The 57,671-nt window shown below is 67.5% G+C and carries 45 protein-coding genes (1 of these 45 only partly in view); 14 read left to right on the top strand and 31 right to left on the bottom strand.

Annotated features, from left to right (window positions below):
• Positions 1-187: 187 nt before the first annotated feature.
• Positions 188-541 carry a hypothetical protein gene (locus tag U8331_RS07700; protein ID WP_481130483.1) on the top strand — a complete coding sequence of 118 codons (354 nt, stop codon included), beginning with the start codon at positions 188-190 and terminating at the stop codon, positions 539-541.
• A 4,411-nt stretch (positions 542-4,952) separates the two neighbouring features.
• Here the strand turns inward: U8331_RS07700 and U8331_RS07695 are convergent.
• Both U8331_RS07695 and U8331_RS07690 read right to left on the bottom strand, forming a co-directional pair.
• The gene (locus tag U8331_RS07695; RefSeq protein ID WP_481130482.1) at positions 4,953-5,354 is read right to left on the bottom strand and encodes a DUF4124 domain-containing protein; all 402 of its coding nucleotides are present in this window, start codon (positions 5,352-5,354) and stop codon (positions 4,953-4,955) included.
• A gap of 139 nt (positions 5,355-5,493) precedes the next feature.
• On the bottom strand, positions 5,494-5,919 hold the full coding sequence (locus U8331_RS07690; protein ID WP_481130481.1) for a DUF4124 domain-containing protein: 426 nt from the start codon (positions 5,917-5,919) through the stop codon (positions 5,494-5,496).
• A 219-nt stretch (positions 5,920-6,138) separates the two neighbouring features.
• Between U8331_RS07690 and U8331_RS07685 the strand changes: the two genes are divergently transcribed.
• Positions 6,139-7,527 (top strand): M28 family metallopeptidase, encoded by a 1,389-nt coding sequence (locus U8331_RS07685; protein WP_481130480.1) that lies wholly within the window; start codon positions 6,139-6,141, stop codon positions 7,525-7,527.
• A 3-nt stretch (positions 7,528-7,530) separates the two neighbouring features.
• Here the strand turns inward: U8331_RS07685 and U8331_RS07680 are convergent, their stop codons facing one another.
• The 11 genes from U8331_RS07680 to ald form a co-directional block, all read right to left on the bottom strand.
• On the bottom strand, positions 7,531-8,499 hold the full coding sequence (locus U8331_RS07680) for a hypothetical protein (protein WP_481130479.1): 969 nt from the start codon (positions 8,497-8,499) through the stop codon (positions 7,531-7,533).
• Positions 8,500-8,653: 154 nt separating this feature from the next.
• Entirely contained in the window at positions 8,654-10,060 is a 1,407-nt protein-coding gene (locus U8331_RS07675) for an acetate kinase (RefSeq protein WP_481130478.1), read from the bottom strand.
• 37 nt (positions 10,061-10,097) lie between these two features.
• Complete coding sequence (locus tag U8331_RS07670) at positions 10,098-10,592, bottom strand: hypothetical protein (protein WP_481130476.1); 495 nt, start codon at positions 10,590-10,592, stop codon at positions 10,098-10,100.
• A complete protein-coding gene (locus U8331_RS07665) occupies positions 10,592-11,299 on the bottom strand; it encodes a C39 family peptidase (RefSeq protein ID WP_481130475.1) in 708 nt (235 codons plus the stop codon). Before U8331_RS07665 ends, U8331_RS07670 begins: the two co-directional genes overlap by 1 nt.
• The gene (locus U8331_RS07660; RefSeq protein WP_481130474.1) at positions 11,296-11,562 is read right to left on the bottom strand and encodes a hypothetical protein; all 267 of its coding nucleotides are present in this window, start codon (positions 11,560-11,562) and stop codon (positions 11,296-11,298) included. The genes U8331_RS07665 and U8331_RS07660 overlap by 4 nt, the downstream gene beginning before the upstream one ends.
• A 338-nt stretch (positions 11,563-11,900) precedes the next feature.
• Positions 11,901-13,121, bottom strand: coding sequence for a hypothetical protein (locus U8331_RS07655; protein ID WP_481130473.1), 1,221 nt, complete (start codon positions 13,119-13,121; stop codon positions 11,901-11,903).
• A gap of 185 nt (positions 13,122-13,306) precedes the next feature.
• Complete coding sequence (locus U8331_RS07650) at positions 13,307-14,614, bottom strand: replication-associated recombination protein A (RefSeq protein ID WP_481132922.1); 1,308 nt, start codon at positions 14,612-14,614, stop codon at positions 13,307-13,309.
• Between the two features lie 174 nt (positions 14,615-14,788).
• Complete coding sequence (locus U8331_RS07645; protein WP_481130472.1) at positions 14,789-15,523, bottom strand: hypothetical protein; 735 nt, start codon at positions 15,521-15,523, stop codon at positions 14,789-14,791.
• A 142-nt stretch (positions 15,524-15,665) separates the two neighbouring features.
• On the bottom strand, positions 15,666-16,295 hold the full coding sequence (lolA, locus tag U8331_RS07640) for an outer membrane lipoprotein periplasmic chaperone LolA (protein WP_481130471.1): 630 nt from the start codon (positions 16,293-16,295) through the stop codon (positions 15,666-15,668).
• 199 nt (positions 16,296-16,494) lie between these two features.
• A complete protein-coding gene (locus U8331_RS07635) occupies positions 16,495-18,855 on the bottom strand; it encodes a DNA translocase FtsK (RefSeq protein ID WP_481130470.1) in 2,361 nt (786 codons plus the stop codon).
• A gap of 113 nt (positions 18,856-18,968) precedes the next feature.
• Positions 18,969-20,039, bottom strand: a complete 1,071-nt coding sequence (gene ald, locus U8331_RS07630; protein WP_481130469.1) for an alanine dehydrogenase — start codon at positions 20,037-20,039, stop codon at positions 18,969-18,971.
• Between the two features lie 253 nt (positions 20,040-20,292).
• Between ald and trxB the strand changes: the two genes are divergently transcribed.
• From trxB to infA, 4 genes are all read left to right on the top strand, one after another.
• Entirely contained in the window at positions 20,293-21,246 is a 954-nt protein-coding gene (trxB, locus tag U8331_RS07625) for a thioredoxin-disulfide reductase (protein WP_481130468.1), read from the top strand.
• An 82-nt stretch (positions 21,247-21,328) separates the two neighbouring features.
• The gene (locus U8331_RS07620) at positions 21,329-22,495 is read left to right on the top strand and encodes a GNAT family N-acetyltransferase (protein WP_481132921.1); all 1,167 of its coding nucleotides are present in this window, start codon (positions 21,329-21,331) and stop codon (positions 22,493-22,495) included.
• 40 nt (positions 22,496-22,535) lie between these two features.
• Positions 22,536-23,219, top strand: a complete 684-nt coding sequence (gene aat, locus U8331_RS07615; protein ID WP_481132920.1) for a leucyl/phenylalanyl-tRNA--protein transferase — start codon at positions 22,536-22,538, stop codon at positions 23,217-23,219.
• 103 nt (positions 23,220-23,322) lie between these two features.
• Positions 23,323-23,541 (top strand): translation initiation factor IF-1, encoded by a 219-nt coding sequence (gene infA, locus U8331_RS07610; RefSeq protein WP_031372296.1) that lies wholly within the window; start codon positions 23,323-23,325, stop codon positions 23,539-23,541.
• A gap of 186 nt (positions 23,542-23,727) precedes the next feature.
• Here the strand turns inward: infA and clpA are convergent, their stop codons facing one another.
• Entirely contained in the window at positions 23,728-25,998 is a 2,271-nt protein-coding gene (gene clpA / locus U8331_RS07605) for an ATP-dependent Clp protease ATP-binding subunit ClpA (RefSeq protein WP_481130467.1), read from the bottom strand.
• Between the two features lie 141 nt (positions 25,999-26,139).
• Positions 26,140-26,460 carry an ATP-dependent Clp protease adapter ClpS gene (gene clpS / locus U8331_RS07600; RefSeq protein WP_481130466.1) on the bottom strand — a complete coding sequence of 107 codons (321 nt, stop codon included), beginning with the start codon at positions 26,458-26,460 and terminating at the stop codon, positions 26,140-26,142.
• Between the two features lie 97 nt (positions 26,461-26,557).
• Between clpS and U8331_RS07595 the strand changes: the two genes are divergently transcribed.
• The 4 genes from U8331_RS07595 to acnA all read left to right on the top strand — a co-directional run bounded on the left by U8331_RS07595 (position 26,558) and on the right by acnA (position 31,686).
• Complete coding sequence (locus tag U8331_RS07595; protein ID WP_481130465.1) at positions 26,558-27,037, top strand: NUDIX hydrolase; 480 nt, start codon at positions 26,558-26,560, stop codon at positions 27,035-27,037.
• A gap of 10 nt (positions 27,038-27,047) precedes the next feature.
• Entirely contained in the window at positions 27,048-28,172 is a 1,125-nt protein-coding gene (gene mnmA, locus U8331_RS07590) for a tRNA 2-thiouridine(34) synthase MnmA (RefSeq protein WP_481130464.1), read from the top strand.
• Between the two features lie 20 nt (positions 28,173-28,192).
• Positions 28,193-28,792, top strand: coding sequence for a high frequency lysogenization protein HflD (gene hflD, locus U8331_RS07585; RefSeq protein WP_481132919.1), 600 nt, complete (start codon positions 28,193-28,195; stop codon positions 28,790-28,792).
• Positions 28,793-28,926: 134 nt separating this feature from the next.
• The gene (acnA, locus tag U8331_RS07580) at positions 28,927-31,686 is read left to right on the top strand and encodes an aconitate hydratase AcnA (protein ID WP_481130463.1); all 2,760 of its coding nucleotides are present in this window, start codon (positions 28,927-28,929) and stop codon (positions 31,684-31,686) included.
• Positions 31,687-31,828: 142 nt separating this feature from the next.
• Here the strand turns inward: acnA and U8331_RS07575 are convergent, their stop codons facing one another.
• The gene (locus tag U8331_RS07575) at positions 31,829-32,254 is read right to left on the bottom strand and encodes a nuclear transport factor 2 family protein (RefSeq protein WP_481130462.1); all 426 of its coding nucleotides are present in this window, start codon (positions 32,252-32,254) and stop codon (positions 31,829-31,831) included.
• 182 nt (positions 32,255-32,436) lie between these two features.
• Between U8331_RS07575 and U8331_RS07570 the strand changes: the two genes are divergently transcribed.
• Both U8331_RS07570 and U8331_RS07565 read left to right on the top strand, forming a co-directional pair.
• On the top strand, positions 32,437-34,113 hold the full coding sequence (locus tag U8331_RS07570) for a long-chain fatty acid--CoA ligase (RefSeq protein WP_481130461.1): 1,677 nt from the start codon (positions 32,437-32,439) through the stop codon (positions 34,111-34,113).
• A gap of 160 nt (positions 34,114-34,273) precedes the next feature.
• Positions 34,274-35,155 (top strand): crotonase/enoyl-CoA hydratase family protein, encoded by an 882-nt coding sequence (locus tag U8331_RS07565; RefSeq protein ID WP_481130460.1) that lies wholly within the window; start codon positions 34,274-34,276, stop codon positions 35,153-35,155.
• Positions 35,156-35,209: 54 nt separating this feature from the next.
• Here the strand turns inward: U8331_RS07565 and U8331_RS07560 are convergent, their stop codons facing one another.
• The 5 genes from U8331_RS07560 to U8331_RS07540 all read right to left on the bottom strand — a co-directional run bounded on the left by U8331_RS07560 (position 35,210) and on the right by U8331_RS07540 (position 42,481).
• A complete protein-coding gene (locus U8331_RS07560) occupies positions 35,210-37,405 on the bottom strand; it encodes an ATP-binding protein (protein WP_481132918.1) in 2,196 nt (731 codons plus the stop codon).
• Positions 37,406-37,409: 4 nt separating this feature from the next.
• Complete coding sequence (locus U8331_RS07555; protein ID WP_481130459.1) at positions 37,410-38,426, bottom strand: HD domain-containing phosphohydrolase; 1,017 nt, start codon at positions 38,424-38,426, stop codon at positions 37,410-37,412.
• A 192-nt stretch (positions 38,427-38,618) separates the two neighbouring features.
• On the bottom strand, positions 38,619-40,151 hold the full coding sequence (gene lysS, locus U8331_RS07550) for a lysine--tRNA ligase (RefSeq protein WP_481130458.1): 1,533 nt from the start codon (positions 40,149-40,151) through the stop codon (positions 38,619-38,621).
• Between the two features lie 108 nt (positions 40,152-40,259).
• Positions 40,260-41,388 (bottom strand): peptide chain release factor 2 gene (gene prfB / locus U8331_RS07545; RefSeq protein ID WP_481130457.1). Its coding sequence is split into 2 segments (ribosomal slippage): positions 40,260-41,312 and positions 41,314-41,388, totalling 1,128 coding nucleotides; the frame shifts between segments, so codons are not numbered across the junction.
• Positions 41,389-41,563: 175 nt separating this feature from the next.
• Complete coding sequence (locus U8331_RS07540) at positions 41,564-42,481, bottom strand: LytTR family DNA-binding domain-containing protein (RefSeq protein ID WP_481130456.1); 918 nt, start codon at positions 42,479-42,481, stop codon at positions 41,564-41,566.
• 152 nt (positions 42,482-42,633) lie between these two features.
• Between U8331_RS07540 and U8331_RS07535 the strand changes: the two genes are divergently transcribed.
• Positions 42,634-43,845 carry an acyltransferase family protein gene (locus U8331_RS07535; protein WP_481130455.1) on the top strand — a complete coding sequence of 404 codons (1,212 nt, stop codon included), beginning with the start codon at positions 42,634-42,636 and terminating at the stop codon, positions 43,843-43,845.
• On the opposite strand, the gene recJ is transcribed toward U8331_RS07535, so the two are convergent.
• From recJ to hrcA, 10 genes are all read right to left on the bottom strand, one after another.
• Positions 43,808-45,523, bottom strand: a complete 1,716-nt coding sequence (gene recJ, locus U8331_RS07530) for a single-stranded-DNA-specific exonuclease RecJ (protein WP_481130454.1) — start codon at positions 45,521-45,523, stop codon at positions 43,808-43,810. The two genes, U8331_RS07535 and recJ, sit on opposite strands and share 38 nt — an antisense overlap.
• Positions 45,520-46,488, bottom strand: coding sequence for a phosphoglycerate mutase (locus tag U8331_RS07525; RefSeq protein ID WP_481130453.1), 969 nt, complete (start codon positions 46,486-46,488; stop codon positions 45,520-45,522). Before U8331_RS07525 ends, recJ begins: the two co-directional genes overlap by 4 nt.
• A gap of 3 nt (positions 46,489-46,491) precedes the next feature.
• The gene (greA, locus tag U8331_RS07520) at positions 46,492-46,956 is read right to left on the bottom strand and encodes a transcription elongation factor GreA (RefSeq protein WP_481132917.1); all 465 of its coding nucleotides are present in this window, start codon (positions 46,954-46,956) and stop codon (positions 46,492-46,494) included.
• A 153-nt stretch (positions 46,957-47,109) separates the two neighbouring features.
• Entirely contained in the window at positions 47,110-50,367 is a 3,258-nt protein-coding gene (gene carB / locus U8331_RS07515) for a carbamoyl-phosphate synthase large subunit (protein WP_481130452.1), read from the bottom strand.
• Position 50,368: 1 nt separating this feature from the next.
• Entirely contained in the window at positions 50,369-51,511 is a 1,143-nt protein-coding gene (gene carA / locus U8331_RS07510) for a glutamine-hydrolyzing carbamoyl-phosphate synthase small subunit (RefSeq protein ID WP_481130451.1), read from the bottom strand.
• 186 nt (positions 51,512-51,697) lie between these two features.
• Positions 51,698-52,369: a 4-hydroxy-tetrahydrodipicolinate reductase gene (locus U8331_RS07505; RefSeq protein ID WP_481130450.1), complete on the bottom strand. Its 672-nt coding sequence runs from the start codon at positions 52,367-52,369 to the stop codon at positions 51,698-51,700.
• A gap of 103 nt (positions 52,370-52,472) precedes the next feature.
• Positions 52,473-53,606, bottom strand: a complete 1,134-nt coding sequence (gene dnaJ, locus U8331_RS07500) for a molecular chaperone DnaJ (protein ID WP_481130449.1) — start codon at positions 53,604-53,606, stop codon at positions 52,473-52,475.
• Positions 53,607-53,736: 130 nt separating this feature from the next.
• A complete protein-coding gene (gene dnaK, locus U8331_RS07495) occupies positions 53,737-55,665 on the bottom strand; it encodes a molecular chaperone DnaK (protein ID WP_481130448.1) in 1,929 nt (642 codons plus the stop codon).
• A gap of 107 nt (positions 55,666-55,772) precedes the next feature.
• Positions 55,773-56,288: a nucleotide exchange factor GrpE gene (grpE, locus tag U8331_RS07490; protein WP_481130447.1), complete on the bottom strand. Its 516-nt coding sequence runs from the start codon at positions 56,286-56,288 to the stop codon at positions 55,773-55,775.
• 114 nt (positions 56,289-56,402) lie between these two features.
• Positions 56,403-57,449: a heat-inducible transcriptional repressor HrcA gene (hrcA, locus tag U8331_RS07485; protein WP_481130446.1), complete on the bottom strand. Its 1,047-nt coding sequence runs from the start codon at positions 57,447-57,449 to the stop codon at positions 56,403-56,405.
• Between the two features lie 143 nt (positions 57,450-57,592).
• On the opposite strand from hrcA, the gene recN reads away from it, so the two are divergent.
• A protein-coding gene (gene recN, locus U8331_RS07480) for a DNA repair protein RecN (protein WP_481130445.1) crosses the window boundary here: on the top strand, positions 57,593-57,671 show its start. 1,595 nt of this gene lie beyond the right edge of the window; 79 of the gene's 1,674 nt are visible here — the first part of the coding sequence; its start codon is at positions 57,593-57,595; the stop codon falls past the right edge of the window.

The raw sequence follows: 57,671 nt of genomic DNA, 5'->3' as shown, positions 1-57,671 counted from the left end.
AAGCGCGTTCAGGGTGCGCGGGAGTGGTTGAAGATGGGGAGTATTGACTACATCCGTTGGGGGCTGCGGACAAATGCTCGCGGCGATTGATGCGTGTTGGCGCAGATCGTGGGGACACTGTGGTACGTACAACATGAGGAGCAGCCAAGTACAGACGGCGGGGCACCCAGCCGGGGGAGCGACGAGCATGAGTCTTGAGATCGACAATCTCATCCAGCAGGTCATCGACGAATTTGTCCATCGCCTGTTCCCAGCTTTGGTTGAGCCTGGCTTCGTTGCTTGTCCGGACAAGCAGTTGTCCGCACTACTGGACGCGATGACCCAAGCCGTGGCTGCCCGTGGGGTTGCCATCGAACTGATCGACTTACGACCCGCGCCGGCGGAACTCCTCAATCGCGTCACGGAGCGCATAGTCGCGTCAAACCGAGAGCCGCGAGATCCCGCCTTGCCGCGGGAACGTCTTTTGGTGTTGGTCGGGTTCGATTTGCTGGAAGGTCGTAAGAACGATGGGCCAACGTATCCCTTTCGCTCGGAGTTCTAGTTCGACGAACATCACCTCTGGCTCTTTGTGGGGCGAAGTCGCAGCCGCCTTGCACGACTGTTTCATAGTTACAAGCTGCCGTTGTACTTGGCTGCTCGAGATCTCACGCCAGGGCCGTGGCGCGGAAAGCGAACTAGCAGTCCGGCTTAAGCCGCCCGCACGTGTCCAGCTCCGCGGCTCTCCCCGTTGGCCGGCCGAAATCTCGTCTTACGCGACCCGGAGCACTCAATCACTGCCCGGCTCAAGTGGCTTGGAGGACCGCGGCCTTTGAGCATCCTTAGCGCACGTGCAGCGGACAGATCGGCGCGCACAACACGCGGAAATGCCGGAAATCTGCGGGATCGGTGCGCATGCAAAGCTACGGAAATCGCAAGAGTGCACATGCATCTGTGCGGTAGAAATTTTGATGTACACGCGTCAGTGCGTGGGATGTACATCAAAAGTGCAGACGCGGGGCAGCAACGGTTGCGGTGCCCAGGCGCTGCAAATCACTTTGCAAGCACCCAAGAAGCCCGCAAGGAAAACGGCACCAAAGTCGGCCAACAGCCGCAGGCGCCCCAAGAAGGCGCCGACTGGTGCCTCATGATTACAGGTCACGCGACTCTAAGTTATCCTTAGTTAGATAGGAGCAGGTTTTTTACCTGCCAGTCGGCGGCAGACACGTGTGGCCTGTAGGCCGACGCCCACCCGTTCACCTTGGGAGTCTCACGAAAAGGTTTGCCCCACCGTGCAACCACTCAGGCTAGCTGACTGACGGACACAATTCCACGAAGAGCGAGGCCGTGTCGATGTCTCCTGATCACTGGCGATTGCGTTGGCCCAAGTCGACGTTGCCGATGCCTTCTGCCATTTCATTGTTGGCCGTGCCAGCCCGCATGGGAGTTTGGGAACGTCAAGATCTTGCGGCGCTTCTTGAACAGAAGCTCGGCGTCCACAGCACCCCATACCTGGGCTGGCGCGCCCTCAGCCAGCGCCCGGCGATCACGAACCTGGCTACTTGTCTAAATGAACGTCGCGGCGTCGTGCGGTTTGCCGCAGACCTATGGCGCTGGTGGCCGCCGTGTCTGCGGGCGCTGCTCGGGCACCGCGACCCCACGACCTACGCACGACTTCGCTTCTGCGAAGCATGTATGAGGCGCGGCGACCATTCCCCCCTGTTCCAACTGCCTTGGTGGCGTGGATGTCCCGTACATGCGGGCGAACTGCGTGAAGGATGCCCGGAATGTGGAGCAGCTATTCCAGCGGGCTTCCGCCCGGCTGCGCCCTCTTCGTGGCTGACGTGCTCCCGATGCGGCCACGATTTGTGTGACCAAGCGCTACTGGCCCACCTGCACGACGAACCCTCTCGTCAGAACAACGACCTCTGGTGGCACGTGATCGGGGCGTACCGGGGCTGGTTGAGCGCTACGCAGCAAACCGACTGGGCGCCAGAGTGGATGGTCCATGGCGATGGCACCGGCACATTCGAGAATCTTGCCGAACTAGCGGTCCGCCACTTGTTGAGAATGGTACCGGCGACGGGCCCCTTGAAGCCGCACTTAGACTCTCCGCTCCACGGAGGTACGCCCGCCGAAGGTGTGTGGTCACGCAGCTTTGTGGAACGTCTCCAGTCTCCACAGGTCAAGACATTGGGCTTTGCATCCCGTCAACAGATGCGGCTTGCCTGCAGCCACTACTACGGTGCCCTGCCTATCAATGAAGGCTGCCGTCGCATCCTCGCCGCCTGCCACCGACATCTCCTTCGGCGGCTCAAGATTCGGGTGCTGGGGCCGGGTGCTCCCAACGGATGTCAGGGCTCAATCGTCTATCGCTGGCGAGGACCGCGCCCGCTGCCTGTAGTGGCATTCCGTCTGTTGACGGACTTGGTACAGGCTGATCGGGTGAAGAGAGTGGCGTATCTGGACTTTAGAGCTGTCGGACTGCTACTCGAGCCGCCAGTCTATCTGGCACAACGCATTTTTGCCTTGTGGACAGGGGTGGATCTGGAGGACCTGCGTACTTGGCCAAGGGACTTGCAACGTCTGGTGTCCAATCCAGCGTGGCTTGCTCGCACGCATCCGCAGGCCTCAACGCGTGATCTCGGGCCAGTACCGATGCAATCGCTCAACTGGCTCTACGATCGCCTGATAGTGGAGTCATGGCGAGATGTCGCCAACGAGTGCTTCTCACGCGCACATCCGGATGGGGTGATCGCATGGGCCGCCCTCTACGCAGTCGACCCTCGCTTCCCACCGCCCGAACGCCTCGTTTTTCACACAGAGCCACTCCGCATAGTGGCGAACGAGGAAGAAGCCCAACATCCGCTACTCGTCGGGGCAAGACACATCCAGAGGCGACCGCGCAGCTGGGCTGCCGCAGTGCTACAGACGTCGAGAGCGGGCACCACGCCGACGTACGTTGCGCTCGTGGGTCGAGCGACGCAAGACCCGTTTGCACCAGCGCTTGAGTCCAGCTTCAAAGCTCAATGGACATGGCCAGAGGAGTTCCCTCCTGACAATACCAGCAGCGATCCTGCTGATAGCACGCCCGTGTGTTTGGTTCCGTGAGCAGTGGCGCGCCATCAACGTCTGCGTTTCCGTTTCACCGCCACCCATGGCCCTACCCGTCGGCCGTATCACTCGCAACATGCCTGTCGCGCATCAACGTGCTGAACAGAGACCAGGTTCTCAAGTTCTGGGGCCAAGGCCGAACAGCACAGGGTATCGCCCTGGACAGCTTGCCTGCCGCAGGGTGCCGCGCGGCGCTCCGGTTGACTTCCGCTGAACTCAGAGCCGCTTTCGAGCCCGCGTGGTGGTGGCCTGCCGCCTTAAATTCAATGTCCCCCGCCTTTGGTGACCCGATCAGATTTTGTTCCGACTGCTTAAGGGGCGGGTATCACACGCTTCTATTTCAATTACCGTGGTGGGTGCGATGCCCGATACATGGGTGCCTCCTTCTACGGACCTGCCCCACATGCGGGGGAGCACTCAATGGACTTCGCCTCCGTGCCCAACCTGCTGTAGCCTTCCAATGTAGCCACTGCTCACGGGACCTGGTGAGCACGGGCGCCATCATCGCCGCATCCCGCCGAGGCGTCGCTACGCAGCTTCATCACTTGGTCGGGCTTCATCGACGCTGGTGCCATGCCGTATCCGACGCGTTCGTCGTCCATCCTGTCTTGATGGTGCCTAACTGCGAGATCACCTCGCAGTGGGTTTGCGAGTGGCTCCGCGCATCCAAGGTCCCTTGGCCAGATGCACTCCAACCGTTCGTAATGCAAGCCGATAGCCTTCCTAGGAGAGGCGTCCGCCTAAGTCGCGTCCCGCCATTGCCCAACGATCTCGATGCGTTAGGAGCGTTGAATAGGATTGCAGAAGAGAACGAGGATCAAGAGCCCTCTGGGATCCGACGCTTCCCGGTAGTTGCGCGCCCAATCGCGCGGGCACTAGCCCAGCTAGATGAGCGGCTTCGCGATGCGGCGGGCGAGGGGGGCGCCGGCTCACACTCTTCTGACGCAGAGGCGCTTCGTCACGATAGTCAGCTAAGAGCGGTGGGATTGCGGCGCCGGAACCTCGCCATGCGCTTCGAACAGGGAGGGAACGGCGAGGCTCGACTGTGGACCGTACAGCCGGAGTGGAGCGAGCTCGGTTCTCATCGCCTCTTATGCCTCCTCGCCAATTGGCTAAACCTGTTCCAGGACAATGACAGTCTTTACGACGCCTGCACTGTCGTAAACTGGTGGATGTCACACCTACTGGCCATCACATTGACCGATGCCACCGCTGCTGCCATCCACGCAGGGGCTTGGATGCCGCAGGCTGTTCCACAGCGAACTGTCGTGAGTGGGTGGCCCCGGGTGGAGTTAGACCGTCACGCCCCAGGCCACAGTTGGGTATTGGCCGCCACCATTTGCGACGGTCAAATGGACGCATTCTTGGAGCCGGTGTCGCTAACTCATCTCGTCCGAAGTGACGCAGCTAGGGTTCGCGATCTCTACGACGCGCTTGAGCGCGACACCATCGCCTTCGCTAACGCGCCTTTATGAGCCGAACGCGCCAAGTGAGCACAATCAGCTGGCAGCGCCAGCAATTAGGCAAATCTAGATGCGCGCGCAAAAAGCCGGCCATTCAATGGCTTGCGGCCCCATACGGCAGAATCGGGTGTGGAGACAGGGCGAAATCAGCTGCGCAGCCAGCCGGCCCGATGCCGATGAACTGCCGGCGTGCGCAGAGGCGTGGGTCTATGGCGCGAACACACGGATCTGCATCCTACGTTGAGCTATTTTACATAATATGCATTATGCGAAGTTAAGTATCAGGGCAATCGTCGGCCGCGTGCTTCGCTGGCTCGCCCCTGCATGGCCGTGGTCGGGTTGAAGGATGGCGGGCGCGCGGCTAGTCGCACCATGGCGACACCACCACATGTTCGCCAACTAGTAGCCGCAGGCGCGGGAGACCTGTTCTTCCCAGAGCTCCATCGTCGCGAGGTTGATCTTCGGATGCGTGTCGTAGAAACGATCACGGTCGGCCTTCGTCCTAGCGCACTGATCGCCTTTACCGCCAGATCGAACGATGGCCGCCGAGCTATTGGAGGAACGCCGGACATTACGCATGGTTTGAGCCTGCTGCGCGTTGCTTTGGCGCGCAAGCTGGGCGCGGCGTACCTGGGCAGGCGTGTCGGGCTGGGCCGACCATGCACCGGTGGCCTGCTGGCCCGTGTCGCAGCGATTCGACTGGTAGGCGACCGAACCGTCAGCGCCGACACACTTGTAGACCACCTGCGCCGAAGCGTCGAAGCTGGCCAGCGCCAGCACCACGGTGAACACGACTCGCATTGATACGCCCCCCTTTGGACAGGAAAAGGCTATCAAAAGGTGTTCGCCCGTGAGCGGCGCAGGAGCGTTCGGGTCGTCGGGACATTACGTCAAGCGCGGCGCCGCAGCGACGTCCAATCCCCCGGTGAGGATCGGTCGCCTACTTGCACGCCTCGTAAACCGCGTCACCCAACCGCTCCAGTTGCTTCAGCGTCAGGCGCTTCGATCCCGCTTCCGCCTTGGACCGCCGAGCCTTCGCGGCCTCGCACGCACGTGCGTTGCTGTGGCTGCTGATGGCGGTGCCGCGTGCGGACGGGCGCCGGTAGCGCCTTGCCAGCTTCTGCAGGTAGGCGGAGTTCGCACGCTCACGTGAGCGGCGCTCGCGCAGCTCGCTGGCGGACAGAACATCAGGTTCGGCGGCCCAGGACTGCTGAGCGACCTGACCGGCGCCGCAGGCCTGCGACTGGTAGACCACGCTGCCGTCGGCGCCGACGCATTTGTGCACGGTCTGGGCACGGGCGACGAAAGGAGCGCAGGCGACAGCGAGGACGACGACCCCTGCGATGGCGGGCGGGACGATCTTCATGGCAGATCCATTGCCGGAACCATCGAAAAGCCTACGCAGCCGGTGGCGGCGCGGGAGTCGGAAAACGCCTCGTCGTGCCCGGGCAAGACACCTTGGCCCGCGGTGGGAAAGACACCTCGGCGTGCGGTGGCAACCCGCCCCCGGCCCGTAGCCGCCGGGACATTTACGGCTCCCGCCGGGCCCACTACCCTGCGTTGATCCGTCAACGCAGGAGAGGCCATGAGCCGTTATCGCACCCTTGCCATCATCGGCTGCCTCTCGGCGATGCCGGTGACCGGCCGCACCGAGGCTCCGCCTGCGGACGTGGCCGCCCTCCACGACATCGGGGTGGCGCCCTCGCCCGCCCGCATCGAGGCCGACATCCGCACACTGGTCGGCTTCGGCACGCGCCACACGCTGTCGGAAACGCAATCCGACACCCGCGGCATCGGCGCGGCGCGGCGCTGGATCCAGGCCGAGTTCGAGCGGATCTCCGAAGACTGCGGCGGCTGCCTCGAGGTGGTGACCGTCAGCGACACCGTGTCCGGCCAGGAGCGGATCCCCGATCCGGTCGAGGTGGTCAGCGTGATCGCGATCCAGCGCGGCACCGCCGACCCGGACCGCGTGGTGATGATGAGCGGCGACATCGATTCGCGCGTCTCCGACGTCATGGATTTCACATCCGACTCGCCGGGCGCCAACGACAACGCTTCGGGCATCGCCGGCACGCTGGAAGCGGCGCGGGTGCTCTCCCGCTACGACTTCAACGGCACCATCGTCTACGCGGCGCTGGCCGGCGAGGAGCAGGGCCTGTGGGGCGGCAAGATCCTCGCGGACTATGCGCGGAAGCACGGCTGGCGCATCGAGGCGGTGCTCAACAACGACATGATCGGCAACATCGCCGGCATCAACGGCGTGGTCGACAACACGACCGCGCGGGTGTTCTCGGAAGGCACCCGGGTAAACGAGACGCCGGAGGAAGCCCGTGCGCGGCGCTTCACAGGCGGCGAGGTCGATTCGCCGTCGCGCAACCTCGCCCGCTATATCGACCGCATGGCGGACGAATACGTACCCAACCTCGACGTGATGATGGTTTACCGGCTGGACCGGTTCGGGCGCGGTGGCCACCACCGCCCGTTCAACGACATCGGCGCGCCGGCGGTTCGGGTGATGGAAACCAACGAGCACTACGACCGACAGCACCAGGACCTTCGCACCGAAGACGGCATCGTGTACGGCGATACCCTCGAGGGCGTCAACTTCGCTTATGCGGCGAAGCTCACCGCCCTCAACGCGGTGTCGCTGGCCGGCTTGGCGTGGGCGCCGCCACCGCCGGCGGAGGTAGAGATCGAAGGCGCGGTCGGTCCGGATACCACCCTGCGCTGGAGCCGCCCCGCCGCGGCGCAAGCCCCGGAGCTGGCCGGCTATCGCGTCCACTGGCGCCTGACCGCCGAGCCCCAATGGACCCACAGCCGCTACGTTGGCAATGTCGACGAGTTCACTCTGGAGAACGTCGTCATCGACAACTACTTCTTCGGGGTGTCGGCGGTCGGCCGCAACGGGGCGGAAAGCCCGGTGGTGTTCCCGGGCGCGGCCGGGAGCTTCGGTGGCTACAGGGCGACGCCCTGACGGTCAGTCCAGCAGTCCGACCCTGTGCAGCGCGTCGACCAGCTCGGCGCGCCGCCCTGCCCCGTCCAGTGGCCAACCGGTCACGCTGGTGACCAGCTCACCCTCCCGGAAGAAGTAAAACGTCGGGGTGTTCCAGTTGTTGATGGCGGGCCAGTCATCGCGACGGATCGCCATCGCCACGGGCGTGGCGGGGTGGCTGCGGTTCCACTGCCGGGCCATGTCGAAATCCAGCCGGTTGGCGGGCGGCATGAGCCAGCGCGAATGCCGCTCGAACAGCGGCCCCAGGGTCGCATCGCCGCCAATGGCCTCCGCAGCGGCAAGTGAGAACCCGCAGCCCGGATGGGACGCGACCACGATCAGGACCGGTGTGTCCACTTCGATCGATGTGGCAATCAGCAGTCGGTGGTCGCGGTCCACCTTCCATACCGGTGCACTGCCTTCCGCGGGCACGGCGGCTTGCCGGATCTCCGGAAGTCGCTCCAGTGCGATCGCCGGATGTGCGTCCGCCAGCGCACGGGCCTCGTCGAGCATCCGCGCGTGCACGTACAACCCGTGCAAGGCCTCGATGTGCTCGGCCGCCGTCGCTCCCCGATCCTGCAGTTGCCCCAGCACCCGGGCCATGTCCCGCGCGTGCCGCGGATCACCGGAATGGAACCCGACCTCGCGCAGCGCCTTGAACAGGATCTCCAGATCGGCATTGGCGACGCCCGACCAGTCGCCGCGCCGCACGTTGGCACCGAACAGGCGGTCGTAAGCCGCGATGATCGCCGCGATTCGGGCGTTGCCGGTGGCCTCGACGTTGTCGGAGACTTCATAGAGTTGCTGGAGCCGCGTCGCCATGGGCAGCGGGGGCGCGGGCGGCGGTGCCGGCCCGGCGGCCCAGACGGACGCGGCCACCAGCCACAGCAGTATCCCTGCCCACCAGAACGCGTTCGAGGCGGGTGCCGTCCCGCCGACGGTCTTCCCTTCCAAATGAAGTCCCCTCCGTGTGGACGCACCCGTGTGCCGGCCTGTCCGGCCGTAGCGGTCGCGTCCTTCCCGCCACGACGCAGCCTATGGCCGGGTCGCGGTGCGGGCAACCCGGTGCAAACGGGGACGGGTGCGAGTTGGCGGGCGTGAACCCGCCTCAGAAGGTGATCGGCACGCGCGCGGTCAGCGTCATGTCGGGGGTGTCGCGGGTCATGCCGACGCCGAGGGCCACGTTGAGCGTGTAGTCGTCACTGAAGCGGTAGGACGCACCGAGCAGCAGGGTGCCCAGCGTCAGCCGTACCGCGCCGGGAGCGTCCTCGCCGTTCTGCTGCGTCTTGCCGATGAACGCGGCGTCGTAGCCGATGCTGATCGCCGCCTTTTCGTTGAGGGCCAGTCCCATGCCCAGGTTGAAGCCCCAGATGTCGCCGGCGTCCACTTCGCCGATCGGCTCGGTGGTCGTCTGCGGGAACTCCGGCGGCGCACCGGTGAGTACGGTGCGCGAGACGTTGTCGCGCTTGAAGTTGTGCAGGTAGCTGAAGCTGCCGAAGAACACCACCGGGTCGGACGGAAACAGCCAGGTCACGCCCGGCTGGATCGATTCGAAGCCGCTGCCGGTCGGCAGTTCCAGCGGCAGGCCGGTGCCTGTCGCATTGGCGACGCAACGGGTGACGCAGTCGGTGACCACTTCGAACGGGTCCTGCCCGGTGCGGCTCTTGTAGCGCAGCCAGCCTACGTAGAAGGGTTTGTCGGGGCCGCCGCGGTTGAGCTGCAGACGTGCGGTCGCCTCGATGTCGCCGACGCCCTTGCCGCTGGAGGTGAACACGTTCTCGACCGCCGATCCGGTGAAGATCTCCCGACTCACGGTGTCGCTGCTGCTGTAGACGTAAGGCACCCGCGCTTCCAGCTCGAACCGGTTGTTGATGCCGTAGCGGCCGGTCAGCGCCGCGGTGCCGGTGCTGGTCTTGACCTGGCGCACGTCGATCAGGCCGATCAGGATCGCCGGGATGATGGTGTAGCCCACCAGGGCGACGCGGTTGCTGGACGAGTAGCCGAACTGCAGCGATGGCTCGAGGATGAAGGTGCCTTCGGGCGTGAGGACGCCGGGCTGGTCAAAGATCTGGGCGACTTCCGGCGGCCGCAGGCTTTGCTCCGGCGCGCGGCCGACCGGTTGCTCGGGCGCTGGCGATGCGCCGTCGGTCTGTGCGACGGCCGCGGTGGGCGGCTGTCCGGTCGGTCGCGGGGTTGCCTCCTGCGACACCGGCGGCGCCTCCTGCCCGCCCTGCCCCGCACCGTCCTGGATACCGCGGGCGCGGGTGTTGGCCAGCCGTTCCTCGGCCAGCGCCCGCTGCAGTTCGGCGACGCGGTCCTGCTGTTCGATCAGCAGGTCGCGCAGGCCGTCGAGCCGGCGGGTCTGCTCCTGCACCTGCTCCTGCAGCACATCCAGCCGGGTGCCCTGTTGCGTGGCGTCCGCCGGCAGGGCCTGCGCGCTCACCTGCCCGGCGATGGCGAGCGACAGGCAGTTGGCGATCACCACCGTCGCGGTGGCGGCACATCGTGTATTCATCAGCCAACCGGTCCTTAGTGCTGCTGGTGGGAATGGCTCAGGGCACCCCGGCGGCTGTGTTCAACGCATCCTGCAGCGCCGCGTTGGCGTTGAGGTGCTGGAACAGACCGAGCGACCCGACGCCCACGTCGAGCGTGGTCAACGTGCGGATGTCCTGGCCGTCGAGGCCGTTCTGGATCACCACGCCGTTGATCGCGCCTGATGGGTTGAACGTATTCCCGTCGCCCAACTGGACAACCATCCCCTGCCTGAGCCGGGCGAGGTCACGCGCCTGGTCCACCGTCATCCGGGAGACATCCGGGATCTGCACGCGGGCGGTCGCCACCACGTCACCGTTCACGAACACCAGCCGCTCGATGCCGAACGACAGCACCAGGCCGGACGGCAGGCTGAACCCGCCACGCATCCGGTCGAGCCGGTCGGTCGGCAACGCGACCCATTCCGGGCCGAGTGGCCGGGGCCCTTCGGCGGCGGCGGTCGAGCTGGCCAGTGCCAGCACCAGCCCGAGCACGCAACGGTTCGCGGCGTTCATCAGCTGTCTCCCGGGCCGAACTTGGGCACCACGATGTCGCGCAGGCCCTGCCGAATGATGCCCGACTGCAACGGCGCGGGCGGCGCGGTACGCCAGTCGACGGGCTGGTTGAATCCGGCGAGTTCGCGCCGGTTGTGGATGACGAACAACACGCCGTTGTCCCACAGCGCCTCGAAGCGACGACGCGACATCGCGCGGGTGCCGCGGGCGGGGTCGCCCAGCAGGACGCGGCCGTCGCGCAAACCCTTGACCACGACGAAATGCCGGTAGCCGCGGTCGTTGAGCAGCACGATCGCCGGCAGGCCTTCCTCCAGCAATTCGTCCAGCGGCAGCTCGAAGCCATCGGCCACGAAACCCTGCGACTCGAGGTAACGCCGCATGTCCAGCAGGGAGAATCCCTCGGCGCGGATCTTGCGCTGGTCGCCGTTGCGGTACATCTGCACGAACACGTCCTTTTCGCTGACCGGATGGCCGTACTGGTAGGTCAGCAGGGTCGCGGTGGCCGCCGAGCCGCAGCTGAAGTCGTACTGCTGCGGGACAGTGGTGCGGAACCGCGCCTCCTTGAGGCTGGTGACCTTCAGCGTGTACGCGCCGCCGTGCGGCGTGCGCACCTCGACCGACGACGCCGCGGCCGTCGGGGCCAACGGCACCGCCAGCGCAAGCCCCATCGCCCAGGCGACGGTCGCCAGGGGCCTGCGTGACCTCACAGGCCCGGGTCCGCGAAACGCACGTTCACCACCGTCGCGTTCTGGATCAGCACATTGGAACCGCTGTTCTGGATGGCGGTGTTGATGCCGGCAGCGCCGGAAAACGCCTCGCCGGCCAGGCTGTTGGTGCCGCTGACGATGTTTTCTGCATGGTTGCCGCTGACCACGCCGTTGGCGCTGGCGGTGTTCTCGACCAGGTCGAACTCCACGCCGTCGCCGCCACGCAGCGTTGCCAGCCCGTCGGGATCGAGTGCGGCGCCCAATCCATCTACGGGCGCGGCGGAAAATGTCGTGCCGTTTGCCGGCTCCGTGACCGGGACTGCGACGGTCGACTGCACTCCCGCCGATGGGTGCCGGGGGCCGGCAGGCCCTTCCGCGGCGGCGGGTGGCGTCGCGCACAGCAACACGACCCAGAGCGGGGTGACGGCGAAGACGCCCGGACGCGCGAATACGCGGTGTTTTGAAGTGGGGACACCCATGTCTTGGATCCTCGGGCAGGCGTTCCGACGTGCATCGGCGGCAGCGTTTCCGCTGCCGCCTCCAGGACTGCCTCGCGGCAGCTGTGCATCGCGCCGCGGCAGAGGCCGCGGCGCTTCGGCAGTTACTGGCCTACGGTCAGGTTGGCCTGCACCGTCACGCCCTGCTGGATCAGCGAAGCCGCACCGCTGTTCTGCGCGGTCACCATGATGCCGGCGGCGGCATTGGCCGAACCGGACATGTTGTTGGCCATGCTGAAGCTGCCGGCGCTGTTGGCCACGGAGCCACCCGCGCCCCCGGCACCGCCGTCGCCGCCATTGCCGTTGCCGCCGGAGCCGGCGCCGCCGGATGCCGAACCGCCCGCGCCGCCGGCGCCGGTGGTGGCCATCGCATCACCGCTGACACCCGAGTCGGAACTGCTCGAAGCGCCCGAAGCCGCACTGGCCGTCGCGTCTGACGTCGACGCGCCCGAGGTCGCGGTGGAAGCGGAATCGGCGGCCGAATCGGCATTCGCGTTGCCTGCGGCACGTTCGCGGGCCCGTGCGACCGAATCCGCACCCGAGCCGGCATCGGCGTCGGTGCTTGCGCCCGAGCTGCCGCTCGCGCCCGCATCACCGGTATCGGCGGCTGAACCGCCCAGCCGCACGCTGGCCGCGATGGCCGCTCCGCTGTCGCCGCCGTCCGCGCCATTGCCCACACCACCCGTGCCGGAACCACCGGCACCGACGCCACCGGCGCCGCCATCGCCGCCACCGGCACCACCGGTGTTGTTGGCGACATTACCGATGTCGTACACGCTCACGCCCGATACTGAGCCGTTGAGCTCGGTGTTGGCGATGGCCTGGTTGGTGTTGAACGAGCTCGCCCAGTTGGCGCTCGCGGTGCTGTTGTTGTTGGCGGCGGCGCTGCCCTGCCCCGAGGCATCGGCACGGCCGCGGTTGTTGCGGTTGTTGCCGCTGTGGTCGTCGGACGCATCCACGTCCAGCATGAGGTCCACACCCACGTTGGTGGCGTTGTTGTCGCCGTTGCCGGCTTCGTCGGCCGACTGTGCCCACGCCGGGGCGGTGAAGCCGAGTGCGAGGAATACCGCTGATGCCACGAGTGTTCTACGAATGCGCATTGTCGTTCTCCTGAAGTTCGCGCCGAACCGACCGCGAGGGGGACGCGGTCGGGGGCGACGCAAGAGACAACACGCATGGCCAGTGCCAGCAGGGTTCAGCATCGCGGGAGACCGCGGGGACGCGCGCAGGCTTGCCGAACGCGGACAGGGGCACGCCGATTTCGCGGAATGGCGGTGCCGCTTGCCGGATTTGGTTTCAACATTGAAACGGATCGGTCGCGCCATCCGGCACGCGGTGAGGCGAACCCCACTTGGGGGCCTTCGACAGGCGGGCATAAAGGGGCCCGACTGCCCGGCTGATTGCTCTGCGCGAGGTGTTTCAAACCTGATACACAATCGTTCGGCCGAATACCGCACGAGGCCGATTGGAGAACATAATCAACAGGTTCCGCAAACCTTCTCGTGCATAGTCAGAGCATCGGGCCCGGTACCGCGCCCGCCACGGCATCACTTGCCCCACGCTCCTTCTCGCGCGCTTCACGCAGGCGGTCGAGTTTTTCCTTCAACTTGATCTCCAGACCACGTTCCACCGGCCGGTAATAGACCCGCTCGCCCATGGCGTCGGGAAAGCCGGTCTGGTCCAGCGCCACACCGCCCTCGGCGTCGTGGTCGTACTGGTATCCCCTGGCATAGCCCAGTTGCTTCATGAGCTTGGTCGGCGCGTTACGCAGGTGCAGTGGCACGTCCTGGGTGCCGTGCTCGATGACATCACGCCGGGCCGCCTTGAAGGCGACGTAGGCGGCGTTCGACTTCGCGGTGCTGGCGAGGTAGATCGTCAGCTGCGCCAAGGCCAGCTCGCCCTCCGGGCTGCCAAGCCGCTCGTAGGTATCCCAGGCTTCCAGCGCCATTGTCTGCGCGCGGGGGTCGGCCAGTCCGATGTCCTCGGTCGCCATCCGGGTCAGCCGGCGGGCAAGGTAGACCGGGTCGCAACCGCCATCGAGCATGCGCGCCAGCCAGTACAGAGCGGCGTCCGGATTGGAGCTGCGCACCGACTTGTGCAGTGCCGAGATCTGGTCGTAGAACTGCTCGCCACCCTTGTCGAAGCGGCGGGTGCGGTCGGCCAGCACCTGGACCAGGGTGGCTTCGGTGATCTCGCCGGCCTCGTCGCCGGACAGCTCGGCGGCGATCTCGAGCAGGGTCAGGCCGCGGCGCACATCGCCGTCGGCCGCCGCCGCGATCTGGTGCAGGGCGTCGTCGGAGACCCGGAGCCCCTGCCCCGCCAGCCCCCGCTCGGCGTCTTCGAGTGCACGCCGCAATGCGAGTTCGATGTCGTCGGCCGAGACCGCTTCCATCACGTGCACCCGGCAGCGCGACAGCAACGCGGAGTTGAGCTCGAACGACGGGTTCTCGGTGGTGGCGCCGACGAACAGGATGGTGCCCCGCTCGATGTGCGGCAGGAACGCATCCTGTTGCGCCTTGTTGAAGCGGTGCACCTCGTCGACGAAGAGCACCGTGCGGCGGCCATCCGTGAACCGCTGGGCGGCCTCGGCCAGCACCACCCGCACGTCGGGCAGTCCCGACAGTACCGCGGAGATGGCGCGGAACTCGGCGTCGGCGTACCGGGCCAGCAACAACGCGAGGGTGGTCTTGCCGCAACCCGGCGGCCCCCACAGGATCATCGAGTGGACCCGGCCGGATTCCACCGCCCGGCGCAAGGCGGAACCCTCCGCAAGCAGGCGACGCTGCCCGACCATCTCGTCGAGCGTGCGGGGCCGCATGCGCTCGGCCAGGGGCCTCAAGCTCTCGCTGGCGCTGTCGTCGTTCAGCAGATCATCGGCGGAAACGGGGGGAGTGCTGCGGCGCGCCACGCGAGGCCTTCCAGAGGGGAGCGGGACACCATAGCGAAAGCCGCCCGGAGCGTCCTGCCCCGCGGGTCCAGCCGCCGGCGGTGCCTAGCGGACGGCTACGGCGGGATCGGTCTCGTCGGCCCAGTTCGAAGTGGTGCCGAGCTCGTAATCCACCCGCACCCACTCCTGCGCCTGCCGGTCGTACAACCCCTGGATCTGCGCCGGAGTGGTCCCTTCGGCGGCAAAGTCAGCGGTACCCAGTGCCTTGACCTGCAGGTAGCGTTGCCCCGCTTCGGCCGTGGTCACGCTCGTGGTGACAAGCTCCACCGGCTGGCCGGCGAACTCCGCGTCGAGCGCTGCGTCCACCCGCTGGTCAAGCTCGCGCGCAAGCGTCGATTCCAGAGCGATCGCGCGGGTGTCCGGGTCGGGGTCGCCCAGCACCAGCGCCGGCTCGGTCGCCACGGCGTTGCGGGTGTCGAACAGGGTCTCGAACTGGAAGGCGATCCACGAGGGGTCGTCACCGATCCGCAGGCGCCCGCTGCCGGCGACGACGCGATCGCGCAGGCTCGCCGGCTCGACGGCGACCGAGTCCAGCCGGACCTCGACCTTCCGCTCCCCGAACTGGGTGGAGATCGCGCCGATCACCGCCGCGGCCAGCGTGTCGTTCATCGCCTGGGCGGCTTCGATACGGGACCCGGACTGAGGCTCAAGCGCGGTTGCCTGGATCCACGTCGGTGCCGCCGTCTGCTGGCCGTGCGCGATCGCAACGGAGGTCAGGACGCCGCAGGCTGCCATGGCGGCAACGGCGAGCGGGCGATACAGAGGATGACGGCTTCGCATGAGAGATGTCCCCGGCGTCCGGACGACGCTTTGGCGACACTCTGGACCAGCGGTCGTCGACGCCCCGTGAGGCCAAGTCATTGAAAGTGAACGATTCTCCGTTCACCTTCCTGCACGGTTCAGCGAATTTCGCCGGGGATGCTCAGCGCTCGCCGATCACATCCACGCCCTTGGGCGGCGCGTACTTGAACGTGTCTGCCGCGAACGCCGGGTTGCGCTCCCAGCCCTTGAACCCGATCTCGGTGCGCTGGCCGATGGCATCGACCACCTCCATCTTCGCCAGGGCGGCGTCGTTGAATCCAAGGCGCGCCGAGCGGAAGCTCGCTTCCCTGCCCTCCTTCGGGGTCAACTTCAGCCAGGACAGGCCGCCGGCCTCGCCGGTTTCCTCGACCACGAACATTGCATCGAGACGGGCGGGCTCGAACAGCGCGGCCAGCGGGCTGCTCTGTTCCTCGAGTCCCTGCGGCCGCACCGTCACCTGCGCGAGGTCGGGGTCGTAGATCCAGACCTTCTCCCCGTCGGCGACGATCAGCTGCGGGTACGGCTTGATGTATTCCCACCGGAACAGGCGCGGCACCGAGAGCTGCACCTCCCCACTGGAAGTTTCCTTCAGCCGCCCCTGGGCGGTGTAGACCTGCTGGACGAAGTCGCCGTCGAGGCCTTTGAGCCCGGTGGTGAACGCTTCGAGGTCATCGCGGGCGCCGGCGAATGCGGTGCCGGCGGCGAGAGCGCCAAGCAGCAGGCCGGTGGTCCAGCGGGTCAGTGCGGTCATGGAAGGCTCCAGAGATGACGGGGTCGATCGGAAGCGAGTGTGGGCGATCGAAGCTGAATAGGTCTTCGACATTCTGCGCTGCATTCAGCTGGCCCACCCGGCGGGGCAGCCAGTCCGGGAGGCCGGGCAGATGCACGACTGGATGCGCTCGCCTCGCAGATCACGTGGCTCACCCCCTACCGGACGGAGGCCCGGAGGATCAGTCCCTCGGCGGCGGTGGCGCCAGCACGCTGCGGTCGCCGTTGTGCTCCGCGGGAGAGACAACCCCGGCGGCCTCCATCGCCTCCACCAGCCGCGCAGCGCGGTTGTAGCCGATCTTGAGCCGGCGCTGCACGCCGGAAATCGACGCCCGCCGGGTCTCGGTGACGACCCGGACCGCTTCGTCGTACAGCGGGTCGGACTCGTCGCCGCTGCTGGCGGTCTCCGGCAGGCCGGTCGCGCCGACCACCACGCCGTCGCCCATCGTCTGCACGTCTTCCAGCACGCCCTCGATGTAGTCCGGCCGGCCGCCGATCTGCTTGAGGTGCTCGACCACGCGATGCACCTCGTCGTCGGACACGAATGCGCCGTGCACGCGCTCGGGCATCGCCGTGCCCGGCGGCAGGTACAGCATGTCGCCGTTGCCCAGCAGCGCCTCGGCGCCGGACTGGTCGAGGATGGTGCGCGAGTCGATCTTGGACGAGACCTGGAACGCGATGCGGGTCGGAATGTTCGCCTTGATCAGGCCGGTGATGACGTCGACCGACGGCCGCTGGGTCGCCAGGATCAGGTGGATGCCGGCCGCGCGCGCCTTCTGCGCCAGCCGCGCGATCAGCTCCTCCACTTTCTTGCCGACGATCATCATCATGTCGGCGAATTCGTCGATGAAGATGACGATGAACGGCAGCGGCTCCAGCTGCGGCGGCGCCTCGTCGATCTCCGGATTCGGCTTGAACAGCGGGTCGAGCATCGGCTGGCCGGCGTCGATCGCGTCGCGCACCTTCTTGTTGAAGCCCGCCAGGTTGCGCACGCCCACCGTCGACATCAGCTTGTAGCGGCGCTCCATCTCCGCCACGCACCAGCGCAGGCCGTTGGCGGCCTCCTTCATGTCGGTGACCACCGGCGCCAGCAGGTGCGGGATGCCCTCGTAGACGCTCAGCTCGAGCATCTTCGGGTCGATCATCAGCATCCGCAGGTCCTTCGCCGACGCCTTGTAGAGCAGGCTCAGCACCATCGCATTGACCGCGACCGACTTGCCCGAGCCGGTGGTGCCGGCGACCAGCAGGTGCGGCATGCGCGCCAGGTCGGCCACGGTCGGGCGGCCGGAGATGTCCTTGCCGAGCGCCAGCGTCAGCGGGCTGTTGGACTTGTCGTACTCCTTCGATCGCAGGAGTTCGGACAGGTAGATCATCTCGCGCTGGGTGTTCGGCGTTTCCAGGCCGATCACCGACTTGCCCGGGATCACGTCGACCACGCGCACCGACTTGACCGACAGCCCGCGGGCGATGTCCTTGTCGAGCGAACTGATCTGGCTGACCTTGATGCCCGGCGCCGGCTCGATCTCGAACCGGGTAATGACGGGTCCCGGATACGCACCGACCACGTTCGCGTCGATGCGGAAATCCTTGAGCTTGAACTCGATCTGCCGCGACAGCGTCTCCAGCGTTTCCGGGCTGTAGCCCTTCGGCTGCGGCTTCGGGTCGTCGAGCAAGGCGAGCGGCGGAATGCCGGTGCCGTCGCCGGTGTGGAACAGCGGAATCTGGGTCTCGCGCTTGGCCCGGTCGCTCTTTTCGACCGTGGGCGCTGCCGGCGGTTCGATCTTCACCGGCGCCCGCTTGGCGCGCAGCTCGGTGTCGACCTTGCGGACTTCCTCGCGCTCCTCGCGCATGGCGCGGGTCTGCTGCCACTCGCTGGCCTGGCGGCTGCCGCGACGGAAGAGCTTCTGCAGCACCGGGCCGAGCGCGAGCACCCACTGGCCGATGCGGTCCATCACCGTGAACCACGAGATGCCCGTCGCCAGCGTCACCGACACCAGCAGCAGCGCCAGCAGGAACAGGTTGCCGCCGACCGGCCCGAAGCCGCTGTACAGCGAGCGCCCGACCAGTTGGCCGAGGATGCCGCCGGCGCCTGCCGAGAAATCAATCACCGGCCCGATGCGGAGCTGCAGCAGGCCGGTGGCCGAAACCAGGAAGCCGACGATGCCGACCAGCCGCAGCGCCGGACCGAACTCGGCGTCTTCCTCGATGTCGGCGTCGGTCCTGAACAGCGCGATCCAGGCGATCAGCCCCAGCACCACCGGCAGCAGGAAGGCCACGTAGCCGGTCAGGTAAAGCAGGATATCGGCCAGCCAGGCCCCGACCTGCCCGCCGCGGTTGTGCAGCGGCGCGGTGACGCTGCCCGATTGCGACCAGCTCGGGTCGGTCGGCGAGAACGTGAACAGGCAGACCAGCAGGTAGAGCAGTAGGGGCGCGATCAGGATCAACGCGATGTCGCGCGTCAGCCGCTGCCGCCGCGAGGACGGCTCGGCGCGGTTCGGATCGGAGCTCTTCTTCCTGCGGCTTGCGGTTGAGGCTTGCGCCACCGTGATGCTCTGCCTTAGCTAGGTTCCGTTAGTCGTTGAATATACGGAATAAACGACTTACGCGACAGCGAAGCCCGCGCGCCGCCAGGTGGCGACGGCGGGCGATGCGCTCTTTACAGCTTCATGTCCAGCAGTGCCGGGTGGACCAGCTTGCCGGCTTCCACGTTGACGCCGCGGACCAGTGCTTCGTTGTCGCGCCAGCTGTCGCCGGCCGCGAGCTTGTTGACCCAAGGCAGGATCGCCGCGCAGATCGCCTGCGAGCTGGTCTGCGGCACCGAACCGGGCATGTTGGTCACGCAGAAGTGGGTCACGCCCTCCTCCACGTAGGTCGGCTCCTTCCAGGTGGTCGGGCGCGAGGTCTCGAAGCAGCCGCCCTGGTCGATCGAGATGTCGACCACGACGCTGCCGTCCTGCATGCCCTTGAGCATCTCGCGGGTCAGGACGCGCGGGGCCTTGGCGCCGGTCACCAGCACCGCGCCGACCACGAGGTCGGCGGAAGCGACTTCGCGGGCGACCACGTCGTGGTACGGGTACAGCGCGGTCACGTTCGGGCCGAGCTGCATCATTTCGTCCATGCGGTCCTGGCGCATCTCGAACACGACCACGTTCGCGCCACCGGCCGCGGCCAGCGCCGCCGCGGCACCGCCGGCCTTGCCGGCACCGAACACCACCACCTTGCCGCGCTCGGTCGACGGCAGGCCGCCCAGCAGCTTGCCCTTGCCGCCCTGAGGCATGTGCAGCAGCGTGGTGCCCACCTGGGTGGCGATCTTGCCGGCGATGATCGACATCGGCGCCAGCAGCGGCAGATCGCCATTGGGCAGCTCGACGGTCTCGAACGCGACGCCGGTCAGGCCGATGTCGAGCAGCTTGCGGGTCAGTTCCGGCTCGGCGGCCAGGTGCAGGTAGCAGAACAGCAGGTGATCCTTGCGCAGGTGCTGCAGGTCGCCGGCGATCGGCTCCTTCACCTTCACGATCAGCTCGCCCTTGGCGTACAGCTCGGCGGCGTCGGCGGCGATGTTCACGCCCAGACGGGTGTATTCCTCGTCGCTGAAGCCGCTCTTGACGCCCGCGTCCTTCTCCAGCCAGACCTCGTGGCCACGCTTGACCAGGTCACCGGCGGCGGCCGGGACGAGTGCGACGCGCCCTTCGAGGGTCTTGGTTTCCTTGGGTACACCGATACGCATTGCGATGCTCTCCGCTATGCCAGAAAAAACGCCGCGCGATGCGGCGTGGCTGGACAGGTTGTCTGGGTTTCGATCCGTCGTCGATGCCACGGCGCCTGAAACACTGCGTCCGTGGTGGCTGCCTTGTTTTGCCGGGACGCCGCCGCCAAGCTATGGCTCGAGCCGGCCGCGGTCGCCACTGCTGTAGCCAGTGCGCCGCGGCCTTTGTTTCGCGCCCTTTCGCGGCGCGTCCCGCTATTCCGCGATTATACCCATGACCCCAAGCAAGCACGCCCGCCTGATCATCCTCGGCTCCGGCCCCGCCGGCTGGACCTCGGCCGTCTACGCCGCCCGCGCCAACCTCAAGCCGCTGGTGATCACCGGGCTGCAGATGGGCGGCCAGCTGATGACCACCACCGAGGTCGACAACTGGCCGGGCGATGCCCACGGCCTGATGGGCCCGGACCTGATGGCGCGCATGCAGGCGCACGCCGAGCGTTTCGACACCGAGGTGGTGTTCGACCACATCCACAGCGCCGACCTGTCCAAGCGCCCGTTCCGGCTGACCGGCGACAACGGCGAGTACACCTGCGACGCGCTGGTCATCGCCACCGGCGCCAGCGCCAAGTACCTGGGGATCGAGTCCGAGCAGAAGTACATGGGCAAGGGCGTGTCGGCCTGCGCCACCTGCGACGGCTTCTTCTACAAGGACCAGGACGTGGCGGTGATCGGCGGCGGCAACACCGCGGTCGAGGAAGCGCTGTACCTGTCCAACATCGCGCGCAAGGTGTACCTGGTGCACCGCCGCGACAGCCTCCGCGCCGAGAAGATCCTGCAGGACAAGCTGTTCGCCAAGGCCCAGGCCGGCAAGATCGAGCTGGTCTGGGACCATACCGTCGACGAGGTACTGGGCGACGACTCCGGCGTCACCGGCATGCGCCTGCGCTCGACCAGGGACGACGCCACCCGCGATATTCCGGTCAACGGCTTCTTCGTCGCGATCGGCCACACCCCGAATACTTCGCTGTTCGAAGGTCAGCTCGAAATGAAGAACGGCTACCTGCAGATCACTTCCGGGCTCGGTGGCAATGCCACCCAGACGTCGGTTCGCGGCGTGTTCGCGGCGGGCGACGTCGCCGACCAGGTCTATCGCCAGGCGATCACCTCCGCCGGTTTCGGCTGCATGGCGGCTCTGGATGCGGAGAAGTTCCTCGACCTGGAGGGCTGATCCCCGTCCCTAATCGGATGCGCCGATCGTGAGCTCGCGCCGGGAACCGACCGGCAATCTTCCCCGCCCGCCCCCGGGACGGGTGGTGGTGCGCGAGCTCGATCGGCTGGACGAAGTCCCAGCCGCGCAATGGGATGCACTGCACGACGGCACCCATCCGTTCGTGACGCACGCCTTCCTGGCGGGGCTCGAACAACACGGCTGCGTCCGCACCGATTGGGGCTGGACTCCGCGGCACCTGACCTTGTGGCAGGACGACGCACTGGTCGCCGCCGCGCCGGGCTACCTCAAGCAGAACTCGCACGGCGAGTTCGTGTTCGACCACGCTTGGGCCCACGCCTACGCGGAGCACGGGCTGGACTACTTCCCCAAGCACCTGTGCGCCGTGCCCTACTCGCCGGTGACCGGGCCGCGGCTGCTCGCCGGGGATGCGGCGTACCGGCGGCAGTTGCTCGATGCCCTGGTGGCGCTGTCAACGCGCCATGGCTGCTCGTCGGCCCATGTCAATTTCCATCTGGAATGCGAGGACGCGGCGTTCGGGACCGACTGGCTGCCCCGGATCGACGTGCAATACCACTGGCGCAACGACGACGGCTGGCGTGACTTTGCCGACTACCTCGGCGCGTTCGACCACCGCCACCGCAAGAACATCCGCCAGGAACGGGCCAAGGTCGCGCGTGCCGGCATCGAGGTGCGCGTGGTGGAGGGGGCGGACATCGGCGAGCGCGACCTGGCGGCGATGCACGGCTTCTACCTGCGGACCTTCGCCGAATACGGCAACCATCCGGCCCTGACCCTGCCCTTCCTCCGCCATCTGGCACAGGCGACGCGTTCGCTGGTGCTGTTCCTCGCCGAGCGCGACGGTATCCCGGTAGCGGGCGCGCTTTGCCTGCGCGGCGCAGATACTCTGTACGGGCGCTACTGGGGCGCCGTCGAAACCGTCCCGGGCCTGCATTTCGAGACCTGCTACTACCAGGGCATCGAGTACTGCCTGCGGCACGGCCTTGCCCGTTTCGAGCCGGGCGCCCAGGGCGAACACAAGCTGGCCCGCGGCTTCCTGCCCACCCTCGTCCGCAGCCGCCATTGGGTGGCGCATCCGGTTTTCCGGGAAGCCCTGCGCCCCTGGTGCCACGAGGAAGCGGCATCCGTCAGGCGTTACATGGCCGCGCTGGAGGCCCGCTCTCCCTTCAGGGAAGCACGCGCCGCAGGCCTGCCGATGGACCCGGACCGTGCCGATCCGCCTGCCTGAACTGCCCGCCGATCCCGCGGCGCCCTTCCCGCCCGTGGACATGGCGCTACGCGACCCTGACGGCCTGCTCGCGATGGGCGGGGACCTGTCACCGACGCGCCTGCTCAACGCATACGGCAGTGGCATCTTCCCGTGGTATTCGGAAGGTCAGCCGCTGCTCTGGTGGTCACCCGATCCGCGCACGGTGTTCCGCACCGACGGTGTGCGGTTGTCTTCGCGCCTGCGCCGCGACCTGCGCCGTTCCAGCTGGACGGTGCGCGCCGACACCGCGTTCGACCGGGTCATCGAGGCCTGCGCGACGGTGGCTCGTCCCGGACAGCATGGCACCTGGATCACCCTGCAGATGCGGCACGCTTATCAGGAGCTGCACCGTCTCGGCCATGCCCATTCAATCGAGGTGTACGACGGAGCCGACCTGGCAGGCGGGCTGTACGGGGTCGCGGTCGGCCGGATGTTCTTCGGCGAGAGCATGTTCAGCGCGCGACCGGGCGGTTCCAAGGTCGCGCTCGCCGGCCTCGCCGAACGCCTGCATCGCTGGGGTTGGCCGTTGCTCGACGCGCAGGTCGAAAACCCCCATCTGCTGAGCCTGGGTGCCGAAGCCTGGCCCCGCCGCCAGTTTCTGGGAACGGTTGCGGTACTGGTGGGGGACGATGGTCCCGTCGGCAACTGGACGGCGGTTTTTGGCGAGCTGCCGACCTCGGAGCTGGGGCGACCGCGCGGATGAATGGCGCCGACGGGCATTTTTGCGCGAACCGGCCCGACGTGGCAGAATGCCCGGCTTCGCGGCCGCGTTTCGCGCCGCCCTGCAGGTAGCAACCAGGAAACACATGGCAAAAGACGACGTGATCGAATTCGAGGGCACGGTGGCGGAAACCCTTCCGAACACCATGTTCCGTGTGCGTCTCGAAAACGGGCACGAAATCATCGCCCACATTTCCGGTCGGATGCGCAAGAACTACATCCGCATCCTGACCGGCGACAAGGTGAAGGTCGAAATGACGCCCTACGATCTGACCAAGGGCCGCATCACCTACCGCATGAAGTAGTTGCAGTAACGCATTGAAAGAAAAGGCGGCCATTGGCCGCCTTTTTGCTGTGCGCATCGTCGCGGCGCGAGGGTACAGCTGAGAGCGACTCCGTTGTAGGAGCGACATCAGTCGTGGCCTGTACATCGTCACCAACGTTCAGCGGGTCGCGACTCACGTCGCTCCTACAAAGAAGCGCCTTGCCACCTACACCGTAGCCGGCAGCAGCTTCTCCGGCTCGGCCTGCGCATCCACCACCAGCTCGCCGTCGCGCACGTCGATCGTGACCCGGCCGCCGCCGACCAGCTTGCCGAACAGCAACTCGTCGGCCAGCGGGCGCTTGATCCTGTCCTGGATCACCCGCGCCATCGGCCGCGCACCCATCATCGGGTCGAAACCGTGCTGGGCCAGCCAGTCGCGCGCGTCCGGGGTCGCGTTGAGGGCGACGTCCTTCTCGTGCAGCTGCGCTTCCAGCTCGATCAGGAACTTGTCGACCACCCGCAGGATGTGCTCGAAGCCCAGCGCCTGGAACTGCACCACGGCGTCCAGCCGGTTGCGGAACTCGGGGGTGAAGCCCTTGCGGATCACTTCCATCGCATCGGTGCTGTGGTCCTGCTTGGTGAAGCCGATCGAACGGCGCGAGGCCTGCGCGGCACCGGCGTTGGTGGTCATCACCAGGATCACGTTGCGGAAGTTCGCCTCGCGGCCGTTGGTGTCGGTCAGGGTGCCCCGGTCCATCACCTGCAACAGGATGTTGAAGATGTCCGGGTGGGCCTTTTCCACCTCGTCCAGCAGCAGCACGCAGTGCGGCGTCTTGACGATCTTCTCGGTCAGCAGTCCGCCCTGGTCGAAGCCGACGTAGCCCGGGGGCGCGCCGATCAGGCGGCTGACCGAATGCGGCTCCATGTACTCGGACATGTCGAAGCGCACGAGTTCGATGCCCAACTGCAGCGCCAGCTGGCGGGTGACCTCGGTCTTGCCGACACCGGTGGGACCGGCGAACAGGAAGTTGCCGATCGGCTTCTCGGGGTTGCCGAGGCCCGAGCGGGCCAGCTTGATCGCCGAGGTCAGCGACTCGATCGCCGGGTCCTGCCCGAAGATCACCATCTTCAGGTTGCGCTCGAGGTTGCGCAGTACGTCCTTGTCGGTCGCCGAGACCTGCTTGGCCGGGATCCGCGCCATCTTGGCGACGATCGTTTCGATCTCCTCGACATCGATGTTGGCCTTGCGCACGTCCTCCGGCAGCAGCCGCTGGCGCGCGCCCGCCTCGTCGATCACGTCGATCGCCTTGTCCGGCAGCAGCCGGTCGCCGATGTGCTTCACCGACAGGTCGACCGCGGCCTGCAGCGCGTCGTCGGCGTAGGTGACGCCGTGGTGCGCCTCGTATTTCGGCCGCAGCCCCTGCAGGATCTCGAACGCCTCGCCGACGGTCGGCTCGACGATGTCGATCTTCTGGAAGCGCCTCGCCAGTGCGCGGTCCTTCTCGAAGATGCCGCGGTACTCCTGGAAGGTGGTCGAGCCGATGCAGCGCAGCTCGCCCGACGACAGCGCCGGCTTGATCAGGTTGCTGGCGTCCATCGTGCCGCCGCTGGCCGAGCCGGCGCCGATGATGGTGTGGATCTCATCGATGAACAGCACCGCGCCCTCGATCTTCTTCATCTGGGCGAGCACCGCCTTCAGGCGCTTCTCGAAGTCGCCGCGGTATTTGGTGCCGGCCACCAGCGCGCCGAGGTCGAGCGCATAGATGGTGGCGTCCTCCAGCACCTCGGGCACGTCGCCGTCCACGATGCGCTTGGCCAGGCCCTCCGCAATCGCGGTCTTGCCGACGCCGGCCTCGCCGACGTAGAGCGGGTTGTTCTTGCGGCGGCGGCACAACACCTGGATGGTCCGCTCGACCTCCTCGGCGCGGCCGACCAGCGGGTCGATCTTGCCGTCGCGGGCCAACTGGTTGAGGTTGACCGCGAACTCGGTGAGCGCATCGGCCTTGCCGTCCTCGCCCTCGACCGACTGGGCTTCACCGTCAGCGTGGTGCGCATCGCCCTCGCCCTGCTTGGCGATGCCATGAGACAGGAAATTCACCACGTCCAGCCGGGCGATGTCCTGCTGGTTGAGGTAGTACACCGCGTGCGAGTCCTTTTCGCCGAAGATCGCCACCAGCACGTTGGCGCCGGTGACCTCCTTCTTGCCGGAGGACTGGACGTGGTAGACGGCGCGCTGCAGCACGCGCTGGAAACCGAGGGTCGGCTGGGTATCGCGGTCGATGTCATCGGGCAGCACCGAAACCGAGGTGGCGATCGCCTGCTCGAGGTCGCCGCGCAGCCGCGGGAAATCGGCGCTGCACGCCTTCAGCACGGTTTCGGCCGAAGGGTTGTCGAGGAGCGCGAGCAGCAGGTGCTCGACCGTCATGTACTCGTGGCGCGCTTCGCGTGCGCGCTTGTAGCACTGGCCGATGCTGAACTCCAGGTCCTTGCTGAACATTGGGATGCCTCTGAAAGCTGTTGCGGTCCGAAATGGGGGTGCCCGCAAGCTTTTCCATGTCACCCCTGAACGTTCAGACCGGTACCGTGGCGATCGGTTCCACTTGGTTCATGAAGCGGGATCGGTCCCGCGGATGCGGTGTCAGGCCTTTTCCATGGTGCACAGCAGGGGGTGCTGGTTGAGTCGCGAGAATTCGTTGACTTGCGCCACTTTCGATTCCGCCACTTCGCGCGTGAAAACCCCGCAAACGCCCCGCCCCCGGGTGTGGACATGAAGCATGATCTGCGTCGCCTTTTCGGCGGTCATCGGGAAAAAACGCATCAGCACTTCCACCACGAAATCCATCGGGGTGTAGTCGTCGTTCAGCAGCAGCACCGAGTACAGCGGCGGCCGGGCGACTTCCGGTTTACCGGCTTCGACGAGCGTGCCGTGGTGGTGGTCGTGTTCGGGGGATCGCGGCATGGCGCGATTATAGGGTGACGCTGCCAGGCGGCGCGATGGACGCCCGCGCGCCGCCACGGGCAGAATGCCTGCTGCTCTCCACTCGCACACGGTCCCCTTGAGTTATCGCGAAGGCCGCTTCTGGCAACCCGACGTGACCGTCGCCACCGTCGTCGTGCGCGACGGGCGGCTGTTGATGGTCGAGGAAATGGTGGGCGGGCAACGCGTGCTGAATCAGCCGGCGGGCCACCTCGAACCCGACGAAAGCCTGCTCGATGCCGCCCTGCGTGAAACGCGCGAGGAAACCGGATGGGACGTGCAGCTCACCGCCTTCATCGGCGCTTACCAGTGGAAAGCCCCGGTCCGGCCGGACGGCACCGGCGGGCGGCAGTACCTGCGATTCGCCTTCGCCGCCGAACCGCTTGTGCACGACCCCGACCGCCGCCTTGACGACGGCATCGTGCAGGCCCTGTGGCTGACTCCGGCCGAGTTGCAGGCCGCCTCCGCCTCGCACCGCAGTCCGCTCGTGTGGCGCACCGCGGCCGACCACCTGGCGGGGCGCCGCCATCCGCTCGACCTCGCCTGCCAGCTGGCGTGACCCATCGGCGATGAACACCCGCACGCCACGCACCATTGTCGGCCTGTCCGGCGGAGTGGACTCGTCGGTCGCCGCCCTGTTGTTGCGCGATGCCGGCGAGCCGATCGCCGGGCTTTTCATGCAGAACTGGGCCGATGACGGCAGCGGAGACTGCCGCGCCGAGGACGACCGCCGCGATGCCGTGGCCGTAAGCGGCCGGTTGGGGATCCCGATCCACTTCCGGGACTTTTCCGGCGAGTACTGGGCCGGCGTGTTCGAGCACTTCCTCGCCGAGTACGCCCGGGGCCGCACGCCGAACCCCGACGTGCTGTGCAACCGCGAGATCAAGTTCAAGCATTTCCTCGAGGCCGCACAGGGTCTCGGCGCCGAATACATCGCGACCGGGCACTACGCCCGGGTCGTGCGGGAGGACGGTCGCTGGCAACTGTTGCGCGCGGTCGACCGGAGCAAGGACCAGAGCTATTTCCTGCACCAGCTCGGCCAGGCCCAGCTTGCGTCGACCCGTTTTCCGCTGGGCGACCTGCCCAAGCAGGCAGTCCGGGCGATGGCGGCCGATGCGGGCCTGCCCACCGCCGCCAAGAAGGACTCGACCGGCATCTGCTTCATAGGCGAGCGCGACTTCCGCGAATTCCTCGGCCGCTACCTGCCCGCCCGCACCGGCGAGATGCGCACCCCTGACGGCCGCGCCGTCGGCGAGCACCCGGGCGTCTTCTACTTCACCCTGGGCCAGCGCGAGGGCCTCAACCTCGGCGGCGTGCGCGGGTTCGAGCCCGCGCCCTGGTACGTCGTGGGCAAGGATGTCGGCGCCAACGTGCTGTACGTCGACCAGGGCCACGACAGCCGCTGGTTGCTGTCGACACAGCTGTGGTCGGAGCGGGCCCACTGGATTTCCGGCGAGGCGCCGCGCGGCCGCCTGCGCTGCACGGCGCAGACCCGTTACCGGCAGCCGGACGAGCCCTGCGAGGTCAGCGTCCAGGACGACAGGACGCTGGAAGTCCGCTTCGATCGCCCCCAACGTGCGGTAACGCCGGGCCAGTCGCTGGTGCTCTACGACGGCGACACCTGCCTCGGCGGCGCGGTCATCGCGACGACCGACGCTCCGCTCGAACAACGCTTGAAGGCACAGACCGCATGACCGACCGCTCCACCGATCCGATGCAGGAGCGCGTGCTTGCGCTCGCCGGGCTCGCGCAGGCCCTCGCCCAGGTGCGCCGCATCGCCGATACCGGCCAGGCCAACGAAGGGATCCTGGGCACCGCGCTCGATTCGGTATTCCGGATCGATGCCGAATCACCGGCCGCCGTCTACGGCGGGCGCGCCTCGCTGCGTCCCGGCCTGACCGTGCTGCGCGACTACTTCGGCAACCGGGCCCGGGACGAACAATTGCCCCGCCTCGCGCTCGCGGTGATGCAACTCGAACGCCGCTTCGTCCGCGACGAGGCGATGGCGGAGAAGGTGCTTCGCGGAATCCGCGCGCAGGCAGGCACCGCAGAGGCGTCCGGCAGCACCCATCCGGACGTCCTGGCCGCGCTCGGGGCGCTGTACGCCGATACCCTCAGCCAGTTGCGCCCGCGCGTGCTGGTGCAGGGAAATCCGCACTACCTGGGGCAGGCCGCGGTGGTGGCGGAAGTGCGGGCGGTACTGCTCGCCGCGGTCCGTTCGGCGGTGCTGTGGCGCCAGATGGGCGGCAGCCTGTGGGACTTCCTGCTGCGCCGGCGGGCCATGGTGGATGCCATCGAGGCGCTGCTGCGGTAATCCGGAAATGGCCTTCAGTGAACCCTGCGTTCCGGCAGGAAAACACTGAATCCGGCATAATTACGGGGCTCGGACGCGGGTTCCCGCAGCTTCCCGCGTCCTTCCCTCTGCTGCCCCCAGCCACGGAGCTCCCAATGGCCGACTCCTTCGCCACCCGCGCGCAACTCGACGTCAACGGCAAGTCCTACACCTATTTCAGCCTGCCGACCCTGGGCAAGCAGTTCGACCTGGGCAAGCTGCCCTACTCGATGAAGATCCTGCTGGAGAACCTCCTGCGCCACGAGGATGGCGGCATGACGGTCGGCAAGGAGCACATCGAGGCGGTCGCCCAGTGGGACGCCAAGGCCGAGCCGGATACCGAGATCGCCTTCATGCCGGCGCGCGTGGTGCTGCAGGACTTCACCGGCGTGCCGTGCGTGGTGGACTTCGCGGCGATGCGCGACGCGGTCAGCCGGCTGGGCGGCAACGCCGGCCAGATCAACCCGCAGATCCCGTCGGAACTGGTCATCGACCACTCGGTGCAAGTCGACGTGTTCGGCCGCCCGGACGCACTGGACCTCAACGGCAAGATCGAATTCGAGCGCAACGCCGAGCGCTACAGCTTCCTGCGCTGGGGCCAGAAGGCGCTGGAGAACTTCAAGGTGGTGCCGCCCAACACCGGCATCGTCCACCAGGTGAACCTGGAGAACCTCGCCCGCGTCGTCATGGAGCGCGAGGTCGACGGCCAGCTGCTGGCGTTCCCGGACACCGTGTTCGGCACCGACAGCCACACCACCATGATCAACGGCATCGGCGTGCTGGGCTGGGGCGTGGGCGGCATCGAGGCCGAAGCCGCGATGCTGGGCCAGCCGTCGTCGATGCTGATCCCGCAGGTGGTCGGCTTCAAGCTGACCGGCAGGCTGCCGGAGGGCGCGACCGCCACCGACCTGGTGCTGACCGTCACCCAGATGCTCCGCGCCCACGGCGTGGTCGGCAAGTTCGTCGAGTTTTTCGGCGACGGCCTGCAGCACCTGCCGCTGGCCGACCGCGCGACGATCGCCAACATGGCACCGGAGTACGGCGCCACCTGCGGCATCTTCCCGGTCGACGCCGAGGCAGTGCGCTACCTGCGCCTGTCGGGTCGTAGCGACGAGCAGATCGCGCTGGTCGAGGCCTACGCGAAGGCCCAGGGCATGTGGCACGAGCCGGGCGCACCCGAGGCGACCTACTCGGCCACGCTCGAGCTGGACATGGGCGAGGTCAAGCCCTCGCTGGCCGGCCCCAAGCGCCCGCAGGACCGCGTGCTGCTGTCGGACATGCAGGCCAACTTCCGCAAGAACGTCACCGGCCTCGTCGCCAACCGCACGGCCGGCGCCGGCAAGGCCCGGATGGACGCCGAGGGCGGCGCGCAGGACCAGGCCGACCAGTTGGCCGCCAGTCCGGTTTCGCGCATCAACGTCCAGGACCAGGACGTCGAGCTGCGTGACGGCTCGGTCGTGATCGCCGCGATCACCTCCTGCACCAACACTTCCAACCCGGCGGTGATGCTCGGCGCCGGCCTGCTGGCGCGCAACGCCGCCGCCAAGGGCCTGACCTCGGCGCCGTGGGTCAAGCCGTCGCTCGGCCCGGGCTCGCGCGTGGTCACCGACTACCTCCAAAAGGCCGGCGTGCTGACCGACCTGGAGAAGCTCGGCTTCTTCGTCGTCGGCTACGGCTGCACCACCTGCATCGGCAACTCCGGCCCGCTGCCGGAAGCCGTGTCCAAGGGCATCGCCGAGAACGACCTGGCGGTCGCGTCGGTGCTGTCGGGCAACCGCAACTTCGAAGGCCGCGTGCACTCCGAAGTGAAGATGAACTACCTCGCCTCGCCGCCGCTGGTGGTCGCCTACGCCATCGCCGGTACGGTCGACATCGACCTGACCTCCGAGCCGCTGGGCAAGGACCGCGACGGCAACGACGTCTACCTGCGCGACATCTGGCCGAGCAACAAGGAGATCGGCGACGTCATCGCCGCCACCGTCGGGCCGGAGCTGTTCGCGCAGAACTACGCCGACGTGTTCAAGGGCGACAGCCGCTGGAACAGCATCGCCTCGCCGGAGGGCGAGTCGTTCGAGTGGGACGGGGCCTCGACCTACATCAAGAACCCGCCCTACTTCGATGGCATGACCATGGAGGTCGGCGCCATCGAGGACGTCCACGGCGCCCGCGTGATGGGCCTGTTCGGCGACTCGATCACCACCGACCACATCTCGCCGGCCGGCAACATCAAGAAGGATTCGCCGGCGGGCCAGTTCCTGCAGTCGCGCGGCGTGCAGCCGGCCGACTTCAACAGCTACGGCAGCCGTCGCGGCAACGACGACGTGATGGTCCGCGGCACCTTCGCCAACATTCGCATCAAGAATCTGATGATGGGCGGCGAGGAAGGCGGCAACACGTTGTACTTCGCGAAGGACGGCGGCGCCGGCGAGCGCATGGCGATCTACGACGCCGCCATGAAGTACAAGGCCGAGGGCACTCCGCTGGTGGTGTTCGCCGGCAAGGAGTACGGCACCGGCTCGTCGCGTGACTGGGCGGCCAAGGGCACGATCCTGCTGGGCGTGAAGGCGGTCGTGGCCGAGAGCTTCGAGCGCATCCACCGCTCCAACCTGGTCGGCATGGGCGTGCTGCCGCTGCAGTTCCTCGAGGGCGAGAACGCGCAGACCCACGGCCTGGACGGCTCGGAGACGATCGACGTGGTCGGCCTGCAGGACGGCGCCGCCAAGCGTGCGACCGTCGTCGCCCGCAAGGCGGACGGCAGCGAGAAGCGCTTCGACGTGCACGTGATGCTGCTGACGCCGAAGGAAGTCGAGTACTTCCGCCACGGCGGCATCCTGCACTACGTGCTGCGACAGCTGGCTTCTAAGAAGGCGGCGTAGGTCCGGTTCGGCGTGGAGCGGCAGACGCGCGCTCCACTCGACTGTCCAGAAAAAGAGCGGCCCGGGCCGCTCTTTTTCTTTGTGTCATCCCCATCACGGGCGACACAGTCAGGACGAATGGCGCGGCTGTCGTGCCGCAGGTTCAGTCACCGCGCTCCCAGTCCGCGCTGGTCAACCGCCACTCCCCATCGTCGATCCGCCAACCGGTTTCCATCCGATAAATCCGAGCGGCGTCCGGCAGCGCCCGCGGACCGCCGCCGGTCACTACCGCGGTGAAGCGGACGGAAGCGCGCGCTCCGTGCATTTCCACTTCGAGAGGCCCCAAGGTCGTCCCGATCTCGCGATGGCGCAGGAACACCAGGCCCGCCAGCCGGCGCGCGCCGTCCCGGTCGAGCCCGTCCGACCCGATGAAGTCATCCGCCAGCAGATCCTCCACCGCGTCGGCGTCGCGCCGTTCGACCGCCGCCTGGAGTGCGGAAGCGGTGTCCCGCAGGGCCTGCTCGTCCGGCTCCTTCGCACAACCCGCCAGGCCCACCCACAGCGCCAGTGAAACCACCGCACGCACCATCCACCTGTCCATCAGACATCCCCGATCGGTACACCGCATCGTGCTACGGCCGGCGCCGCCGAACGCGCCCGGGCGCTCCTTGCCAGCCCTTGGGCCCTATGCTCCAATCGCTGCGACACCGTACCGGGCCGCATCGACGCCACTGCGATGCACCGCAAGAACAGACCGATCAGGGGGAATGCATGAGTGCCGAACGTCCTTGGCTTGAACAGTATCCGGACGGCATTCCGTCGCAGATCGACGTCGACGAATTCCCGTCGGTGGTGGCGGTGCTGCAGAACGCGATCGACAACTATCGCGACCGGCCCGCGTTCGCCAACATGGGCAAGGCCCTGACCTACGGCGACATCGACACGCTCAGCGCGCAGTTCGCCGCGTATCTGCTGGGCGAGCTGGGGCTGAAGAAGGGCGACCGCGTCGCCATCATGATGCCCAACTGCCTGCAGTACCCGATTGCGACCTTCGGCGTCCTGCGTGCGGGGCTGACGGTGGTGAACACCAATCCGATGTACACCGCGCGCGAGCTGAAGCATCAGCTGGTCGACTCGGGGGCGAGCGCGATCCTGGTGCTCGACAACTTCGGCGCCACCGTCCAGCAGGTGCTGGCCGACACGTCGATCAAGCAGGTCATCACCACGGGCCTGGGTGACATGCTCGGCTTCCCCAAGGGGCCGATCGTCAACTTCGTGCTGCGGCACATCAAGAAGATGGTGCCGGACTATCACATCCCCGGCGCGGTCCGCTTCCGCGACACGCTCGGACTCGGTCGCCGGCACCCGCTGCCGCAGGTGGAAGTGCGTCCGGACGACATCGCGTTCCTGCAGTACACCGGCGGCACCACCGGCGTGGCCAAGGGGGCGATGCTGACCCACCGCAACCTGGTGGCGAACATGCAGCAGGCCGCGGCGTGGGTGGGCACCAACGTGAAGCCCGGCGAGGAGGTGATCATCACCGCCCTGCCGCTGTACCACATCTTCGCGCTGACGGCGAACGGACTGGTCTTCATGAAGTTCGGCGGCCTCAACCACATGATCACCAACCCGCGCGACATGCCCGGCTTCGTCAAGGAGCTGAAGCACACGCCGTTTACCGCGATCACGGGTGTCAACACCCTGTTCAACGGGCTGCTCAACACCCCGGGTTTCGAGGACGTCGACTTCTCGCGCCTGCATCTCACCCTCGGTGGCGGCATGGCCGTGCAGCGCTCGGTGGCCGAGCGCTGGAAAAAGGCCACCGGCTGCACCCTGGTGGAGGCCTATGGCCTGACCGAAACCTCGCCGGCCGCCTGCATCAACCCGCTGGACGTGGCCGAGTACAACGGTTCGATCGGCCTGCCTATCCCGTCCACCGATGCCTGCGTCAAGGACGAGGACGGTGCGATGCTGCCCGTGGGCGAGGTCGGCGAGCTCTGCATCAAGGGCCCGCAGGTGATGAAGGGCTACTGGCAGCGCCCGCAGGAGACCGCCGAGGTGATCGACGCCGACGGCTGGCTGCACACCGGCGACATGGCCAGGATGGACGAGAAGGGGTTCTTCTACATCGTCGATCGCAAGAAGGACATGATCCTGGTGTCCGGCTTCAACGTGTATCCCAACGAGATCGAGGACGTCATCGCCATGATGCCGGGGGTGCTCGAGGTCGCCGCGGTCGGCGTGCCCGACGAGAAGTCCGGCGAGGCGGTCAAGGTCGTCATCGTCAAGAAGGATCCGGCACTCACCGCCGAACAGGTCCTGCAGCACGCGCGGGGCAACCTGACCGGCTACAAGCGGCCCCACTTCGTCGAGTTCCGCAAGGAGCTGCCCAAGACCAACGTCGGCAAGATCCTCCGACGGGAATTGCGCGACTCCAGCAGCAACTGAGTCCCACAACACAATCTTCATCCTGACGCCCGCAGATTCGAGAAATCTTGCGGGCGTCACGTTTTGGGGCCATAGAATCAATCGTCGGGCGCAGCTATTCGCGATTAAAAAGCCGTCCTGAATGCGGCCGGCCGGACGGCATTCCTATGGAGATTTCCACATGTCCGTCGTCTATCCGCTTCGTCGTTTCGACTCCCACCCCACCCTGCGGCTGATCGAGGAACCAGAGCGCGGCGTCTTCTGGTGCTACATGCACGCCCATCTCTGCGGCGGTGGCGGCCGGGCCTGCTTTTCCACCCCACTGGTCGACGACATCATCGACTACCAGCGCGACCTCGGCCAGCGGCTGCGCAGCGCGACAGCAGGCGAACGCGGCGACCTGCTGCCGCATGTCGTGCTGGCCTCCGAAAGCGACGTGTTCAACCTCGGAGGGGACCTGGAACTTTTCTGCCGCTCGATCCGGGCCGGCGACCGCGAGGGACTGCTCGCGTATGCGCGCCAGTGCGTGGTCGGCGTGCACGCGTTCCATGCCGGCCTGGGCGCGGGCGCCCACAGCATCGCGCTGGTCCAGGGCAACGCACTGGGTGGTGGTTTCGAGGCGGCCCTGAGCTGCCACACCATCGTGGCCGAGGAAGACGTGCTGATGGGTCTGCCGGAGGTGCTGTTCGACCTGTTCCCCGGCATGGGCGCCTACTCCTTCCTCTGCAAGCGCATCAGTCCCAGGCTGGCCGAGAAGATCATGCTGGAAGGCCAGCTTTTCAGCAGCGAGGAGCTGCACCGGATGGGCCTGGTCGACGTGCTCGCTCCGAAGGGTGAAGGTGTTGCGGCGGTGGAGGAAGTGATCCGTGCCAACCGCAGAATTCCCCACGCGCGCGCCGCGATGCACCGGGTGCGTGAACTCGCACAGGGTGTCACCCTCGAAGAGATGATGCGTATCACCGAGATCTGGGTGGACACCGCGATGCAGCTGGGCGAGAAGTCACTGCGGGTGATGGAGCGCCTGGTACGCGCGCAGAACCGGCGTACGGGCGACGTGGTGTAACGGAAGGTCTGCCAACCCGGCGTGGTCAGGGAGGTGTGATCGGGCAGGTGTGGATCAGGGGGAGCGCTCGCTCTCGCCGCGCACATTGGAAGCGTGCGCGCGCGATTCGAGCGCCACCCGTCCCTGGGCCAGCTGCTGGCGCAACGTGGACACATGCTGCAGCCAGTCGCGCCCGAGCTGCCAGCCGGGCAAGCGCATCAACTCGCCACTGGCCGCCGACAGCCTGATCAGGCCGACATTGCTCGCGACCCCCTTCAGGGCATGGGCGCATTCGCGGGCGCGCTCCAGGTCGCCGCGCTCGCCCGCGCGCGCGAGATCCTCGATGCATGCTTCCGCATCGGCCAGGCACTGCGAAATGAATTCGCGTTCGAACCCGGCGCCAAGCCCGAGCGAGCCGAGTTCATCCAGCACGCCGCTGTCCAGCAGCGTATCGGGCGACGGCAGGTCGTCACGCAGGACCTCGATCACCGCCCCGGCCCGAGTGCTCGCCGCCACCTCCGCAATCGTGTCCAGCAGGCGCGCGGTGGATACGGGTTTGGATATGAAGGCGCGCGCACCGGCCTGTTCACAGGCGCGGATGGACGCGGGGGTCACGTCGGCACTGAAGACGATGACGGGGACATGGCGGCCGCCGGAGGCCTCCATCACCCGCAGCTGCTTCAGCAGGTCCAGTCCACTGACCCCGGGCATGTGCAGGTCGATCACCACCGCGTCGTAGTGATTGGTCGAGAGCAGGTCGAGAACCTCTTCGCCGCCTTCCACGCAGGCTACTTTGTGACCGGCTTTCTGCAGCAGGCGCTGCAGCACCATCCGGTTGGCCGCATGATCGTCGGCGACCAGCAGCGAGAGGCTGGCCACCCGCGCCCGGTGGCGCAGGAACGGGTCGGAAAAGGCGATCACATTGCCGGCAGGCGCGCGCTCCGCATGGACCGCGTCGTCCACCGCCTCGACGCCGCCCGGTGCGGGAGCGACCGCCGCAGCATCCGCCGGCGCGGCGATCCGGCCGAAAGGCAGCTCTACCCAGAACCGCGTGCCATTGGGCTCCGTGCTCTCGAAGCCGATGGTGCCGCCCATCGCTTCGGTAAGCCCCTTCGCAATCGTGGTTCCCAGGCCCGAGCCACCATGCCGCCGCGCAAGCCCCACGTCCAGCTGTTCGAACGCCTCGAACAGGCGGTTGTGGACGCCGGCCGGGATGCCGATGCCGGTATCGGTCACCGTGAAACGCAGGCGTACATTGCGATCGCCCGCCTCCATCGCGCTGACGTCCAGCCGTACCGAGCCGTGCTCGGTGAACTTCACCGCATTGCCCACGAGGTTCACCAGCACCTGATGCAGGTGTCCCGCGTCCCCCCGCAACAGGGCGGGCACGTCATCGCCCAGCGTGACGATGTACTCCAGCTGCTTGGCCCTGGCTTGCGGCTGCAGGATGAATCCGAGGTTCTCCACCACTTCGCGGGGGGCGAACGTGATGTTGCTCAGCCGGAGCTTGCCCGCCTCGATCGCGGAGATGTCCAGCACGTCGTCGACCAGCGTCAACAGGCTGCGGGTCGAGGCCTGGATGGTGTCGAGACACTCACGCTGTTCGGCATCCAGCCGCGTGGTGGCGAGCAGCTCCGACATGCCCGCCAGGCCGTTGAGGGGCGTGCGGAACTCGTGGCTCATGTTGGCCAGGAACCGGCTCTTCGCCTCGTTGGCCTTGCGCGCATCCTCGATGGCACGGGTGAGCGCCTGCAGGAGCGAGTCGAAATACAGCGGCACTGCCGCAAGGCCGAGCCACAGCCCCCACGAGAGGTACGGATTGGCCTTCCAGAACGGCGAGACCGTGATCGCCACCAGGAACGACAGCGTGGCCAGCGTCGTGGCTACCCGCAGATACTGGTTGCCGTAGCGCATGCCGTTGCCGATAGTCACCCACAGGTAGACCGCGTAAAGCGGCGACACCGGCTCTCCGCCGATGCACATGATGGCGCCCATCGAGGTGTAGTCGGCCAGCATCCCGACCCAGCGGCGCGCGTGCGATATGCCGGGATGCCTGAGGATGGCCACCGCCAGTCCCAGCGACACCGCCAGTTCGGCCGTCAGGATGAGGCCCACGACCGACAATGTGTCGCTCGCCTCGTGTTCGACGAACTGCCAGCCGATGTAGAACGAGAACAGGGTGGTGATCGCCAGCCGCACCAGGTTTTGCAGGTGCTCGCTGTCCGGCCGTCCCGACAGCCTGGACTTCAGCCAGGACAGGTGTCGCGTCATCGTGTCATTCCAGGCCGGGCTTGGCGCTCGCTGCCGAATAGCGATGGCAGATGTCATCCAGCCGCTCCCGGCTGCGCACCAGCGCGTCCACGCAGCGGGGATCGAACAGCCGCCCACGCTCGGCCTGCAGGTACTCCAGTGCGGCGTCGATCTCCCATGCCGCCTTGTAGGGCCGCGACGAAACAAGCGCGTCGAACACGTCCGCCACGGCCACGATGCGCGCCTCCAGGGGGATGTCCTCGCCCGCCAGGCCGTCCGGGTAGCCGCTTCCGTCATAGCGCTCGTGGTGCCGGAGCGCGATGGTCGCGCCGGCTTGGATGAAGCGGTTCTGGCTTCCGCTCAGCAACTCGTGGCCGATCCGCGGGTGTCGACGCATCGTGCGCGTCTCCTCCTCGGTGAGCGGGCCGGGTTTGAGCAGCACCGCGTCCGGGATGGCGATCTTGCCCAGGTCATGCAGGGGCGCGGCCATCTCGATCAGCCGCACCTCGTCCTCGAACAGGCCAAGCTGCTCGGCAATCAGTCCCGCCAGACGCGACATGCGCTCCAGCGATGCACTCGTGCCGGCATCGCGGTACTCGATGGCCCGGGCCAGCCGCGACAACGTCTCGCGTTCGCGCTCCTCGACCTCGTGCATGCTCGACAGCAGGCGCTGCTCCAGGGAGAGCGCGCGCTGCTTGACGTTTTCCGACTGCTGGCGGAGCTGCAGCAGGTTGCGGCATCGCGCACGCAGTTCCCGCGGTCGTACCGGCTTGACCAGGAAATCGATCACCCCGGCGTCGAGCGCGGCCTGGCGGATCGGTTCGTCGCCGACCACGGTCACCAGGATGATCGGGATGTCGCGCCGCACCGGCGCACGGCGGAACCGGCGCGCGAATTCCAGGCCGTCCATGCCGGGCATGCGGTAGTCCAGCAGCAGCAGGTCGGGATGGTTGCTCTCGCACCATCCCAACGCCGAATCCGGCTCCCCGAAGTCGTGCACCGCCAGTTGCGGCGCGATGTCTTCGATGATGTGCCGAAGCATCGTCCGTGCGGACGTCTGGTCATCAACGATCACGACGTTCACGGCGAACCGCCCATGGAGGTTTCTCTCATGATATGCACCCGAGGATAACCCCGGTGCCGGAAAACCGACAGCCGATTCCCTGTACCCCCGGATGCCTGCAAACGCCGTGCCCGTGCGCCGCCGCAGCGCCGGCGAGCGCCGTTGGCGGCCTCAGCCGCCCTGCCCGGGCCGCATGTAGGGGAACAACAGCACGTCCCGGATCGAGGCCGAGCCGGTCAGCATCATCACCAGCCGGTCGATGCCGACGCCAAGGCCGCCGGTCGGCGGCAGGCCGATCTCGAGCGCGCGGATATAGTCGGCATCGAAGTGCATGGCCTCGTCGTCGCCGCCGGCCTTGGCATCGACCTGGGCCTGGAAGCGGGCGGCCTGGTCCTCCGGGTCGTTGAGCTCGGAGAAGCCGTTGGCCAGCTCCTTGCCTCCGATGAACAGCTCGAAACGGTCGGTGATCCCGGCATCGGCGTCGCTGGCGCGCGCCAGCGGGCTGACCTCGACCGGGTGGTCGGTGATGAAGGTCGGCTGCACCAGGGTGTGCTCGACGGTCTTCTCGAACACCTCAAGCAGCAGCTTGCCCCAGCCGTAGCCCGGCTTGACCGGGATCTTCAGGCGCTCGCAGTGGGTGCGCATCTTCGCGAGGTCGCGCAACTCGTCGCGGGCGATCTGCGGGTTGTACTCGAGCACCGCATCGGTCATCGACCAGCGCCGGAACGCGGGACCGAGGTCAATCGCCTGCCCGTCCCACTCCACCCCCGTGGCGCCCAGCACCGAGGTCGCGATGTCGCGGATCATGCCTTCGGTCAGGTCCATCACCTCGGTGTAGGTGGCGTAGGCCTCGTACAGCTCGAGCATGGTGAACTCGGGGTTGTGCCGGGTCGACACGCCCTCGTTGCGGAAGTTGCGGTTGATCTCGTAGACCCGCTCCAGCCCGCCGACCACCAGCCGCTTGAGGTACAGCTCCGGCGCGACGCGCAGGTACAGCTGCAGGTCGAGCGCGTTGTGGTGGGTGGTGAACGGCTTGGCCGTGGCACCGCCGGGGATGTAATGCATCATCGGCGTTTCGACCTCGAGGAAGCGCCGGCTGTCGAGCCACTCGCGCATCGCGCGGATGATGCGCGAGCGCTTGACGAACACCTCGCGCGCGTCGGGCGAGACGATCAGGTCGACATAGCGCTGGCGGTAGCGCTGCTCGACGTCGGCGAGGCCGTGGAACTTGTCCGGCAGCGGGCGCAGCGACTTGGTCAGCAGCCGCAGCGAGGCGACCTTGACCGACAGTTCGCCGGTGCGGGTGCGGGTCAGCGTGCCCTCGACGCCGACGATGTCACCGACGTCCCAGCCCTTGAACGACTCGTAGCCCTCGCCCAGGGCGTTGGCCTGCAGGAACAGCTGGATCCGCCCGGACTCGTCCTGCACCTGCACGAAGCTGGCCTTGCCCATCACGCGCTTGAGCATGATGCGGCCGGCGACGGCGACCCGGCGATCCACGCCCTCCAGCGCCTCGGCGGTCCATTGCCCGGCGTCGGCGTACTCGGCCTGCAGGTCGCCGGCGTAGTCGCCGCGGCGGAAGTCGTTCGGGAAGGCCACGCCCTGCCCGCGCAACGCCTTGAGTTTGGCGCGACGCTCGGCGATCAGGCGGTTCTCGTCCTGGGTCGGGTCGTCGGTGGGCGTCTGCGGGGTCTGGTCGGTCATGGGGAGGTCGCCGTGGAGCGGTTGTAGGAGCGACGTAAGTCGCGAACGCGGAGGGAATTGTGGGGTCGGCGGGTCGCGACTTACGCCGCTCCTACAGCGGAGCTGTGCTCAGGTCGCGTCCGCGCGTTTGGCGCCGACTTCCAGACCGGACTTCAGGCTCGCCTCGACGAACTCATCGAGGTCGCCATCGAGCACCTTCTGGGTGTCGGAGCGCTCGACGCCGGTGCGCAGGTCCTTGATGCGGCTCTGGTCGAGCACGTAGTTGCGGATCTGGCTGCCCCAGCCGATGTCGGACTTGGTCGCCTCCACCGCGTCGCGTTCGGCGTTGCGCTTCTGGATCTCCAGCTCGTACAACTTCGCGGCCAGCATCTTCATCGCGCGGTCGCGGTTGGCGTGCTGGCTGCGCTCGGTCTGGCAGGCCACCACGATGCCACTCGGCACGTGGGTGATGCGCACCGCCGACTCGGTCTTGTTGACGTGCTGGCCGCCCGCGCCGGAGGACCGGTACACGTCGGTCTTCAGGTCGGCCGGGTTGATCTCGATATCGATGTTGTCGTCGACTTCGGGCGACACGAACACCGAGGTGAAACTGGTGTGCCGGCGGTTGTCGGAATCGAACGGCGATTTGCGCACCAGCCGGTGCACGCCGGTCTCGGTCTTCAGCCAGCCGTAGGCGAAGTCGCCCTCGACCCGGAACGTGGCCGACTTGACGCCCGCGACGTCGCCCCCGGAGACCTCCATCAGCTCGGCCTTCCATCCGCGCGACTCGCACCAGCGCAGGTACATGCGCAGCAGCATCTCGGCCCAGTCCTGCGCCTCGGTGCCGCCGGCGCCGGCCTGGATGTCGACGAACGCGGGCGCGCCGTCCATCTGGCCGGAGAACATGCGCTGGAACTCGAGCTTGTCGACCTCCTTCGCGTAGCCCTCGACGTCCTCGACCACGGCTTGCGCGGTGGACTCGTCGCTCTCCATCTCGGCCAGCTCGAGCAGTTCGGCGGCCCCGACGAGACCGTCGGTCAGGCCGCGGATGCCCACCACCACCTTTTCCAGCGAGGCGCGCTCGCGCCCCAGCGACTGCGCCCGCTCGGCGTCGTTCCAGACGTCGGGGCTTTCCAGTTCGCGTTCTACTTCTTCGAGGCGTTCGACCTTGGCATCGAAGTCAAAGATACCCCCTCAGCGCATCCAGCCGACCCTTGAGGTCGGCGATGCGCTGGCGGACGGGATTGAGTTCAAGCATGTCCGTGTGTCCGTGTTTCGTGCGGAAAATGACCGCGCATTCTAGCAGCCAGCGCCCGCTCCTGAGGGCCCGGACCGGCACCCGCAGCTGCGAGCGCGCGGGGAGCGTGGCGGCGCCGGCCACGGCATTCGACCGCACAAGGCCGCATCCACGACCGCGTGACGGCTCGCCGGAGTCAGCCGGCGGCCCTCGGCTCGACGCACTCCTTGAGCCTCTGCCGATATCTCCGACTGCACGGCAGGCTTGCTCCGTCCCGGAGATGGACCCGCGCATCGCCGCTGTCGAGCGGCTCGATCGAGGCAATCCGGGTGAGATCGACAATGTAGCTGCGGTGGATGCGGATGAAGCGATTCGGGTCCAGCTTCGCCTCGATCCCCGCGATGGTGCTTCGCAGGGGATAGTCGCGGCCGTTCAGATGGAGGTTCACGTAGTTCCCGGAGGCCTGCAACCACTCGATGTCGTCTACGGCGATCAGGAATTCGCGGCCGAGTTTCCGCACCAGCAGACGCTCGGGACGTGCCTCCGGGTCGGCGATCTCCCCGCCCGCCGGTGTGCTGTCAGGCGCGCCGAGCAGGCTGGCTTCGCCCTGCAACCGCAGTACCAGCAACCGATATCCGTGGATCAGCAACACCATGCCGACGAAGGTGCGCACGTCCTTGGAGTACTCGTAGAGGAACTCGTGCGGCCAATCGCCGAAATCGTAGCCGAGGCCCTGGGTCGCGTAGACGAGTTTTCTCAGCGCCACCATGCCGCCGACGTGGAACCCCGACCAGCCGACACTGGCCAACACATAGACCGGCAGATTCCGTCGCCAGGTATCCAGGTGCAATGGCCACCGGCGGGTAAACCAGAGGAGCGCCGGCACCAGGGCCAGGGTTACCAACGCGCTGCTCCATGACCAGCTCGCCGGCTTCCACCAGTCGATCGGTATGCCGAGACGTTGGTAATCGGCCCACTTCGCATAGGCGCCGCCCGCGGCGCCGAGGCAAGCACTGACGATCCAGTAGCCGATTTCGAATGGACGCCGATGAGCCAGGTACATCTCGGGCGAACGCGGCCGCGGCCGCGGCCGCGTGGGGTGGCTGGATGTCATCCGCGCATCGTACCGGCGCCGCCTGCGTCTGCGGTCCCCACTCCTCCCTGCGATCCACCACTCGTCACCGATCCGGGACGGATGGTCACTTCGTCGGGCCGGCAGCGTGGCTCCAGCGGCAGGCTGGGCGAAACTCCTCGACCGACCGACCCATGACCCGCCGACATGACATCGACGCGCTGCGTGTAATCGCCTTCGCCATCCTGATCCTCTACCACATCAGCGGCGTCTACCAGGTCGACTCCGACTTCCACATCGTGAGCAGCTACCGCAACGAGTGGCTGGACTACGTGCGCATCGTGTTCAACCGCTGGCGAATGCCGTTGCTGTTCGCTATTTCCGGGATTGCCATCGGCCTCTCGCTCCCGGGGCGGAATCCCGCCCGGTTCGCCCTCTCGCGCACGTGGCGACTGCTGCTGCCGCTGATCTTCGGCATGCTGTTCATCGTCTCGGTCCAGGCCTACTGCGAAGGTGTGAGCAAGGGAACGCTGGAGCCCGGTTTCATGGCATTCCTGCGGCGCTACCTGCAGATCCGCCCCTGGCCGGAGGGGACGTTCAGCGGCAGCGAGTACGGAGTGACCTGGAACCACCTTTGGTATCTCGCCTACCTGTGGGTCTACACCCTGGTCCTGACGGCGTTGACGCCCCTGCTGGCCTCACGCCCGGGCTGGAGGATGCGGTCATGGCTGACCCGCCCGCGACACGGAGCGGCATTGCTGGTGCCCGCGGGCGCTTTCTTCGGGTACCTGATGGTTCTGAAGCCCAGGTTCCCCGAAAGCCACGCACTCGTCGGCGACTGGTACCTGCATGCCGAGTACTTTTCCGTCTTCCTTCTGGGTTATGTGGTGGCCAGGGAAGCATGCGTCTGGGACCGGTTGCGAACCCTGCGCTGGCCCATGCTGGCAATCGCCGTGACGTCCATCACCGTCGAACTGGTGCTGAAGTGGTCCGGCCAGTATCTCCCCGCCGATGGCATACCGGTCGCTCTTCGTGGAATCCCGTGGGGAACCATAGAGCGCGCCGCGCGGGCGCTCTACATGTGGACGGCGCTACTGGCCATCTTCGGCTGGGGCTACGCCGTGTTGAACCACCCGAAACGGTGGCTGCCCTATGCAACCGAGGCGGTGTATCCGTGGTACATCCTGCACCAGAGCCTGATCGTGCTGGCCGCCTGGTGGTTGATCCCGCTCCGGCTCGGGCCACTATGGGAGCCGATGCTCGTCGTCGTCCTTACTGTGTCGGGCTGTCTGCTGCTGCACGAGTTCGCGATCCGCCGCAGCACCCTGCTCCGGCCGTTGTTCGGCCTCAAGGTCGTCCCGCGCGGGATCAGGCCGGTTCCCGGTGCACCACGACGAGCTGGATAGCCTCGCCACCCCGGTAATCGTCGGGTTCCAGGCGATAGGAGATCCGTACGCGGGGCGGCGGCTCCCGGCCGTCCCAGCCGCCGAACTCGATGGCGTTCAGACGCACACCGCGGTGGTCGAGTTCGAGCTTCAGGTGGCGCTGGCCGACGACACGCCAGCCGCTCACGCCGAACTCGCCATCGAACTGCGGTTCGGGGAAGCCCTGACCCCACGGCCCGCCGTCGCGCAGGGCCTCGGCGTTGCTTCGGTGGAGCTCGCCCGGCAGCAGTTCACCGTCGCTGAGGACCTCCGCCCGCAACAGGTCGGCCGTCAGCAGCGCGGCCGCGCATTGACCGAACGCCTGCTCGAAATCGGCCAGACGGTCGGCGCGCAGGGACAACCCGGCCGCCATCGCATGGCCACCGAAGCGGTCGATCAGGCCCGGGTGGCGCGCGTGCACCATCGCCAGCGCATCGCGGATGTGGAACCCGGGTACGGAACGGGCGGACCCGCGCAGCGAACCGCTGCCCGGCTCGGATGGCGCGAAGGCGACCACGGGGCGATGCAGTCGCTCCTTCATCTTCGAGGCGACCAGCCCGACCACGCCGGGGTGCCACTGCTCGTCATGCAGGCACAGCGCGAGCGGCACCGCGGAGGCATCCAGCGCCACCCGGGCCAGCGCCACCTCGGCCTCCTCCAGCATCTGCTGCTGGACCGCCCGCCGCTCCCCATTGATCTCGTTGAGGGTGTGGGCGATCGCTCGGGCCTTGGCCGGATCATCCGTCAGCAGGCACTCGATGCCGACGGCCATGTCTTCCAGGCGACCGGCGGCGTTCAGGCGCGGCCCGATGGCAAAACCGATATCGCTGGCACCGAGGCGCCCGGCATCCCGTTGGGATACTTCGATCAGCGCCTGCAGGCCGGCGCAGCCCTGCCCCGCGCGCAGGCGGCGCAGGCCGGCGGCGACCAGGGCGCGGTTGTTGGCGTCCAGCGGAACCAGATCGGCGACGGTGCCTACCGCGACCAGATCCAGCAGCCGGCCGAGGTCCGGTCCCGGCCCTTCGATTGCGCCGTCTTCGCGCAGCCGACGCCGCAGGGCGAGCAGCACGTAGAACACGACGCCCACGCCAGCCAGCGCCTTGCTCGGGAACGCGCAACCGGGCTGGTTGGGATCGACGATCACGTCCGCGGGGGGAAGCCGGTCGCCGGGAAGGTGGTGGTCGGTGACCAGCACCTGCCAGCCGTGCGACTTCGCCGCGGCGATACCCTCGTGGCAGGCGATGCCGTGGTCGACGGTGACCAGTACGTCGGGTTGGAGCCGGGCAAGCTCGTCGACCAGCGCCGACGACAAGCCGTAGCCGTGCACCACCCGATTGGGCACCGCATGCGAAACCCGGCGCGCGCCGAGCATCCGCAGGCCCCGCACCCCGACCGCACAGGCGGTGGCGCCGTCGCAATCGAAGTCGCCGACGACGACGATGTGACGGTCGGCCGCGATCGCCTCCGCCAGCAGGGCCGCCGCGGCCTCCAGTCCCTTCATGGAATCGGGCGGCAACAGGTGCGCCAGCCGGGGCTGGGCCTGTTCGATCACGGTGGCGCCGCGCGCGCTGTAGATGCGTCGCAGCAGCTCGGGTACGTGGTCGGGCCAGGCGCCGAGCTCGGGCACGGCGCGCCGCCGCAGGAGCGTCGCCGGCTTCATTCGTCCATCCCGGCCCGTGGCGCGGCGAACGAGTGCACGGGCTTGCGCCAGAAGCGCCAGCGCTGCCGCCGCTCCAGTCGCAGGCGACTGCCGTCGGCGAAATCGAGGACGGCGCTGTCGAGGGCGTCCGCCGACAGGTCGGCGAGCAGCGGCGACAGCCAGTCACGATCGACCTGGCGCAGGTCACGCAGGTGTCGCAGGTCGAACAGGCGTTCGCCGTCACCGGTCGGCCAGGTGGCCGGCAGCGGCACGGCCCGCGCGTCGGCCGCCGCGGCGAACGCCACGAGCGTGTCGTCATCGCTGAACACCGCGTCGAAACGGGTGCGCACGTGGTCGGGCAGCCGCGCCGCGCCCCAGAACCACAGCGAGTTGACCGGCGGCAACCCGGCGGCGGCCCTCGCAGCGTTGTGCGGGTGGTTGTGCAGCAGCACCTGTGTTTCGCTCAACAGTCCCCGCCATCGCCGCCCGGCCTCGCCCGCGGGCAGGTGGTCGAAAAGATCGGCGCCGAGCACCTCGTCCGGCGACGCGGTCGCCGGCGCGTTCGAATCCGGCGGCAGGCGCAGGTACCAGCGCGACGGATGCGGGGCGTCCAGGACGAACCCCGCGTCACCGAACGAGGGTTTCAGCGCGGGCAGCAGCGCGGCGGCATCGGCCGCGTCGAGCGCCAGCGCGTTGCCGTGGGCCATCAGCCGCGCACCGTTGATATCGGGTTGCACGTAGACCGGATCGGCACGCAACCACATCGCGCCGTCGGCGTCGCCGGCATCGCGCTGTCGCGTGATCGCGGCGGCAGGCCAGCCACGCGGCAGAATGTCAAACAGGCGATCCAGCCCTGCCGGGTTCTCCACCGACGGGGCCGGAGGCGCCTCGCGTTTCGCGCGGCCCAGCCAACGCGCCGAGGCCCCAGATACGCGCTGCCCGCCGAAGCGGGTCGCGGCGGGCAGCAGCAGGGTGGCCGAAGCCATGGCTCAGCCGTCGTAACGGACGGCGACGATGTCGTACTCGCGGGTACCGCCGGGCGCGTCGATGCTGACACTGTCGCCTTCGTGCTTGCCGATCAGCGCACGTGCGACGGGGGACGAAATCGCGATCAGGCCCTGCTTGATATCGGCCTCGAGGTCGCCAACGATCTGGTAGGTCTTTTCCTCATCGGTATCGGCGTCCGCCAGCTCGACGGTCGCACCGAACACGATGCGCGAGCCGGCGTTCAGCGAGGCGATGTCGATGACCTGCGCGTGCGACAGCTCCGCTTCCAGCTGCTTGATGCGGCCTTCGATAAAGCCCTGCTGCTCGCGGGCGGCATGGTATTCGGCGTTTTCCTTGAGGTCGCCGTGCGCGCGCGCCTCGGCGATCGCGGCGATCACGGCCGGCCGCTTGACCGACTTGAGCTCCTCGAGCTCGGCGCGGAGGCGCTGGGCGCCCTTGGTGGTGATGGGTGCTTGCATGACAGGTCCTGCTGCCGGCGGCAGCCGGCGATGTATTGATACGGGGGAATGGGTCTACGCCCCGGATTGTGACGGCCACGGCGGGAATGGCAACCGTCCCGCCAACTCGTCCACCGATAAATGCGCAGGAGCGGCACCGCGTTACGCGGCGCCTTCCAGCTCGGCGTGCAACTCCTGCAGCGACCACACCGGACCGGTGCCGCGGAACTCGAGCGACTGCACCAGCGCACGCGCGCCCGCCACGGTCGTCGAATAGGTCACCCGGTGCTGCAGGGCCTCGCGACGGATCGAGAACGAATCCGAAATCGCCTGCCGGCCTTCGGTGGTGTTGATGATGTAAGCGATCTCGCCGTTCTTGATCAGGTCGACCACGTGCGGACGGCCCTCGGCGACCTTGTTGACCGCTTCGCAGGCCAGTCCCTGCTCGCGCAGGAACGCCGCGGTGCCGTGGGTGGCGACCAGTTCGTAACCTCGCTCGACCAGGTCGCGCGCGACCGGCAGCACGCGCCGCTTGTCCGGGTCGCGCACCGATACGAACACCTTGCCCGACTCCGGCACCGCCCTGATGCCGCCCGCCTCCTGCGCCCGCGCCATTGCCGCGCCGAAGCTGCGGCCGACGCCCATCACCTCGCCGGTGGAGCGCATCTCCGGCCCGAGGATCGGGTCGACGCCCTGGAACTTGGCGAACGGGAAGATCGCCTCCTTGACCGAGTAATAGTCGGGGATGACCTCGGCGGTCGCGCCCTGCTCGGCCAGCGTCCTGCCGGACATGCAGCGCGCCGCGATCTTCGCCAGCGGCACGCCGGTCGCCTTGGACACGAACGGCACCGTGCGCGATGCACGCGGGTTCACTTCCAGCAGGTAGATGGTGTCCTCGCCGTCGGGCTGGTCGCTCACCGCGACCGCGAACTGCGTGTTCATCAGGCCGATGACATCGAGCGCCTTGGCCAGCGCCACCACCTGCTCGCGCAGGCGCGCCTGGGTGTCCGGCTTGAGCGAGTACGGCGGCAGCGAGCAGGACGAGTCGCCGGAATGCACGCCGGCCTCCTCGATGTGCTCCATCACGCCACCGATCAGCACATTGCCGTCCTTGTCTGCGATGACGTCGACATCGACCTCGACCGCGTTGTCGAGGAAGCGGTCCAGCAGCACCGGCGACTTCTCGGAGACCTTCACCGCTTCGCGGATGTAGCGCTCGAGGTCGGCGTCGGAATGCACCACTTCCATTGCGCGGCCGCCGAGCACGTAGCTCGGGCGCACCACCAGCGGGTAGCCGACCTCGCGGGCCAGCGCCACGGCCTCGTCGGCGTTGCGGGCGATGCGGTTGGGCGGCTGCTTGAGGCCGAGCTGCTCGATCAGCTTCTGGAAACGCTCGCGATCCTCGGCCAGGTCGATGCTGTCGGGGCTGGTGCCGATGATCGGCACGCCGGCCGCCTCCAGCGCCTGCGCCAGCTTCAGCGGGGTCTGGCCACCGTACTGGACGATCACGCCCCTGGGCTTCTCCAGCTCGCAGATCTCCAGCACGTCCTCGAGCGTCAGCGGCTCGAAGTACAGCCGGTCGGAGGTGTCGTAATCGGTCGAGACGGTTTCCGGGTTGCAGTTGACCATGATGGTCTCGAACCCGTCCTCGCGCAGCGCCAGCGCGGCGTGCACGCAGCAGTAGTCGAACTCGATGCCCTGCCCGATCCGGTTGGGGCCGCCGCCGAGCACGATGATCTTGTTGCGGTCGGACGGATTGGCCTCGCACTCGTCCTCGTAGGTCGAGTACATGTAGGCGGTGGTGGTGGCGAATTCGGCCGCGCAGGAGTCAACCCGCTTGTAGACCGGACGCACGTTGAAGGCGTGGCGCAGGGTGCGCACGGCCGCTTCGTCGGTGCCGGTCAGCTGGGCCATGCGGGCGTCGGAGAAGCCCATGCGCTTGAGCGCGCGCATGCGCCTGCCGTCGAGTGCCGCGAGGCCACCGTCGGCGATCCGCTTCTCGGCAGCGACGATCTCCTCGATCTGGTCGAGGAACCACGGGTCGACGAACGACAGCGCGTGCACGTCCTCCACGCCCATGCCGGCGCGGAACGCGTCACCGATGTAGAAGATGCGCTCGGGACCGGGCTCCTTGACCTCGCGGCGCAGCCTGACCAGATCCTCTTCGTTGCCGAGGTCGAGGCCGGTCGGGTCGAGGCCGACCTTGCCGGTTTCCAGTCCGCGCAAGGCCTTCTGCAGCGACTCCTGGAAGGTGCGGCCCATCGCCATCACCTCGCCGACCGACTTCATCTGCGTGGTCAGGCGCGAGTCGGCCTGCGGGAACTTCTCGAACGCGAAGCGCGGGATCTTGGTGACGACGTAGTCGATCGCCGGCTCGAACGAGGCCGGGGTCGCGCCGCCGGTGATCTCGTTGCGCAGCTCGTCGAGCGTGTAGCCCACCGCGAGCTTGGCCGCGACCTTGGCGATCGGGAAACCGGTCGCCTTCGATGCCAGCGCCGAGGAGCGCGACACCCGCGGGTTCATCTCGATCACCACCACGCGGCCGGTCTCGGCGTTGATGCCGAACTGCACGTTGGAACCGCCGGTGTCGACGCCGATCTTGCGCAGCACCGCGATCGAGGCGTCGCGCAGGCGCTGGTATTCCTTGTCGGTCAGGGTCTGCGCGGGCGCGACAGTGATCGAGTCGCCGGTGTGCACGCCCATCGCGTCGAAGTTCTCGATCGAGCAGACGATGATGCAGTTGTCCGCGGTGTCGCGGACCACCTCCATCTCGAACTCCTTCCAGCCCAGCACCGACTCCTCGATCAGCACCTCGCTGGTCGGCGACAGTTCGAGGCCGCGCTTGACGATCTCCTCGAACTCCTCCTTGTTGTAGGCGATGCCGCCGCCACTGCCGCCGAGGGTGAAGCTCGGGCGGATGATGGTCGGGTAGCCGACGGTGGCCTGGATCTCGACCGCCTGCTCGTAGGTCCTGGCGACCGCGGCCTTCGGGCATTCCAGGCCGATCTCGGCCATGGCCACGCGGAACAGTTCGCGGTCCTCGGCCATGCGGATCGCGTCGCGCTTGGCACCGATCAGCTCGACGTTGTATTTCTCCAGCACGCCGTGGTCGGCGAGGTCGAGCGCGCAGTTGAGCGCGGTCTGCCCACCCATCGTCGGCAGCAGGGCGTCGGGCTTCTCCTTGGCGATGATCTTCTCGACCGTCTGCCAGTTGATCGGCTCGATGTAGACGGCGTCGGCCATCTCCGGGTCGGTCATGATCGTCGCCGGGTTGCTGTTGACCAGCACCACCCGGTAGCCCTCGTCGCGCAGGGCCTTGCAGGCCTGGGCGCCGGAGTAGTCGAACTCGCAGGCTTGGCCGATCACGATCGGGCCGGCGCCGATGATCAGGACGGTCTTGATGTCGGTGCGCTTTGGCATGTCAACGCACCCCTGCGTTCTGGTTGTTGTTCATGGATTCGATGAAGCGGTCGAACAGCGGTGCCACGTCGTGCGGGCCCGGGCTGGCCTCGGGATGGCCCTGGAAGCTGAAAGCCGGCGCGTCGGTCAGGGCGATGCCCTGGTTGGAACCGTCGAACAGCGAGCGGTGGGTCACGCGCACGTTGGCCGGCAGCGTGGCCTCGTCGACCGCGAAGCCGTGGTTCTGGCTGGTGATCATCACCCGGCCGGTATCGAGATCCTGCACCGGGTGGTTGGCGCCGTGGTGGCCGAACTTCATCTTCAGCGTCTTGGCGCCGACCGCAAGGCCGAGCAGCTGGTGGCCGAGGCAGATGCCGTACGTCGGCACCTTGCGGTCGATGAACTCGCGGATCGCCTCGATCGCGTAATCGCACGGTGCCGGGTCACCCGGGCCGTTGGACAGGAACACGCCGTCGGGCTTGAGCGCGAGCACGTCGGAGGCGCTGGTCTGCGCCGGCACGAGGGTCACGTTGCAGCCGCGTTCGGCGAGCATGCGCAGGATGTTCTGCTTGACCCCGAAATCGTAGGCGACCACGTGGTAGCGGCCCTCGGCGCGCACGAACTCGCCGCTGTCGAGGTCGAGCTGACCTTCGCGCCAGTCGCGGTGCTCGCGGGTGCAGACTTCCTTGGCGAGGTCCATGTCCTTGAGCCCGGCGAACTTGCGCGCCGCCTCGATGGCCTTGTCGGCGTCGATGTCGTCGCCGGCCATCAGCGCGCCGTTCTGGGCGCCGGTGTCGCGCAGCAGGCGGGTCAGCTTGCGGGTGTCGATGTCGGCGATCGCGACCACGCCGCGGCTGGCCAGCCATTCCGGCAGCGACACCTGGCTGCGCCAGTTGCTTGGCCGGCGCGGAATGTTGCGCACGATCAGGCCGGCGGCCCAGACGTCGGTCGCCTCATTGTCGAGTTCGGTGACGCCGGTGTTGCCGATGTGCGGGTAGGTCAACGTTACCAGCTGGCGCGCGTAGGACGGGTCGGTCAGGATTTCCTGATAGCCGGTCATGGCGGTGTTGAACACCACTTCACCGACCGAAAGGCCGGGCGCGCCTACGGAAATACCCTCGAAGATGGTGCCGTCTTCGAGGGCAAGGATTGCGGGATGGGTCACGAGGATCGCCTTGGCTGCCAGGGGATGCTGACTCCGTTGCAGCGCAGCGCAACCGGAATGCAGGTTGCAGCAAAGCGCGGACGCGGTGCGGGACCGGTCCGAAACAGAGTTCAGGCGAACGGGAATTCTAGCGATGTAGCGGCACTGGCGCCAGCAGGCCGTTCACGTGGCGATGGAAACCGTACGCTACAGGACGAGGTCACGCAGGTGATAGCGTCCGGGCTCGCGTCCGGCCAGCCGGGTGGCGGCCAGCAGTGCGCCGCGGGCGAAGATGTCGCGGCTGGTGGCGCGATGGACGAGTTCGATGCGCTCACCCAGCCCGGTGAACTGCACGGTGTGCTCGCCGACTATGTCCCCGGCCCGCAGCGCCGCGTAGCGCGGCTGCGCGCCGCCCTGCCCCGCACGATCACCCAGCGCCAGCGCGGTCCCGGAGGGCGCATCCTTCTTGTGCACGTGGTGCGATTCGACGATGTCGCAATCCCATCCCCGGAGCGCCGCGGCGGCGCGTTCGACGAGATCGGCCAACACCACCACGCCCAGGCTGAAGTTGGCGGCGGACAGCACGGGAACGGCCGAGGCCGCCGCCTGCAACGCGTCGAGCTGGGCCTGCTCCAGCCCGGTGGTACCCGACACCAGCCCCGCCCCGCGGCCGACGCAAAGGGCGAGCACCGCATCGAAGCCGGCCGGCAGGCTGAAGTCGATCGCCACGTCGAACGACGGCACCCCATGCATTTCCGCCGCGGCGAAATGGGGCACCCCGTCGACAACGCGCTGGGCGGGTTTGCCGCCCGAGACGGCTGCGACCACCTGCAGACCGGCCCCGTTTTCGGAGCCCAGGCGCAGCAACGCCTGCCCCATGCGGCCGGAGGCACCGTGGATAAGCACTCGGACAGGCGGCGACATCAGCGCAGGCTAGCCGGGCACCGGCAATGCGGCAAGGGATGCAGCGATTGCGAACCGGTCAGGACGTCATGCGGTCCCAGAACCCCTTCACACCGTCAATGAAGGTCGACGAACGCGGGGAGTGCTTGCATGCGTCCTCGCCCGCGAAAGTGGCATCGAACTTCTCCAGCAACTCACGCTGCTCGGCGGTCAGGTTCACCGGGGTTTCCACCACGACGCGGCAATACAGGTCACCGGGTCGCCGGCTGCGGACCGACTGCACGCCCTGGTCACGCAGCCGGAACAGCTTGCCGGTCTGCGTTTCGGCGGGGATGCGCAGCTCCACCCCGCCACCGAGCGTGGGGACGCGGATGGTGTCGCCCAGCGCCGCTTGGCCGAGGCGGATCGGCACGTCGCAATGCAGGTCGTCGCCGTCACGCTTGAAGATGTCGTGCTCGCGGACGCGCACGTCGACGTACAGGTCGCCTGGCGGGGAGCCGGCCGGGCCGGCCTCGCCCTCGCCGGTGAGCCGGATGCGGTCACCGTTGTCGACGCCGGCCGGGATCTTGACCGAAAGCGTCTTGGTTTCCTCGATGCGGCCCTGGCCGTGGCAGTCGCCACACGGATTGCTGATGGTCTGGCCGCGGCCGCCGCAGTGCGGACAGCCCTGCTGCATCGAGAAGATGCCCCGCTGGAAACGGACCTGGCCGCGCCCGCCGCAGGTCGTACAGGTCTCCAGCTTGCCATCGGCCGACCCGCTGCCGCTGCAGGTGTCGCACTCGTCCAGCGTCGGGATCTCGATTTCCTTCTCGACGCCGCGCACGGCCTCCTCGAGCGAGAGCTCCATGACGTAGCCGATGTCGGCGCCACGCCGCGGACCACGCCCACCCGGGCCGCCGCCACCGAAGATGTTGCCGAAGATGTCGCCGAAGATGTCGCCCATGTCGGCGTAGCCGGGACCGCCCGGCCCACCGCCGCCCATGCCGTGTTCGAAGGCGGCATGGCCGTGCTGGTCGTAGACCCGGCGCTTGTTGGCGTCGGAGAGGACCTCGTAGGCCTCCTTGCACTCCTTGAACGAGGCCTCCGCCGCGGTGTCACCCGGATTGCGGTCCGGGTGGTACTTCATCGCGCACCGCCGGTAGGCCTTCTTCAGGTCGTCGGCGCTGGCATCGCGGCCCACGCCCAGCACTTCGTAATAGTCGCGCTTGCTCATCTGCTACGGGTTCCCCGGCCCCACCGGGACAGGTCGGGACTTCGGTGTTGCGTGAAACGACGAGGGTCCGGAAGCGCGGCGCGGTCCCGAACCCTCCCCAGCGGCGCCCCTCCGGGGAGGGGCCGACCGGTTACTTCTTCTCGTCGTCCTTGACCTCGGTGAACTCGGCGTCGACGACGTCGTCGGCCGCCTGCGCTCCGGCACCACCCGCCGCACCGGCCGCGCCCTCGGCACCACCGGCCTGGCCCTGGACTGCGCCCATCAATGCCTGCGCGGCTTCCTCCAGTGCGTTCGACCTGGCCTCGATCTGGCCCTTGTCGTCGCCCTTCATCGCGGTTTCCAGATCGGCGATGGCCGACTCGGTCGCGCCGATCGCGTCGCCCGGCAGCTTCTCGCCGTGCTCCTTGATGGTGCTGCGCGCCATGTGGATCAGGCCGTCGGCGTGGTTGCGGGCCTGCACCAACTGCTGGAACTTCTCGTCCTCCTCGCGGTTGGCCTCGGCGTCGGCGACCATCTTCTGGATCTCCTCCTCCGACAGGCCCGAACCGGCCTTGATCTCGACCTTCTGCTCCTTGCCGGTCTTCTTGTCCTTGGCGGTCACGTGGACGATGCCGTTGGCGTCGATGTCGAACGACACCTCCACCTGCGGCATGCCGCGCGGCGCCGGCTCGATGCCGGACAGGTCGAAGCGCGCCAGCGACTTGTTGAAGCGGGCCTGCTCGCGCTCACCCTGCAGCACGTGCACGGTGACGGCGGACTGGTTGTCCTCGGCGGTCGAGAAGGTCTGCGAGGCCTTGGTCGGCACCGTGGTGTTCTTCTCGATGATCTTGGTGAACACGCCGCCCAGGGTCTCGATACCCAGCGACAGCGGGGTCACGTCGAGCAGCAGCACGTCCTTGACGTCGCCGGCCAGCACGCCGCCCTGGATGGCGGCACCGATGGCGACGGCCTCGTCCGGGTTGACGTCCTTGCGCGGCTCCTTGCCGAAGAACTCGCTCACCGCCTGCTGCACCTTCGGCATGCGGGTCTGGCCGCCGACCAGGATCACCTCGCTGATGTCGCTGGCACGCAGGCCGACGTCGTTGAGCGCGGTGCGGCATGGCTCGATCGTCTTCTTGACCAGGTCCTCGACCAGCGACTCGAGCTTGGCGCGGGTCAGCTTGATGTTCAGGTGCTTCGGCCCGGAGGCGTCGGCGGTGACGTACGGCAGGTTGACTTCGGTCTGCTGGCTCGAGGACAGCTCAATCTTGGCGCGTTCGGCGGCGTCCTTCAGGCGCTGCAGCGCGAGCGGGTCCTGACGCAGGTTGATGCCCTGGTCCTTCTGGAACTCGTCGACCAGGTAATCGATGACGCGCTTGTCGAAGTCCTCGCCGCCGAGGAACGTGTCGCCGTTCGTCGACAGCACCTCGACCTGCATCTCCTCGTCGACCGAAGCGATCTCGATGATCGACACGTCGAAGGTGCCGCCGCCGAGGTCGTACACGGCCACCTTGCGGTCGCCGCCCTTCTTGTCCATGCCGTAGGCCAGCGCGGCCGCGGTCGGCTCGTTGATGATGCGCTTGACCTCGAGGCCGGCGATCTTGCCGGCGTCCTTGGTCGCCTGGCGCTGGCTGTCGTTGAAGTACGCCGGCACGGTGATCACCGCCTCGGTGACGGTCTCGCCCAAGTAGGCCTCGGCGGTCTTCTTCATCTTGGCCAGCACCTCGGCCGAGATCTGCTGCGGCGCCATCTTCTTGCCGTCGGCGGTTTGCACCCACGCATCGCCGTTCTCGTGCTGGACGATGCCGTACGGGACCAGGTCGAGATCCTTCTGCACTTCGGCGTCGGTGAACTTGCGGCCGATCAGGCGCTTCACCGCGTAGAAGGTGTTCTTCGGGTTGGTGACCGCCTGGCGCTTGGCCGAAGCGCCCACCAGGACCTCGCCGTCCTTGGTGTAGGCGACGATGGACGGCGTGGTGCGATCGCCTTCCGCGTTCTCGATGACCCGTGCCTTCCCGCCTTCCATCACGGCGACGCAGGAGTTGGTCGTGCCCAGGTCGATGCCGATGATCTTGCCCATGGTGTTGCTCCCTCTCGAATCTTTTTGTCTTGGGGCGGCCGCGCCGCCGATGTCCGCTATCTGGGGCTGGAGCCCTCCCCTTCAAGGGGAAAGCCCGCCCGCGTCGTTCAGTCGTGCCTGCTCACCACCACCAGCGCGGGACGCAGCAGGCGTTCGTTCAGCAGCCAGCCCTTCTGGTAGACCTGCACCACGTGGCCGGGCGCATGGTCGGCGCTTTCCACCATGCTCATGGCCTGGTGGTGCTCGGGATTGAAGGCCTGGCCCGCGGGATTGACCTCCAGCAGGCCGTTGTCGCCGGTCACCTTGAGCAACTGCTTCAGGGTCAGCTCCATGCCCTCGCGCAGCGGCCCGGTGTCGCCGGTCGCGGCGTTGAGGCCGGCCTCGAGGCTGTCGATCACCGGCAGCAGGTCGCCGAGCAGGCGTTCGTTGGCGAACTTGCGGGCCATGTCGCGCTCGCGTTCGAGTCGCTTGCGCTGGTTTTCGAGATCGGCGCGCTCGCGCAGTGCGTCCTCCCGCAGCCGGGCGATCTCGGCCTGGGCGGCCTCGAGTTCGACGGCCAGCGGCGAGGTGGGCTGCGCTTCGGCCTCGTGCTGGGCCGCGTCCTGGATAGGTTCGGTGGTCATGCTCGGCTCTGTTCCTGGCGCCCGTGGCGCGTTCTCCGCAACAGGGACGAGCAATGGGGACAGCCCGGGCCAATTCAACCCGCCCGGACACGGGCGCCGACGGACAGCTTCCGCTCAGGCGTCCGGGGCAAACGCCTCGCCGAGCGCGTCGGCGGCAGCCTGCACCACCGGGATCACCCGGTCGTAGGCCATCCGGGTCGGGCCGATCACGCCCAGGACGCCCAGGACGCGGCCGGCGGCAGCGTACGGAGCCGTCACCAGCGAAACCCCTTCCAGCGGCGCCAGACCGGTTTCCTCACCGATGAAGATCCGGACGCCGGGGGCGCGGACCGTGCGCTCCAGCAACTGGAGGATCTCGCGCTTGCGGGCGAACGCCTCGAACAGCTCGCGCAGGCGGTCCAGGTCCGACAGCTCCTGCAGGCCCATCAAACGGGTCTGGCCGGCCAGCACCATATCGTCGTGAGCGGGGGCCAGGGCATGTTCGGCCAGCTCGATCGACTGGGCCAGCAGCGATTCCATTTCGCTGCGCGCCGACCGCAGCTCGCGCAGCAGGGTCGCGCGGATGTCGGCCACCGGGCGGCCGGCGAAATGGTGGTTGAGATAGTTCGCCACCCGTTCCAGCTCACCCCGCTCGTAGGCGCGCCGGGTCTGGATGATCCGGTTCTGCACCTCGTTGTCGGCGAACACCAGGATCGCCAGCACCCGCTGCCCCTCGATCGGCACGAAATCCACCCGCCGGAACGCGAACTGCTCGCGCCGGGGCACGCTGACCACCCCGACGAAGCGGGTCATCGCCGACAGCAGCTCCGAGGCACTGCCGAGCAGGGCCTGGGTCCCGGACCCGGCCGGCAGTTCGCCGCGCAGCCGCGCCACTTCGGTGTCCGGCAACGGGCGCACCTGCAGCAGCGAATCGACGAACAGCCGGTAGCCCTGCGCGGTCGGTACCCGGCCGGCGGACGTGTGCGGTGCGCTCAGCAACCCGACCTCCTCCAGGTCGGCCAGGATGTTGCGGATGGTGGCGGCGCTGACATCGAGGCCGGCGTGGCGGGCCAGTGTCTGGGAGCCCACCGGCTCGCCGCTCTGGATGTAGCGGGCGATGAGGGTGCGCAGCAACTGCCGTGCGCGCGGGTCCAGGCCGGTGTCGTCGGGTTTGCGACTCATGGGCCGGGTATAAGGCCGGGCGGCGGACGGCGCAAGGCGGGGCGGCTCAGCGGACGAGACGGGCGCGTGCTTCATTCCGCCTGCTCCGCCCGTACGCGTCGCCCCTGCCCTCCGCCTCCGCCGACCTTTAAACTCGCCGCTGCATGCTCGCTCACCTTTCCCTCAAGCATTTCGCCGTGGTCGACGAGGCCGAACTGGCCTTCGGCCCCGGCCTGACCGTCA

It is taken from the genome of Lysobacter sp. CC-YZS074 (genome assembly GCF_056739745.1).
Note: the sequence above shows the minus strand (reverse complement) of the source record. Positions and strands in the feature narration are given on the sequence as shown.

Excerpts from the sequence above, each read along its gene's own strand:
- U8331_RS07700 (WP_481130483.1), top strand. The coding sequence starts at position 188 with ATGAGTCTTGAGATCGACAATCTCATCCAGCAGGTCATCGACGAATTT.
- U8331_RS07695 (WP_481130482.1), bottom strand. The coding sequence starts at position 5,354 with ATGCGAGTCGTGTTCACCGTGGTGCTGGCGCTGGCCAGCTTCGACGCT.
- U8331_RS07690 (WP_481130481.1), bottom strand. The coding sequence starts at position 5,919 with ATGAAGATCGTCCCGCCCGCCATCGCAGGGGTCGTCGTCCTCGCTGTC.
- U8331_RS07685 (WP_481130480.1), top strand. The coding sequence starts at position 6,139 with ATGAGCCGTTATCGCACCCTTGCCATCATCGGCTGCCTCTCGGCGATG.
- U8331_RS07675 (WP_481130478.1), bottom strand. The coding sequence starts at position 10,060 with ATGAATACACGATGTGCCGCCACCGCGACGGTGGTGATCGCCAACTGC.
- U8331_RS07670 (WP_481130476.1), bottom strand. The coding sequence starts at position 10,592 with ATGAACGCCGCGAACCGTTGCGTGCTCGGGCTGGTGCTGGCACTGGCC.
- U8331_RS07655 (WP_481130473.1), bottom strand. The coding sequence starts at position 13,121 with ATGGCGCGACCGATCCGTTTCAATGTTGAAACCAAATCCGGCAAGCGG.
- U8331_RS07650 (WP_481132922.1), bottom strand. The coding sequence starts at position 14,614 with ATGCGGCCCCGCACGCTCGACGAGATGGTCGGGCAGCGTCGCCTGCTT.
- U8331_RS07645 (WP_481130472.1), bottom strand. The coding sequence starts at position 15,523 with ATGCGAAGCCGTCATCCTCTGTATCGCCCGCTCGCCGTTGCCGCCATG.
- lolA (WP_481130471.1), bottom strand. The coding sequence starts at position 16,295 with ATGACCGCACTGACCCGCTGGACCACCGGCCTGCTGCTTGGCGCTCTC.
- ald (WP_481130469.1), bottom strand. The coding sequence starts at position 20,039 with ATGCGTATCGGTGTACCCAAGGAAACCAAGACCCTCGAAGGGCGCGTC.
- trxB (WP_481130468.1), top strand. The coding sequence starts at position 20,293 with ATGACCCCAAGCAAGCACGCCCGCCTGATCATCCTCGGCTCCGGCCCC.
- aat (WP_481132920.1), top strand. The coding sequence starts at position 22,536 with ATGGCGCTACGCGACCCTGACGGCCTGCTCGCGATGGGCGGGGACCTG.
- infA (WP_031372296.1), top strand. The coding sequence starts at position 23,323 with ATGGCAAAAGACGACGTGATCGAATTCGAGGGCACGGTGGCGGAAACC.
- clpA (WP_481130467.1), bottom strand. The coding sequence starts at position 25,998 with ATGTTCAGCAAGGACCTGGAGTTCAGCATCGGCCAGTGCTACAAGCGC.
- clpS (WP_481130466.1), bottom strand. The coding sequence starts at position 26,460 with ATGCCGCGATCCCCCGAACACGACCACCACCACGGCACGCTCGTCGAA.
- mnmA (WP_481130464.1), top strand. The coding sequence starts at position 27,048 with ATGAACACCCGCACGCCACGCACCATTGTCGGCCTGTCCGGCGGAGTG.
- hflD (WP_481132919.1), top strand. The coding sequence starts at position 28,193 with ATGCAGGAGCGCGTGCTTGCGCTCGCCGGGCTCGCGCAGGCCCTCGCC.
- acnA (WP_481130463.1), top strand. The coding sequence starts at position 28,927 with ATGGCCGACTCCTTCGCCACCCGCGCGCAACTCGACGTCAACGGCAAG.
- U8331_RS07575 (WP_481130462.1), bottom strand. The coding sequence starts at position 32,254 with ATGGTGCGTGCGGTGGTTTCACTGGCGCTGTGGGTGGGCCTGGCGGGT.
- U8331_RS07570 (WP_481130461.1), top strand. The coding sequence starts at position 32,437 with ATGAGTGCCGAACGTCCTTGGCTTGAACAGTATCCGGACGGCATTCCG.
- U8331_RS07565 (WP_481130460.1), top strand. The coding sequence starts at position 34,274 with ATGTCCGTCGTCTATCCGCTTCGTCGTTTCGACTCCCACCCCACCCTG.
- U8331_RS07560 (WP_481132918.1), bottom strand. The coding sequence starts at position 37,405 with ATGACGCGACACCTGTCCTGGCTGAAGTCCAGGCTGTCGGGACGGCCG.
- U8331_RS07555 (WP_481130459.1), bottom strand. The coding sequence starts at position 38,426 with ATGCTTCGGCACATCATCGAAGACATCGCGCCGCAACTGGCGGTGCAC.
- lysS (WP_481130458.1), bottom strand. The coding sequence starts at position 40,151 with ATGACCGACCAGACCCCGCAGACGCCCACCGACGACCCGACCCAGGAC.
- U8331_RS07540 (WP_481130456.1), bottom strand. The coding sequence starts at position 42,481 with ATGACATCCAGCCACCCCACGCGGCCGCGGCCGCGGCCGCGTTCGCCC.
- U8331_RS07535 (WP_481130455.1), top strand. The coding sequence starts at position 42,634 with ATGACCCGCCGACATGACATCGACGCGCTGCGTGTAATCGCCTTCGCC.
- recJ (WP_481130454.1), bottom strand. The coding sequence starts at position 45,523 with ATGAAGCCGGCGACGCTCCTGCGGCGGCGCGCCGTGCCCGAGCTCGGC.
- U8331_RS07525 (WP_481130453.1), bottom strand. The coding sequence starts at position 46,488 with ATGGCTTCGGCCACCCTGCTGCTGCCCGCCGCGACCCGCTTCGGCGGG.
- carB (WP_481130452.1), bottom strand. The coding sequence starts at position 50,367 with ATGCCAAAGCGCACCGACATCAAGACCGTCCTGATCATCGGCGCCGGC.
- U8331_RS07505 (WP_481130450.1), bottom strand. The coding sequence starts at position 52,369 with ATGGGGCAGGCGTTGCTGCGCCTGGGCTCCGAAAACGGGGCCGGTCTG.
- dnaJ (WP_481130449.1), bottom strand. The coding sequence starts at position 53,606 with ATGAGCAAGCGCGACTATTACGAAGTGCTGGGCGTGGGCCGCGATGCC.
- dnaK (WP_481130448.1), bottom strand. The coding sequence starts at position 55,665 with ATGGGCAAGATCATCGGCATCGACCTGGGCACGACCAACTCCTGCGTC.
- grpE (WP_481130447.1), bottom strand. The coding sequence starts at position 56,288 with ATGACCACCGAACCTATCCAGGACGCGGCCCAGCACGAGGCCGAAGCG.
- hrcA (WP_481130446.1), bottom strand. The coding sequence starts at position 57,449 with ATGAGTCGCAAACCCGACGACACCGGCCTGGACCCGCGCGCACGGCAG.